At 71.8% G+C, this 56665-nt stretch carries 48 protein-coding genes and 1 pseudogene (2 of these 49 running past the window's edge); 26 read left to right on the forward strand and 23 right to left on the reverse strand.

The genetic code is table 11. The features are described from left to right. On the reverse strand, positions 1 to 528 hold the 5' portion of the coding sequence (locus ACIQMU_RS10460; RefSeq protein WP_402688650.1) for a MarR family transcriptional regulator. The gene continues 576 nt to the left of window position 1, outside the view; 528 of the gene's 1104 nt are visible here — the first part of the coding sequence; it begins with the start codon at positions 526 to 528; the stop codon falls past the left edge of the window. Between the two features lie 568 nt (positions 529 to 1096). Here ACIQMU_RS10460 and ACIQMU_RS10465 point away from each other — a divergent pair. The 4 genes from ACIQMU_RS10465 to ACIQMU_RS10480 all read left to right on the forward strand — a co-directional run bounded on the left by ACIQMU_RS10465 (position 1097) and on the right by ACIQMU_RS10480 (position 4369). Next, a complete protein-coding gene (locus tag ACIQMU_RS10465) occupies positions 1097 to 1840 on the forward strand; it encodes a DUF6879 family protein (RefSeq protein WP_352243884.1) in 744 nt (247 codons plus the stop codon). Beyond that, entirely contained in the window at positions 1837 to 2679 is an 843-nt protein-coding gene (locus tag ACIQMU_RS10470) for a helix-turn-helix domain-containing protein (RefSeq protein WP_402688651.1), read from the forward strand. Before ACIQMU_RS10465 ends, ACIQMU_RS10470 begins: the two co-directional genes overlap by 4 nt. A 458-nt stretch (positions 2680 to 3137) precedes the next feature. After that, a complete protein-coding gene (locus tag ACIQMU_RS10475; RefSeq protein ID WP_352239023.1) occupies positions 3138 to 3269 on the forward strand; it encodes a hypothetical protein in 132 nt (43 codons plus the stop codon). Continuing rightward, a complete protein-coding gene (locus tag ACIQMU_RS10480) occupies positions 3266 to 4369 on the forward strand; it encodes a methyltransferase domain-containing protein (RefSeq protein ID WP_402688652.1) in 1104 nt (367 codons plus the stop codon). The genes ACIQMU_RS10475 and ACIQMU_RS10480 overlap by 4 nt, the downstream gene beginning before the upstream one ends. Positions 4370 to 4419: 50 nt before the next feature. On the opposite strand, the gene ACIQMU_RS10485 is transcribed toward ACIQMU_RS10480, so the two are convergent. Then, positions 4420 to 4956: a GNAT family N-acetyltransferase gene (locus ACIQMU_RS10485; protein WP_402688653.1), complete on the reverse strand. Its 537-nt coding sequence runs from the start codon at positions 4954 to 4956 to the stop codon at positions 4420 to 4422. A 215-nt stretch (positions 4957 to 5171) separates the two neighbouring features. On the opposite strand from ACIQMU_RS10485, the gene ACIQMU_RS10490 reads away from it, so the two are divergent. Together ACIQMU_RS10490 and ACIQMU_RS10495 are read left to right on the forward strand one after the other, a co-directional pair. Then, positions 5172 to 5990 carry a TetR/AcrR family transcriptional regulator gene (locus ACIQMU_RS10490; RefSeq protein WP_352239438.1) on the forward strand — a complete coding sequence of 273 codons (819 nt, stop codon included), beginning with the start codon at positions 5172 to 5174 and terminating at the stop codon, positions 5988 to 5990. A gap of 31 nt (positions 5991 to 6021) precedes the next feature. Beyond that, positions 6022 to 6426: a PPOX class F420-dependent oxidoreductase gene (locus ACIQMU_RS10495; protein ID WP_352239439.1), complete on the forward strand. Its 405-nt coding sequence runs from the start codon at positions 6022 to 6024 to the stop codon at positions 6424 to 6426. 121 nt (positions 6427 to 6547) lie between these two features. On the opposite strand, the gene ACIQMU_RS10500 is transcribed toward ACIQMU_RS10495, so the two are convergent. Then, positions 6548 to 7603 carry a WD40 repeat domain-containing protein gene (locus ACIQMU_RS10500; protein ID WP_352239440.1) on the reverse strand — a complete coding sequence of 352 codons (1056 nt, stop codon included), beginning with the start codon at positions 7601 to 7603 and terminating at the stop codon, positions 6548 to 6550. On the opposite strand from ACIQMU_RS10500, the gene ACIQMU_RS10505 reads away from it, so the two are divergent. Further along, positions 7602 to 8366 carry a GDSL-type esterase/lipase family protein gene (locus tag ACIQMU_RS10505; RefSeq protein WP_352239441.1) on the forward strand — a complete coding sequence of 255 codons (765 nt, stop codon included), beginning with the start codon at positions 7602 to 7604 and terminating at the stop codon, positions 8364 to 8366. The two genes, ACIQMU_RS10500 and ACIQMU_RS10505, sit on opposite strands and share 2 nt — an antisense overlap. Before the next feature lie 428 nt (positions 8367 to 8794). On the opposite strand, the gene ACIQMU_RS10510 is transcribed toward ACIQMU_RS10505, so the two are convergent. Together ACIQMU_RS10510 and ACIQMU_RS10515 are read right to left on the reverse strand one after the other, a co-directional pair. After that, on the reverse strand, positions 8795 to 9436 hold the full coding sequence (locus ACIQMU_RS10510; RefSeq protein ID WP_352239442.1) for a TetR/AcrR family transcriptional regulator: 642 nt from the start codon (positions 9434 to 9436) through the stop codon (positions 8795 to 8797). A 339-nt stretch (positions 9437 to 9775) separates the two neighbouring features. Then, complete coding sequence (locus tag ACIQMU_RS10515) at positions 9776 to 12061, reverse strand: glycoside hydrolase family 3 N-terminal domain-containing protein (protein ID WP_402688752.1); 2286 nt, start codon at positions 12059 to 12061, stop codon at positions 9776 to 9778. Between the two features lie 155 nt (positions 12062 to 12216). Between ACIQMU_RS10515 and ACIQMU_RS10520 the strand changes: the two genes are divergently transcribed. Further along, on the forward strand, positions 12217 to 12816 hold the full coding sequence (locus ACIQMU_RS10520) for a TetR/AcrR family transcriptional regulator (RefSeq protein WP_402688654.1): 600 nt from the start codon (positions 12217 to 12219) through the stop codon (positions 12814 to 12816). Between the two features lie 40 nt (positions 12817 to 12856). Here the strand turns inward: ACIQMU_RS10520 and ACIQMU_RS10525 are convergent, their stop codons facing one another. The 3 genes from ACIQMU_RS10525 to ACIQMU_RS10535 form a co-directional block, all read right to left on the reverse strand. Continuing rightward, positions 12857 to 13015: a hypothetical protein gene (locus ACIQMU_RS10525; RefSeq protein WP_352239444.1), complete on the reverse strand. Its 159-nt coding sequence runs from the start codon at positions 13013 to 13015 to the stop codon at positions 12857 to 12859. Between the two features lie 244 nt (positions 13016 to 13259). Continuing rightward, entirely contained in the window at positions 13260 to 14162 is a 903-nt protein-coding gene (locus ACIQMU_RS10530; protein WP_402688753.1) for a lysostaphin resistance A-like protein, read from the reverse strand. A gap of 306 nt (positions 14163 to 14468) precedes the next feature. Further along, positions 14469 to 14762 carry a hypothetical protein gene (locus ACIQMU_RS10535; protein WP_352239445.1) on the reverse strand — a complete coding sequence of 98 codons (294 nt, stop codon included), beginning with the start codon at positions 14760 to 14762 and terminating at the stop codon, positions 14469 to 14471. 770 nt (positions 14763 to 15532) lie between these two features. On the opposite strand from ACIQMU_RS10535, the gene ACIQMU_RS10540 reads away from it, so the two are divergent. Together ACIQMU_RS10540 and ACIQMU_RS10545 are read left to right on the forward strand one after the other, a co-directional pair. Continuing rightward, on the forward strand, positions 15533 to 16318 hold the full coding sequence (locus tag ACIQMU_RS10540) for an SAM-dependent methyltransferase (RefSeq protein WP_352239446.1): 786 nt from the start codon (positions 15533 to 15535) through the stop codon (positions 16316 to 16318). A 221-nt stretch (positions 16319 to 16539) separates the two neighbouring features. Beyond that, the gene (locus ACIQMU_RS10545) at positions 16540 to 17106 is read left to right on the forward strand and encodes a GNAT family N-acetyltransferase (RefSeq protein ID WP_402688655.1); all 567 of its coding nucleotides are present in this window, start codon (positions 16540 to 16542) and stop codon (positions 17104 to 17106) included. On the opposite strand, the gene ACIQMU_RS10550 is transcribed toward ACIQMU_RS10545, so the two are convergent. Beyond that, on the reverse strand, positions 17084 to 17431 hold the full coding sequence (locus ACIQMU_RS10550; protein ID WP_402688656.1) for a VOC family protein: 348 nt from the start codon (positions 17429 to 17431) through the stop codon (positions 17084 to 17086). The genes ACIQMU_RS10545 and ACIQMU_RS10550 overlap by 23 nt on opposite strands. Positions 17432 to 17455: 24 nt before the next feature. Here ACIQMU_RS10550 and ACIQMU_RS10555 point away from each other — a divergent pair, with 24 nt between their 5' ends. After that, positions 17456 to 17581, forward strand: a complete 126-nt coding sequence (locus tag ACIQMU_RS10555) for a hypothetical protein (protein ID WP_402688657.1) — start codon at positions 17456 to 17458, stop codon at positions 17579 to 17581. 46 nt (positions 17582 to 17627) lie between these two features. On the opposite strand, the gene ACIQMU_RS10560 is transcribed toward ACIQMU_RS10555, so the two are convergent. Further along, positions 17628 to 18089 carry a hypothetical protein gene (locus tag ACIQMU_RS10560; RefSeq protein WP_402688658.1) on the reverse strand — a complete coding sequence of 154 codons (462 nt, stop codon included), beginning with the start codon at positions 18087 to 18089 and terminating at the stop codon, positions 17628 to 17630. Between ACIQMU_RS10560 and ACIQMU_RS10565 the strand changes: the two genes are divergently transcribed. Genes ACIQMU_RS10565 through ACIQMU_RS10575 form a run of 3 tightly spaced genes read left to right on the forward strand, consistent with a single transcriptional unit; the run spans position 18088 to position 19267 of the window. Continuing rightward, a complete protein-coding gene (locus ACIQMU_RS10565; protein ID WP_402688659.1) occupies positions 18088 to 18579 on the forward strand; it encodes a DUF5753 domain-containing protein in 492 nt (163 codons plus the stop codon). The genes ACIQMU_RS10560 and ACIQMU_RS10565 overlap by 2 nt on opposite strands. Then, positions 18576 to 18815 (forward strand): DUF397 domain-containing protein, encoded by a 240-nt coding sequence (locus tag ACIQMU_RS10570; protein WP_352239450.1) that lies wholly within the window; start codon positions 18576 to 18578, stop codon positions 18813 to 18815. Before ACIQMU_RS10565 ends, ACIQMU_RS10570 begins: the two co-directional genes overlap by 4 nt. A 35-nt stretch (positions 18816 to 18850) precedes the next feature. Beyond that, the gene (locus tag ACIQMU_RS10575) at positions 18851 to 19267 is read left to right on the forward strand and encodes a DUF6336 family protein (protein WP_352239451.1); all 417 of its coding nucleotides are present in this window, start codon (positions 18851 to 18853) and stop codon (positions 19265 to 19267) included. Positions 19268 to 19524: 257 nt separating this feature from the next. Here ACIQMU_RS10575 and ACIQMU_RS10580 read toward each other — a convergent pair whose 3' ends face one another. Continuing rightward, entirely contained in the window at positions 19525 to 19926 is a 402-nt protein-coding gene (locus ACIQMU_RS10580) for a hypothetical protein (protein ID WP_352239453.1), read from the reverse strand. Between the two features lie 403 nt (positions 19927 to 20329). Here ACIQMU_RS10580 and ACIQMU_RS10585 point away from each other — a divergent pair, with 403 nt between their 5' ends. From ACIQMU_RS10585 to ACIQMU_RS10595, 3 genes are all read left to right on the forward strand, one after another. Beyond that, positions 20330 to 21199 (forward strand): helix-turn-helix domain-containing protein, encoded by an 870-nt coding sequence (locus tag ACIQMU_RS10585; protein ID WP_402688660.1) that lies wholly within the window; start codon positions 20330 to 20332, stop codon positions 21197 to 21199. Next, entirely contained in the window at positions 21174 to 21980 is an 807-nt protein-coding gene (locus ACIQMU_RS10590; RefSeq protein WP_352239455.1) for an SAM-dependent methyltransferase, read from the forward strand. Before ACIQMU_RS10585 ends, ACIQMU_RS10590 begins: the two co-directional genes overlap by 26 nt. 334 nt (positions 21981 to 22314) lie before the next feature. Further along, positions 22315 to 23796: a helix-turn-helix domain-containing protein gene (locus ACIQMU_RS10595; protein ID WP_402688661.1), complete on the forward strand. Its 1482-nt coding sequence runs from the start codon at positions 22315 to 22317 to the stop codon at positions 23794 to 23796. A 52-nt stretch (positions 23797 to 23848) separates the two neighbouring features. Here ACIQMU_RS10595 and ACIQMU_RS10600 read toward each other — a convergent pair whose 3' ends face one another. The 3 genes from ACIQMU_RS10600 to ACIQMU_RS10610 all read right to left on the reverse strand — a co-directional run bounded on the left by ACIQMU_RS10600 (position 23849) and on the right by ACIQMU_RS10610 (position 26277). After that, positions 23849 to 24178, reverse strand: coding sequence for a nuclear transport factor 2 family protein (locus ACIQMU_RS10600; RefSeq protein ID WP_352239457.1), 330 nt, complete (start codon positions 24176 to 24178; stop codon positions 23849 to 23851). A 366-nt stretch (positions 24179 to 24544) separates the two neighbouring features. Then, the gene (locus ACIQMU_RS10605; RefSeq protein WP_402688662.1) at positions 24545 to 25471 is read right to left on the reverse strand and encodes a LysR substrate-binding domain-containing protein; all 927 of its coding nucleotides are present in this window, start codon (positions 25469 to 25471) and stop codon (positions 24545 to 24547) included. A gap of 38 nt (positions 25472 to 25509) precedes the next feature. Continuing rightward, positions 25510 to 26277, reverse strand: coding sequence for an SDR family oxidoreductase (locus ACIQMU_RS10610; protein ID WP_352239459.1), 768 nt, complete (start codon positions 26275 to 26277; stop codon positions 25510 to 25512). Between the two features lie 252 nt (positions 26278 to 26529). Here ACIQMU_RS10610 and ACIQMU_RS10615 point away from each other — a divergent pair, with 252 nt between their 5' ends. Together ACIQMU_RS10615 and ACIQMU_RS10620 are read left to right on the forward strand one after the other, a co-directional pair. Then, entirely contained in the window at positions 26530 to 27330 is an 801-nt protein-coding gene (locus tag ACIQMU_RS10615) for an SDR family oxidoreductase (RefSeq protein ID WP_402688663.1), read from the forward strand. A 112-nt stretch (positions 27331 to 27442) separates the two neighbouring features. Beyond that, the gene (locus ACIQMU_RS10620; RefSeq protein ID WP_402688664.1) at positions 27443 to 29566 is read left to right on the forward strand and encodes a serine/threonine-protein kinase; all 2124 of its coding nucleotides are present in this window, start codon (positions 27443 to 27445) and stop codon (positions 29564 to 29566) included. A 45-nt stretch (positions 29567 to 29611) separates the two neighbouring features. On the opposite strand, the gene ACIQMU_RS10625 is transcribed toward ACIQMU_RS10620, so the two are convergent. Further along, positions 29612 to 30103 (reverse strand): hypothetical protein, encoded by a 492-nt coding sequence (locus tag ACIQMU_RS10625; protein ID WP_402688665.1) that lies wholly within the window; start codon positions 30101 to 30103, stop codon positions 29612 to 29614. Between the two features lie 280 nt (positions 30104 to 30383). Between ACIQMU_RS10625 and ACIQMU_RS10630 the strand changes: the two are divergent. After that, positions 30384 to 30515 (forward strand): annotated as a pseudogene (locus ACIQMU_RS10630) (prolyl aminopeptidase); the annotation flags it as partial. 240 nt (positions 30516 to 30755) lie between these two features. On the opposite strand, the gene ACIQMU_RS10635 reads toward ACIQMU_RS10630, so the two are convergent. Further along, complete coding sequence (locus tag ACIQMU_RS10635) at positions 30756 to 37130, reverse strand: RHS repeat-associated core domain-containing protein (RefSeq protein ID WP_402688666.1); 6375 nt, start codon at positions 37128 to 37130, stop codon at positions 30756 to 30758. 333 nt (positions 37131 to 37463) lie between these two features. On the opposite strand from ACIQMU_RS10635, the gene ACIQMU_RS10640 reads away from it, so the two are divergent. Further along, the gene (locus ACIQMU_RS10640; protein WP_402688667.1) at positions 37464 to 40493 is read left to right on the forward strand and encodes an FG-GAP-like repeat-containing protein; all 3030 of its coding nucleotides are present in this window, start codon (positions 37464 to 37466) and stop codon (positions 40491 to 40493) included. Positions 40494 to 40641: 148 nt separating this feature from the next. On the opposite strand, the gene ACIQMU_RS10645 is transcribed toward ACIQMU_RS10640, so the two are convergent. Beyond that, positions 40642 to 41631: an aldo/keto reductase gene (locus tag ACIQMU_RS10645; protein WP_352239469.1), complete on the reverse strand. Its 990-nt coding sequence runs from the start codon at positions 41629 to 41631 to the stop codon at positions 40642 to 40644. A gap of 496 nt (positions 41632 to 42127) precedes the next feature. On the opposite strand from ACIQMU_RS10645, the gene ACIQMU_RS10650 reads away from it, so the two are divergent. Continuing rightward, entirely contained in the window at positions 42128 to 42712 is a 585-nt protein-coding gene (locus ACIQMU_RS10650) for a Uma2 family endonuclease (RefSeq protein ID WP_352239470.1), read from the forward strand. Positions 42713 to 42778: 66 nt separating this feature from the next. Here ACIQMU_RS10650 and ACIQMU_RS10655 read toward each other — a convergent pair whose 3' ends face one another. Continuing rightward, positions 42779 to 44113 carry an MFS transporter gene (locus ACIQMU_RS10655; RefSeq protein ID WP_402688668.1) on the reverse strand — a complete coding sequence of 445 codons (1335 nt, stop codon included), beginning with the start codon at positions 44111 to 44113 and terminating at the stop codon, positions 42779 to 42781. Positions 44114 to 44240: 127 nt separating this feature from the next. Continuing rightward, complete coding sequence (locus ACIQMU_RS10660) at positions 44241 to 44681, reverse strand: MarR family winged helix-turn-helix transcriptional regulator (protein WP_003967282.1); 441 nt, start codon at positions 44679 to 44681, stop codon at positions 44241 to 44243. A 134-nt stretch (positions 44682 to 44815) separates the two neighbouring features. On the opposite strand from ACIQMU_RS10660, the gene ACIQMU_RS10665 reads away from it, so the two are divergent. Beyond that, on the forward strand, positions 44816 to 45025 hold the full coding sequence (locus ACIQMU_RS10665) for a hypothetical protein (RefSeq protein ID WP_352239473.1): 210 nt from the start codon (positions 44816 to 44818) through the stop codon (positions 45023 to 45025). Here ACIQMU_RS10665 and ACIQMU_RS10670 read toward each other — a convergent pair. Then, on the reverse strand, positions 45018 to 46472 hold the full coding sequence (locus tag ACIQMU_RS10670) for an NCS2 family permease (RefSeq protein ID WP_402688669.1): 1455 nt from the start codon (positions 46470 to 46472) through the stop codon (positions 45018 to 45020). The two genes, ACIQMU_RS10665 and ACIQMU_RS10670, sit on opposite strands and share 8 nt — an antisense overlap. Before the next feature lie 223 nt (positions 46473 to 46695). Between ACIQMU_RS10670 and ACIQMU_RS10675 the strand changes: the two genes are divergently transcribed. Then, the gene (locus ACIQMU_RS10675; RefSeq protein WP_352239475.1) at positions 46696 to 47064 is read left to right on the forward strand and encodes a DUF2530 domain-containing protein; all 369 of its coding nucleotides are present in this window, start codon (positions 46696 to 46698) and stop codon (positions 47062 to 47064) included. A 199-nt stretch (positions 47065 to 47263) separates the two neighbouring features. Continuing rightward, positions 47264 to 49738: an HAD-IC family P-type ATPase gene (locus ACIQMU_RS10680; RefSeq protein ID WP_402688670.1), complete on the forward strand. Its 2475-nt coding sequence runs from the start codon at positions 47264 to 47266 to the stop codon at positions 49736 to 49738. 80 nt (positions 49739 to 49818) lie between these two features. On the opposite strand, the gene ACIQMU_RS10685 is transcribed toward ACIQMU_RS10680, so the two are convergent. From ACIQMU_RS10685 to ACIQMU_RS10695, 3 genes are all read right to left on the reverse strand, one after another. Then, positions 49819 to 50697 carry a calcium-binding protein gene (locus ACIQMU_RS10685; protein ID WP_402688671.1) on the reverse strand — a complete coding sequence of 293 codons (879 nt, stop codon included), beginning with the start codon at positions 50695 to 50697 and terminating at the stop codon, positions 49819 to 49821. 184 nt (positions 50698 to 50881) lie between these two features. Continuing rightward, entirely contained in the window at positions 50882 to 54121 is a 3240-nt protein-coding gene (locus tag ACIQMU_RS10690) for a sacsin N-terminal ATP-binding-like domain-containing protein (RefSeq protein WP_402688754.1), read from the reverse strand. Between the two features lie 459 nt (positions 54122 to 54580). After that, complete coding sequence (locus ACIQMU_RS10695) at positions 54581 to 55513, reverse strand: DUF3027 domain-containing protein (protein WP_352239478.1); 933 nt, start codon at positions 55511 to 55513, stop codon at positions 54581 to 54583. 475 nt (positions 55514 to 55988) lie between these two features. Between ACIQMU_RS10695 and ACIQMU_RS10700 the strand changes: the two genes are divergently transcribed. Next, positions 55989 to 56665: the 5' portion of an MFS transporter gene (locus tag ACIQMU_RS10700; RefSeq protein WP_402688672.1), read on the forward strand. The gene runs 769 nt beyond the window's last position; 677 of the gene's 1446 nt are visible here — the first part of the coding sequence; its start codon is at positions 55989 to 55991; its stop codon lies beyond the right edge, outside the window.

The following is a 56665-nucleotide window of genomic DNA, read 5'->3' on the forward strand; positions in this document are numbered from 1 at the left end:
GGCCTGTTCCGCACCGGGGCCCTGTGGTGCGGGCGGCGACGGTTCCTCCGCAGGGACCCAAGGCGGCGGCGGGGGCGGCGTGGTGGGGGCCGGGGTGTCCGGGGTGGAGCTGACGGTCTGGGTGGCCTTCTCGGTGGCGAGGTAGGTGTTCCACCACTCGTTGTCGCGGGCGGTGCGGGACCAGAAGGTGCGGAAGACCCAGCGGGTCTCGTCGCCTTCGCCGACGGAGCACCGTACGCGTCGCAGGTGCCCGGCGACGGACAGGGCTGTCAGGGCGGTGGAGATGGCCTGTTGCCCGTAGAGCGGGAGCTGCTTGGCGAGCTGCTTCACGCTCATCGACGCGCCCTCGGGGAGGTGGTCGACGAACCCGGCGACATACCGCTCGCGCGTCGGCAGGAGGGCGAAGTCGTGCGGTGCGCGCGGATGTTGGTCCGGTGCGGTGCGTTTGCCGTAGCCGGGCTTGGCCATCGGGTACGGGGCGGAGCGTGCGGGGGCGGGCGGGGCGGAGCTAGGCTGCTGGGTAGCCACGGGATCGGCTTTCTAGGTGATCGATCTTGCGGTGAGACCCCGGCCTGGTGCTTCCAACACCGCGTCGGGGTCGTTCGGTTCTCGAACCGTAAGCAGTCGTGACACTGTGCCGCAAGCTGTCACGATTAGTCATACTTGCTGGCCGTGACGAGGGCAGGGGGGTGGGGAGGCTTCCCTAAACCCCCTCATCTACCTACCGGTTCAAGAAGGCGCTCGAACCCCGGGTCCCGCGTCCCGAGGCCCGAGTCCCGGCACCCGAGCTTCGGGCCGGAGCCTCGCTCACGTACCCCCGGAAGAGTGAAGTGGCTACTCCCGAAGCTCGGAGCCGGAGTTTCGGACTTCGAGTTCCGGCATCGCGACATCACGCTCTCACGTGGCTCGGTGTTCAGGCCAGGCGCAGTGAAGCTGTGCCTTCAGAGAGATGCCCTCCGGGCCGGACACGGGAGTTGCACCGATTGCGCGCAACCGGCCGTCTCCCGCGGCGATCTGCAATCTCGCGCAATCCGACGGCAAGCTCGCGCCGTCCACCGCATCCTGGTCACTTCAATCAGTGCGGATGGAGAGCCTCATGACGTGCCTCAGGTTCATCGGTACCACCAGCGACGACGGTGACTGCCCCACCCTGTACGAAGTCGAGGGCACGGCCGACATCCTCGTACAAGGCGACCGTGTGACCGACCCAGCGCATCTGGCCCGGCTTCGCAACGTCAAGGACAGCGAGGCGTTCGTGCTAGTCCCGCGTGAACTCCTTGTCCGCTTCGCTCCGCGCACCACGGCCCCGGGGATGGTCGCGTTCGCCGAGATCGCGCCGCTGTTCCACGAGTTCAAGCACACCGCGTTCCGGCTGGAGACGCGGCGCGGATACGCCTCCGACCGCAACAGTCCGAAGTGGGAACGGTGGAGGAGCGGTGCGGACATCTCCGCCGAGCCGGACAACTCATGGCGCGCCAACGTCCGGAAACAGACGGAGCAGGGGAAGCGTGTCGAGCGGGTACGGCTGGTTGACCAGCCCCCTACCGAGGGGCAGCGGTTCCTCCTTGCGAGCGGCCACGGCAACGTGGCCGCCGGTGAGGACATCCGTAACCTCGCTCGGCCCATGGCTGAGGGACTTGGTCTGCCCGACTACGACTTCTGGCTGTTCGACTCCCGCCTGGTCGCACGATTCGTCTTCGACGAGGACGACACGACGCTCGGTGTGATCCTCAGTGATGACCCGGCCGACGTAGCCGCCGCGTGCCAGGCGCGGGATGCGTCCTGGCACTACGCGACGCGTACCGCAGACTTCGGCGGGGCGGTAGCTTCGAACGGGTGAGCACCGACTTCCAATCCGCGCGAGCCGCCCTCGGGGCACGGCTCCGTGAGCTGCGAACCGAGTCCGGTCTCAACGGCAAAGGCGTGGCCGAGGTGCTCGGCTGGCAGCGATCGAAGGTCTCCCGTCTGGAGAATGGGAAGCAGACCCCCAGCGCGACGGACCTTGAGGAGTGGGCCCGGGCGGTGGGCCGACCGGGCGTGGCGAGCGAACTGAAAGGTCGACTCGTCGGACTGGAGACGCAGTACCGCTCGTGGCGCCGACAACTGGCCGGAGGGCACCGGGCCCGACAAGAGCTGGCGATCACGGAGACCACGGCCGTGCGGCTCGTCAGGGGTATGGAAGTGTCCCGGATTTCCGGCCTGTTCCAGACCGCGGACTACGCCCGGCACGCGTTCGAGGTGAACGCCGAGTTCCGCCGGGTCCCCCGGGACATCGAGGCTGCGGTCCGGGCCCGCATGCGCCGGCAAGAGGCTTTGTACGAGACAGGCAGGTCTTTCCGCTTCCTCGTATGGGAGGCGGCGCTCTACGTATTGACGTGTCCTCAGGACGTCATGGCCGCGCAATTGGACCGCCTCACCGGCCTGGTCGGCCTGGACACGGTCGAGATCGGCGTGGTTCCTCTGGGTGCGCAGCTACGTCGTGCGCCAGGTCACGGGTTCTGGATCTACGACCGCCGACGCGTGATCGTCGAGACGATCAACACCGAGATGTGGCTCGACGACGAGGAGAACATCTCCCTGTACGAGCGGGCGTGGGAGGCGATGGCGGAAGCCGCGGTCCACGGCCCGCAGGCACAAGGTCTGATCCGCCGCGCGCGGGCAGCGCTGAGGCTCACCTAGGCAATTGCGCCCAACGTGCCGAGCGGAATTGACAATCCGGCGCAATGGCCGCCCGCGACCCTCCATCGGCTCTCTAACGTGCTGGTCATGGCCGCGCGGATACGCGTCACGCCAGCCCCGTCTGCCGGATACGGAGAGCCATGAAAACACTGACCATGCCGTCGTCGCCCCCGGAGGATTCGTACCGCGCGCTGCTCGGCCACACCATGGCCTGCGCCGCTTGCCGGTCGGGGCGACACTCTTGTCCAGAGGCCACGGCGCTGGGGCGCGCGTGGCGGGAGGCTCGTGATGGTGTGTGACCGTTGCGACCGCCCGATGCTCCCGGAGGAATCGGAGTGCATCACGGTGGACGGTGCTTCCGGCGGGGGCGGCGCGGTAGTGCTGCACAGGTTCCCGTGCCCGGTGCCGGCTCGTGGCCGCTCCGCTTCATACCCAGTCGCGCACAGAGGAGATGCACGATGACCACCACCCCCGTACAGGCCGACGGCGGCAAGCACGGCGGGCCTCCGTCGGACAAGCCGTGGACGCCGCCGTCGGAGCCGAAGCCGTCTCCGGACGGCAGCCGCCCGCAGTACGTTCCGCAGCCGTGAGCGCCGCACCCCCGGCGCCCACCTATCCGGCTCTGGTGCGGGAGCTGGCCGATCGAGGGCTGCTCGACGCCCGGTGGCGGCAGGTGTTCGAGGCGGTGCCCCGCAGCAGGTTCGTCCCGGCGGATGTGTGGCGGCAGTTGCCCGACCGGTGTGAGCCGGTGGTGGGGACGGAGGCGTGGTCGGCGTTGGTGAACAGCGACGAGCCGGTCGTCACGCAGCTCGACGACGGAGCGGTGGGCGGGCCCGGTGTCGCGACGTCGTCGAACTCGATGCCCTCCATGGTCGCCCGGATGCTCACGCTGCTCGACGTCCAGGACGGTCAGCGGGTACTGGAGATCGGCACCGGGACCGGGTACGTCGCCGCGTTGCTCTGCGAGCGGCTCGGCGACGACCTGGTCCACAGTGTCGAGCTGGACCCGGTGGTGGCGCGGCAGGCCGCCGAGGCCCTGGCGCAGGCCGGGTATCGGCCGCGTCTGCGGGTCGGGGACGGTGAACAGCCTTGGCCCGGCCTGGGGTCGGTGGAGCGGCTGATCGCGACGTGCGCGTTGCGGTACGTCCCGTACGCGCTGCTCCGGCAGGTCCGTCCCGGTGGGCTCGTCGTGGCGCCGCTCGCCCGGGAGTTCTGGTCGGGTGCGCTGGTCAGGCTTCGTGTTCGGGATGACGGCACGGCGGTGGGGCCGTTCTGCGGCGGGGCCACGTACATGCCGATGCGAGCCCACCGGGTGCCCGACCTCCATGAGGTCCGGGGCCGCGGGCGGGCCCGTGCGGTCGGCCTGGACCCCGCCCGGCTGCTCGACCTCGGGTTCGCGCTGTACGCCGGGGCGCGGCTGCCCGGCGTACGGCTCATCCACCGGACCACCGCGGACGGCGCACGGGTGTGGGTGACCCGGGAGGGCGGGGGTGCCGCGACGGCCGCCACCGGGGAGGAGGTGTGGCAGTACGGGCCCGGGTTCCTGTGGGAGGAGATCGAGCAGGTCTGGTGGGAGTACGAGTCGGCGGGGCGACCCGACGCGGAGCGGTTCGGGCTGACCGTGACGAGCCGGGGCCAGCGGGTGTGGCTGCGGGACCCGGAGGAGGTCATCCGGCCGGCCGGGGCGTGAGCCGCGTCAGGGCCGGTCCCGGGCCGGCCTTGCCCGTCGCGGCAGGCAACTCAGTACCGGCCCTGACGGACCACGGGCTGGGGCGGGCTGCCCGCCCACCGCTGCTCGCCGTCCTCCCACTCGCCGGTGGGCCGCAGGCCCGCTGCCTCCGCCACCGCGGCGGACGCGGCGTGCTCGGGGTGGATGTGGGCGACCAGGGCACGGACTCCCCCGGCCGAGGCCAGGTGTGCCGCGAGGCCCCTCGCGGCCTCGCTCGCGTAGCCCCGGCCCTGCCACGGCGTTCCGACGACCCAGGCGATCTCCGCGCGGCGTCCGCGTACGGTCGCCTGGACGTATCCGGCGAGGTTCCCGTCCGCGCGGACCCGGAGCACCCAGTTCCACCACAGCTCCCCGGGGTCCGGCGAACCGGCGCACTGCCGCTCGTACCGGGCCCGCAGTGCGGCCGGCTCCGGCGGTCCGCCCCCGGTGAGCCCGTACAGCGCCGGGTCGGCCAGAACGGCCGCCATCTCCTGGGCGTACGCCGGAGCGAGGGGGAGCGCGTCCAGGCGGGCGGTGGCGAACGGCTGGGGCTCGCGGGTCGTCGGCACGGCCCCCGACCCTACGCGCCCGCCCCGGCCTTCCCGGCACGCCCCCGCCCCGGCCGTCCGGGTGCTCACGGCCCCTGTGTCCTGTCCTCGGTCGGCCGGACGCGACCGGCTAGGCCGTACCCCGTATCGGGCACACCTCACCTCGTATTGGGTACGCCGTACTTACATACGGGTACGGTGTACCCATCACTGCTCCGGAGCACTACGCTGAGCCCATGGCGAAAGACGGATCGACAGCGGCGACGGACGGCACGGTCACCGGGAGCGGCGACCTCGCCCGCAGCCTGGAACTCCTGTGGGGTACCGGCGAGCGTCCCAGCCGGGGCCCCAAACCGGGCCTCACGCTGGACCGGATCGTGACCGCCGCCGTCACCGTCGCCGACGCGGAAGGGCTGGCCGCCGTCTCCATGCGGCGGCTCTCCACCGAGCTGGGCACCGGCACGATGTCGCTCTACCGGTACGTCCCCGGCAAGGCCGAACTGCTGGACCTGATGCTCGACCGGGTGCTGGGCGAGCCCCTGCCCGCCGCCGCCGACGGCCCCGCCGGCCCTCCCGGGGCCCCCGCCGACTGGCGGGCGGCGATCGACGCCATGGCGCGCACCTACCTGGACAACCTGCGCCGCCACCCCTGGCTGCTGAAGATCAACCAGGCCCGCACGGTGCTCGGCCCCAGCGCCCTGCGCGGCCTGGAGCTCTCCCTCACCGCGCTGCGGTCCATGGGCCTGCGCGATCCCGAGCTGATCGGTGTGATCGTCACGGTCAACAGCTTCGTGGAGGGCCTCGCCCGCACCCGGGCCGACGCCGCGGAGGCCCTGCGGCAGACGGGGCTGAGCGACCAGGAGTTCTGGGACAGCCAGCGCCCCTACCTGGAGCGGGCCATGCTCAGCGGCGCGTATCCGATGATGGCGGGCATGGCGGAGGACACCTTCAGCACCGACTTCGACCAGTTCGAGTTCGGGCTGCGCCGCCTGATCGCCGGTTTCGACGCCCTGGTCCGGGAGAGGGCCCGGGAACGGACCGACGCCCGGAAGTGACAGGGCCTCCGGCCCGTGCCCCAATGGATGTATGGACGCCAGCCCGGAGCTCGCCCCCTTCGTGAAGCAGTACGCCGTCCTGCTGAGCACCCACCGGCAGGACGGGACCGCCGTCGGCACCCCGGTCAACATCGCCGTCGAGGGCGATCACGCGTTCATCCGCACGTTCTCCTCCGCGTGGAAGGTCGAGCGGATGCGCAATCACCGCCAGGTGGAGATCGCGCCCTGCACGGTCCGGGGCAGACCCACCGGCCCGCAGATCAGGGCGCACGCACGACTGCTGCGGTCGGGCACGAAGGAGAACACGCACGCGGCGCGGATGCTGTCGCGCAAGTACCCGATCGTGCAGGGCGTGCTCGTGCCGCTCCTGCACCGGCTGAAGCGGGACCGGACGCTGCACTACGAGGTGTGGCCGGTGACGGACGAGGAGACCTGAGCGCGAGCCCCGGCGCCCTGCCCCTTCTCCCCCTCCCTCTCGCTCTCCGCCGTCCTGCCCCCTCTCCTCCCCCCTCCCTCCCACTCTCCGCCGCCCTGCCCCGGCCTCGTCCGTCCGTTCCCTATCCGCGCCGCCGCTTCAGCGCGAACCAGAGCGCCGCCACTCCGACGAGAACGGCGGCCCCGAGCGCCACCTCGCCGTCTCCGGCACCCTCCTGCCCTGCGGCCCCCTGGCCGCCGCCCTTCGCAGCCCCGGCCCCTTCGCCGGAACCGGACCCGGAACCGGAACCGGACTCCCCGGTGCCCGATTCGCCCCCCGCCCACCCCTCTGCCTCCACCCGGACGACCCCGCTGGCCTCCCCCTCCGAGCCGAACATCAGGGCCGAGCCGTCCGCCGTGTACGTCACCGACTCCGCCTGCCGCTGGAACGGGGCGGCGACCGACCGGTCATCGCCGAGGCGGCCGTCCTCGAAGGCGTACACACGGGCGCTGAAGTACGAGCGCAGCACCAGCCGGGTTCCGTCGGGCGAGAACGCCCCGTCCGTCACCCACGGCACCTCGTCCACCCGGCGGAACACGTTCGTGGAGCCGGCGGCCAGCTTCGCGGGGCCCTCGTAGAGGCCGCCGCCGTCCTCGTTCTTGGAGGCGATGTAGACCCGGCCGGTCTTCGGGTGGACCATGAGCGCCTCGGCGTTGCGGGCCCCGTCGGCGTACTTCACGTCGTACTGGACGGCCGTGACCGTGCTGTCGCGCAGGGTCTTCGGCTCGGGGAAGCGGTAGATCCAGACGTGGTCCCAGGTGCCGTCGAGGTTGTCGCCGATGTCTCCGACGTAGACGTCGCCGTCCGGTCCGATCGAGATGCCCTCGACATCCCTCGGCTGCCCCACGCCCCGCAGGGTGATGGTCGCGAGGGTCTTCCCGGTGCGGGAGTCGACGGCGAAGACGTAGGGCCCGTCGTCGCTGTCGTTGTGCGTCCAGTAGACGCCGGGGTGCTTCCGGCTGGCCGCGAGGCCGCTGGACTCGGTGATGCGGGGGTCCTCGATCGTGAAGTCACGGTCGGGCCGCCCGCCGTCGGCCACGGCCGGACCGGCCCCGGCGAACAGCGGGACGAGGACCGCGAGTGAGGCGGCGAGAGCGGCGGCGGCACGGCCCGCCGGGCCGGTCGGATACGAGCGCATGACCCCAGTGTCCATCGTCACGTCGCAGGCCGGAGGCGTGATCGGCCATGATGACGCCATGCGTTTCCTCTTCGTCGGCGATTCCATGACCGTCGGGCGCGCCGGCGACTTCACCTGGCGCTACCGGATGTGGCAGCACCTGGAAACGCTCCCCGGCCTCCCGTACGAGATCGTCGGCCCGCGCACGACGCTGTACGACCCCGAGGCGGGCGGCCCGCTCTCCCACGCCTACGCCGACCCGTCCTTCCCGCCCGACGCCCGCCGGCACCTGTCCGGCTGGGGGGAGGGCTGGCTGCACATGGCCCCGGTGATCGCGGACGCGGTGCGCGGGGCGGAGGCGGACGTCCTGCTGGTCTCGCTCGGTCTGATAGACCTCGGGTTCTACACGGACGCCGAGCAGACGGCGGCCAACGCCCGCGCGTTCGTCGCGGCGGCGCGCACGGCGAACCCGCGCATCCGCATGGTGCTGCTCCCGGTGATACCGAACATCCGGGCCACGACGGACGCCCCCTTCGCCGCCTCCTGCGCCCGCTTCAACGAACTCCTCGCCAGGGCCGTCGCCGACCTCGACACCGCGTCCTCTCCGCTCCTGCTGGCCTCGCGCCCCACGGCGTACGACATCCACACCGACACGTACGACGGAACGCACCCCGGCCCCACGGGCGAGCACAAGCTCGCCGCCGCCTTCGCCGACACGATGCACCGGGCGTGGCAGGTGGGGGGACCCTACGCGCGGCAGCACGCGGCGCCGGTCTCGGTCTGACCGGCGCCGGACGGCCGCCGCGGAGGGGGCCACGGAGATGCCGTCGCGGGTGGCGCCGAGCACGGTCACGTCCCGGACCGTGAACCCGTCGGCGTGCGTGCACGCGAAGGCGGGGCACGTCGAGGTGAGGCTGCCGCCGCGCATGTCCCACGTGCCGCCGAAGACGACCGTGTTCCCGGCGCCCCGGGAGTCGGCGACGGCGGGCATGCCGCTCTTCGGCGGCTGCGCCGTACCCGCGCGGTCGTCGCACCATGGAAGCCACCGGCTGTGTCCGCCTCCGACGAGGGGCTCCGCCGGTGGCCTTCCGCGTGCCCGGCGCGCGTTCCCGGCAGCCCGGGCGAGGCGCCGGGCGAGGCGGGGGCCGTTCAGAGCCCGACCTGCGGGGCATCTCCGCCGCCCGGCAGCGGAAACGGCGGAACACTCCCCCCTCACCCGCCCTGCTGGGCTCCCAGCATCGACAGCGCCAGCTGGGTCAACTCGCCCGAGACCTCCCCGGGGTGGGCCCGGCGGCTGCGGCGGGTGTGGTGGGCCATCAGCTCGTGGACCGTGCCGACCATCACCATCACGTCGACCCGGCGGTCCCGGTCCTCCGCCTCGCCGCGCTCGACCGCCCGCTCGGCCTCCCCGGTCAGGAACTCCGTCCACAGCGCCCGCCAGAGCTTGCAGTGCTCGTCCACCACGGCGCTCACCCCCAGCACCTCGACGAACGTCACGCGGGCCTCGCGCGGATCGCTGGTGACCGCCTCCACGTACGCGTCGAACAGCCGCCGGACCCGCTCCGCGATCGAGCATTGCTCGATGTCCTCGGCCAGCAGGGCGCTCTCCGCCGCCCGCAGCCCGGTCGTCGTGACCCGGTTGTGGAGGGCGATGAGCAGCCCCTCGCGGGAGCCGTACTCCTGCCGCAGCACCTCGACCGGCACACCGGCCGCCTCGCACACATCGTGCTCGGCGGTCGCCCGGTATCCGTTGATGCCGTACAGCTCCCTGGCCGCCTCCAGAAGTTGCTCCCGCGCCCGCGTGCGCGCGACATCCCCGGGCCCGGTCCGCTGAACCGTCCAGCTCTCCGCCACCGGTCCTCCTTGAGCGCAAGGTGCGGGAGAGGGGCCTGCGCGCCTCTGCACGAACCGCCGCCCCATTGTGCTCACCCCACGGCCGTGCGGAGGACCACGCCACACCCATACGGGGGAATACCCGCACGCGGAAACGCTTCTTCTTTACGCGCCCCGGGCACACGCCCTGGACATGGCCCGGTCGCGCCCCGGACATGCCCCCACACGCGCTACCAGTACACCGGCGACTCGGACGCCGACACCGGGGGTCTGCCCGAGCTGACGAGGACGTCCGGCGGTTCGTGACGGCGGACCGGGGCCGACGGGGAACGCGGGCCCCCGCCCGCCACGGCTGTGGACTCAGCCCTTGACCGTGAACTCCCCCCGCAGCAGCGCCTCGTCCCGGGACGAGGGGCCCACCAGCAGCTCGAAGCGCCCGGGTTCCACGACACGGCGGCCCTCCGCGTCCACGAGCGTGCAGGCGGCGGCCGGGAGTTCGAAGAGGAGCCGGCGCGACTCCCCCGGGGCGAGCGTCACCTGCCGGTAGTCCTTCAGCTCCTTCTCCGCCCAGGTCACCGACGTCACCGTGTCGCTCACGTACACCTGCGCGGTCTCCAGCACGGGCCGCGCCCCCGTGTTGGTCACCGTGACCCGGGCGCGTACGGTCCCCGACGCGTCGACCACCGCCGTCAGCACCTCCAGGTCCGTGTAGGCGACCGTCGAATAGCTCAGCCCCTCGCCGAACGCGAAAGCGGGGCGCTGGGTGAGGTCCGCGTAGCGCGAACCGTGCTGGCCGCGCACCTGGTTGTAGTACGTCGGCTGCTGGCCGGCGTGCCGGGCGAAGGACAGCGGCAGCCGGCCGGCCGGCTCGATCAGCCCGAGGAGCAGCTCCGCGACCGCCCGGCCGCCGAGCATGCCCGGGTTGGCCGCGTACACGATCGCCGCCGCGCCGAGCGCGGACGGCGGCAGCACCAGCGGCTTGGAGCTGATGACCACGACGACCAGCGGTTTGCCGGTCGCCGCCAGGGCGTCCAGCAGCGCGACCTGGTCACCGAAGAGTTCGAGCGTCGCGGTGGACTTGCCCTCGCCGACCAGCTCGATCCGGTCGCCGACGACGGCCACCACGTGGTCGGCCGCCCCGGCGGCGGCGACCGCCTCCGCGATCAGCCGCGCGTCGGGGGCCGCCGGACGGGCGGCCTCGGGGCGGGGCTGCCCGTCCGGGAAGAACGCCCCCTCCGGGTCGGGGCCCACGTCCAGGATTCGGGCGCCCGGTGCGTACGACACGGTCCAGTCGGCGGGCACATGGTCGCGGAAGCCGTCGAGGACCGTACGGATCATGGCGCGGGGCTGGCCCTCCGGCAGCCAGTCGGCCTGCCCGGACGAGCCCGCCCAGTCGCCCAGCTGGGTCTGCGCGTCGTCGGCGTTGGGGCCGATGACCGCCACCGTGCGGGGGCCGCCGGACGCGAGGGCCCGGCCCTCCTCGTCCGCCGTCAGGCCGCCCGCGAACGGCAGCGTGCCGTCGTTCGTCAGCAGGACCAGCGAGCGGCGGGCCACCTCCAGGTTCAGCGCGGCGTGCGCCCCGCCGCCGATGACCTCGGCCTGCCGGGCGGCGTCGGGGTGGCGCGGGTCCTCGAAGAGGCCCAGCTCGAACTTGAGCGTCAGCACCCGGCGTACGGCGGCGTCGATCTCCGTCTCCGCCAACGCTCCCCGGGCCACCGCCTCCTGGGCTCCCTCGAAGAAGCCCGGCGTGGTCATCACCATGTCGTTGCCCGCGCGGACCGCCGCCGCCGACGCCTGCGCGTAGTCGGCGTAGACCTTCTGCTCCCACACCATGCGGCCGACGTTGTCCCAGTCGGTGACCAGGGTCCCGGTGTAGCCCCACTCGCCGCGCAGCACCTCGTTGAGCAGCCAGTCGTTCACGGTGACCGGCACGCCGTCCATCGACTGGTAGCCGAGCATGAAGGTCCGGCAGCCCTCCTTGGCGACCCGCTCGAACGGCGGCAGGAACCAGGAGCGCAGCTTGCGCCGCGAGATGTCGGCCTCGCTGGCGTCCCGGCCGCCCTGGGTCTCGGAGTACCCGGCGAAGTGCTTGGCGCAGGCGAGGATCGCGGTCGGGTCGTGGAGGCCGTCGCCCTGGTAGCCGCGCACCATCGCGGAGGCCAGTTCGCCGATCAGGAACGGGTCCTCGCCGAAGGTCTCGCTCACCCGGCCCCACCGCAGGTCCCGGGTGACGCAGAGCACCGGTGAGAACGTCCAGTGCACCCCGGTCGCCGCGACCTCGACCGCCGTCGCCCGCGCGATCCGCTCCACCAGCCCGGCGTCCCAGGTGGCGGCCATCCCGAGCTGGGTGGGGTAGATCGTGGCGCCCTCCCAGAAGGAGTGACCGTGGATGCAGTCCTCCGCGACGAGCAGCGGGATGCGCAGCCGGGTCCTCTCGGTGAGCGCGGCGGCCTCGCGCACCCGCTCCGGCGAGGCGTGCAGGATCGAGCCCGCGTGCAGGTCCTCGACGAGGTGCCGCACGCCCTCCTTGGCGTTGAGCTGGAGCATCTGGCCGACCTTCTCGGGCAGTGTCATGCGCCCCAGGAGGTCGGCGACCCGCTCCGCCACGGGCAGCGCGGGATCGAGGTACGGCGGCTTGAGGACCACAGGAGTTCCTTTCACGACGGCACTCCGCAGTACCGTACGCTCAATCCCGACCGCTCGGTAAGTATTGACGGCCCGCAATCAGGTCCTGTGACAATCTGGGCCGGAGCGGTGGAGCGAGAGAGGTGTCCGATGCGGACGACAGCGGGTGACGGCGCGTGACCTCCGGACCGGGGCGCGGCTACGCCAAGGGCCGGGCCAAACGGATCGAGATCCTCGACCAGGCGATGGCCCTCTTCGGCGAGGCCGGTTACCGGGGCGCGTCGCTGCGCGTGATCGCCACGCGGTGCGGCATCTCCCACCCGGGCCTCCTGCACCACTTCCCGACGAAGGAGGCGCTGCTCCTCGCCGTCCTCCAGCGACGCGACGACGTGGACGACGCGTGGCTGGCCCTGGGGGACGCCCGAGGGGTCGGCCATCTGCGCCGGCTGACGGATCTCGCGGAGCTGAACGCCGAGCGGCGCGGGATCGTGGAGCTGTTCTCCGTGGTCGCGGCGGAGGCCACCTCACCCGACCATCCGGCGCACGCGTACTTCGAGAACCGCTACCGCACCTCCGTCGCCAACACCGAGCTGGCCTACCGCCAGGCCCGGGAGGCGGGCGAACTCCGGGACGACGTCGATCCGTCGGCGGCGGCCCAGCAGCTCATCGCGCTGATGGACGGCCTCCAGATCCAGTGGCTGATCAGCGGCTGCGCGACGGACATGGCGGGCGTGCTGCGGGCCCACGTCCGGGCGCAGGTGACCGTGCCGTTCTGACGGTCCGGCGCGCCCGCCCCGGCCCCCCGCTCGCGGCCCCTCAGCGGTCGAGGGACTCCGCGCACCGCAGTGGCCACAGCTCGGCTCCCTCTCCCGGGCGCACCGTCACCTCCACGTCGTCCGTCCGGACCGCCGGCTCCAGGACGGACTGGAAGCCGGCCAGCGTGCACACGAGCCGGCCCCCGGGCGAGCAGTTCATCGCCGCGTCGAAATTCCTGATGTCCCGGTCGAGGGTTCCTGATGTCCCGGTCGAGCAGGAGAACGCCCCGCAGCCCGGTGTCGGACGCGAAGGAGAGCCGCATCCCGCGCGTCAGGCCGGGCCCGGTCCGAGGGCCGACCGGTCCCGGGGGCGGGTCCAGGGGCCGGCCGGTCCCCGGGGGCGGGTCCAGGGGCCGGCCGGTCCCCGGGGCCGGGCCGCTCCCCGGCCGGGCCCCCGGAAGCGGTCAGGGGCTCATTCGCTCGACCCTGCGGCGGCCCGCGATCCGGGCCATGGTCAGGCAGTACAGCGGGGCGAAGACGAGCTCGACCGCCATGGCCTGCCAGGGGGCGTCGGCCGCGGTCTCCGTGCTGGCCAGTTCACCGAAGCCCGCCGCCAGACCGAAGGCCAGCAGGTTGTTCGCGACGTGCATGACGATCACGGCCTCCAGGCCGCCGGTACGGATCACCAGCCAGCCCCACCACAGGGCGGAGTACAGCAGCAGGAGGAACCCGGAGAGCTCGCCGAACCCATGCGCGAGGGCGAAGAGGAGGGACGCCAGGACGATCGCGGGCCAGGGCGAGCGCACGACCCGGCCGATCACCTGGACCAGCCAGCCCCGGAAGACGTACTCCTCGGCGGCGGCCTGGAACGGGACGAGCGCCAGCACCACCGCCAGGCTCAGCAGAAAGACGGGCCACCCCGGGAAGCCGGCCCCCGACTCCCCGAGGGGCTCGTCGTTCCAGGTCCACGCGATCAGGAGGCCGACCTGTAGAACCATCAGCGGGAAGGCCACGGCGGCGCAGCGCCAGAGCCAGCCCCAGCGCAGCCGCCCGACGACGGAGGAGACGGTTCCGGCGGGCCGCCGGCCCAGCATGCGGGCGCCCCACAGGACGATGGGTATGCCGATCGCGAGTCCGAGGAGCTGGACGGCCAGGTCCGCGACCGGGTCGTCGAAGAAGAGGTCGCTGTCCGCCGACGCGGGGCCCGCGTCCAGCAGCTCCGCGACGGCGATGCCGACCACGCTGACGACCAGTATGCCCACCACGATCAGCACCAGGACGACGGACAGCTCGCCCAGCCAGCCGAACCGTCCGCCGTGTCCGTTGCGCCCCTGCTCGTCGTAGCGGGAGCCCGAGGGCGCCCGCACCGGCCCGGTGGGCGGACGGCTCCACTCCGGGGGCCTGTCCCAGCCCTGCCAGGCCGGGCCGGACGGGGGCACGGGCCCGCCCGAGGGCGGCGGCGGCGACCAGGGCGACGAGGGCTGGGGCTGGGGCATGTCAGGAGGGGGGTTCACACCGGTGATCCTCGGCTGCCGCCCGTGTGCGGGTCAACGCGGTACGCGATTCCGGTCATTCCGCCCGCGGCGGGCGGACAGACGCCTCCCGGCAGCGTGCGAACACTTCGCGGCAGCGGGCGGGAGAGAGCCCGACGGCAACAGCGGGCGGGTATCCGCTCAGGAGCAGTTCCACTGGCTCGCGAGAGCGAGGGGCACGAACCGTGAGCAGTCATGGGTGGCCGGAAAGGTGTCGGACCGGACGAACCGCCACCCGGCGCCCGGGGCGGACCGGAAGAACTGCAGACCCGAGCCCTCGTCCTGGAGGTGGACCAGGTCCTCGCCCGTCGCACCGGCGCCGGCTTCGAAGCGGACGGCCGCGTACGACGTGGCGCCACAGCTGCCGTAGTAGAAGCTGCCGGGCTTCGGCTGGATGTGGCTGATTCCCTTGGAGCGCGTCCAGACCTTAGTCACAACGGACTTCACATCGGCGGGAACCGCCAGGTTGGTGCACGCGGCACTGGTCGGCGCAGGAGTGGAAGCAGGCGCGGAAGCAGGCGTGGGAGTCCGCCTTGGCGCCGGTGACGCCGTCGGTGTCTGCGTCGCGGCCGGTGTCTGCGTCGAGGAGTCGGCTTTCGCGGTGGCGGTGGCCGTGGAGGCCGGAGAGGCGCTCGCCACCGCGCCCGGACCGGCGGACGCCGCGGCCGCCCCGCCGTCTGCCGGTGCCGATGAGGCCGTGTGCGAGGCGGGTCCCGACGCGCTCCGGGCGGCCGCGGGCTCGGCGTTCGTGTTCGCCGCCGAGTCGGACCCGCCGTCACAGGCCGCCAGGCCCGAACAGGCTGCGAGTACCAGCGCGGCGGTGACCACAGCCGGTCGATGGTCGAACAACATGAGTCCTCTGCCGACAGGATGGCGCAATTTCGCCGGAGATTATCATCCCGTATCTCCTCCATGCCTGCCGTGCCGCCGCCTCCACCAGCACAGATTTCGACATCACGATCGGTCTGAACCAATGCTGCGCACATGCCAAGAACCTGCGGCGCGCAAGCCCTGGTCGCCCGGACGCACGACGTCACGGAGTGTCCTGGAACCCGAGCCTTCCGCACGGCCCGACCCGCGCCCGGGGGACCACCGGACCTCCGGGGCACCCAACCCTCAACTGCCCCCACCTGTCGCCTTGATCGCTGTGGCAGACTGCGTCGACTGAACTGAATGGTCCACACCACGTGTATCAGGAGTCCGGCATGACGGCAGCAACGCCCCACCCTCCGATCGACACCAGCAAGCCCCACTCGGCCCGGGTCTACGACGCACTGCTCGGCGGCAAGGACAACTACCCGGTGGACCAGAAAGTGGCCGAACTCCTGCCCGCCGAGGCGAAGGCCGGCGCCCACCAGCAGCGCGCGTTCATGAACCGTGCGACCGCCTGGCTGGCGGGCGAGGGCGTGACGCAGTTCCTGGACATCGGAACAGGCATCCCCACCGCGCCGAACCTCCACCAGGTGGCCCAGGAGATCCGCCCCTCCGCCCGGGTCGTCTACTGCGACAACGACCCCATCGTCCTGCGCCACGCGGAGGCACTGCTGATCAGCCGGCCGGAGGGCGTGACGGACTACGTCCACGCCGACGTCCGCGAGCCCGCCGTCATCCTCGAAGCCGCACGCGCGACCCTGGACTTCGACCGCCCGATCGCCCTCTCGCTCCTCGGCCTCCTCCACTTCCTGCCGGACGCCGAGGACCCGATCGGCATCGTCCGTACGTTCACGAGCACCCTGGCCCCCGGCAGCTACGTCGTGCTGTCCCACGGCGCGTCCGACGTGAACGCGGAGATCGGGCAGCAGAGCGAGGACGAGTACGAGAAGGGCGGCATCCGGCTGGCCCTGCGAAGCCGCGAGGAGTTCTCCCGGTTCTTCGAGGGGCTGGAGATCACCGCCCCCGGTCTGGTGACGGCCCCGGAGTGGTTCAACGGCACCCCCGCGCCCGCCCAGGAGCACAGCGGCATCTACGCGGCGGTGGCCCGGGTCCCGTAACCGGAAGCACCCGCAGCCCCCGCTCTGCCTCCGCCTCCGCCTCCGCCATGGTCATCGTCTCCGCCTCCGTCGCCGTCTCCGTCCGCGTGGAGTCCGGCGGAGAGCTCCCGCCAGGGCGGCCGCGGGGGTACGGGATCGGCATCGGCACGGGCCACCAGGTCGGCCCATTCGGCTCGTCGCGCCTCTCTGCTACAGGGCCAGCAGGTGGTGACCCACGACTCGTGCGGCCGGAACATGTGCTCCTGGCCGGGTCCGTCGACCCGGCCGTGCCCGCGTGGGCCGTGACGGGGCCCGCCGAGGGCTGGTCGCCGCGCCCCGCGGTGCCGGCCGACGTCGAAGTGCTCGCGGAGTTGCGGGCCACCGTCATGCGCGCGGACCTGGAACGCCTCGGGCGCTACGACGAGCACCGGGTACGCCGGCGGCTGCGGGACTCGTTCTCCCCGCAGCACACCTCGGTCATCACGATCGACGGTGAACTCGCGGGATGCGTCACGGTCCGGCCCGCCGAAGACCCGCTGGGGGCCGAAGGCAGGCTGTGGCTGGAGCACTTCTACCTTGCCCCGCACTGCCAGGGCCGGGGTTGGGGATCGGCCGTGCTGCGCTCGGTCCTGGCGCGAACGGACGCGCAGGGCATGAGCGTGGCCCTGAACGTCCCACAGGGCAGCGCCGCCCGCCGCCTCTACGAGCGCCACGGATTCGTCGTGGAAGCCCAGGACCCCGTCGACGTCTTCATGACGCGCCTGCCGGAGCGACGCGGCGAGGCCGTCAGCGGTGGCCCAGCACATTGACCACCCGCCCGCTGGGATCGCGGACGAAAAACCGCCGCACACCCCACTCCTCGTCCCGCAAGGAATGCACGATCTCCGCACCGCTCTCCCGCATGACCGCGTAAGCCGCGTCCACGTCGTCCACCTCCACGCTCATGTCGGGGGTCACCGGCGCGGTCTTGTCACCGGTTATGACGCTGATCTGCGCTGCCGGGACGGACGGGGAGGCGAGCGTCGTGATCCAGCCGAGGTTCATGACCTCCTCGAAGCCCAGCAGGCCGTAGAACTCCCGGCTCTCCCGCGCAGCCTCCGCATGAATGTTGGGCACAACACGGCGAACCGCCATCGACGCCTCCAAGTGAGAACGAACGTGTCCCTGCATCCCCAGGACTACTACGCCGCGCCCACCGCCGCCCACACGGCGGGCCCGGTGACCCGGACGGCTGACCCGGACGCCGGTGCGGGCGACCCCTCAGCCGATCCCCCTCCCGCATGACCCTGGTCAGCGGACGCTCCGCGAGCGGGGCCGCAGTGGTCGGGCGTCAGTCACACGCGGCCTCTCGCCCCGAAGCACACCCCGCCCGCAGCCAGGCCATCTCGTGCAGCACCCCGCCGTCCACGAAAGGGTCCTGAGCCGTGGGCCGCGACCGCCAGTCCAGCGGCCAGGTCCCCCCGGACAGCGCCGGAACCCCCACGAACGCGTCCCCGCGCGCACTCCGGCTCATCGCCTCGACCCCGGGAGGCCACCGGCGCCCGGCGGCGGTCCCGGGCGCGAGCAGAAAGTACATGCTGCGTTCCCCGATACCGGAGCGGACGATGGGCCCGGCGTGGAAGTCGGTGAACTGCATGACCTCGTACGCGATTTCCTCGCCGAGCAGGCCGATGGCACGGACGGCGTCGAAGTGAATGCCGACGTGGCGGAGGGCGTGGCCGGACTGGTTCACACCCTTCGCGGACGAGGAGGAGAAGGCGTGGGCGCGGCACTCGTACGGGAACCAGGTCATGCCCGGTCTGCTCCAGACGGAGGCGTACGCACGGGCGGTCTTCACGAGCCGGTATCCGAACTACGACGACGAGGAGATCGAGGAGAAGGTCGCCGCGCGGCTCGCCCGGCAGAAGCTGCTGTCCCGCAGACCGCTGCCCGATATCAGCTTCGTCCTGGAGATGATCGTGCTGACCCGGCCGATCGGCGGCCGCCGGGTGATGAAGGCCCAGCTCCGCCACCTCGCCGAGGCGGCGCGGCTCCGGCATGTGCGGATCCAGCTGATGGACCCGTACCGCGAGGACCACGCGGCGCTGGACGGCCCCTTCGTCCTGCTGGAGACCGACAATCGCCGGCAGCTCGCCTATATCGAGGGGCAGGGCGGCAGCTTCTTCGTCACCGAACATCCGCAGCTGGGGAACCTGTTCGGCAAGTATGGCGTCACGCGGGCCCAGGCATACACTCCGGAGAGGACGCTGGAGACGATCGAGAAGATGGCAGAGGAACTATGAGCACCGACCTCCACTGGTTCAAGTCCAGCCACAGCGGCAGCGAGGGCGGCGACTGCGTAGAGGTGGCGCTCACCTGGTCCAAGTCCACGTACAGCGGCAGCGAGGGCGGCAACTGCGTAGAGGTGGCCGCCTGCCCCCACACCGTCCACATCCGCGACTCCAAGGACCTCACCGTCCCCGCGCTCGCCGTCTCCGCCGGCCCCTGGGCGTCCTTCGTGGAGTTCGCCTCCTCGTAGCGCCCAGCGCGGCGGCGACGACAAGGAGCAGGCGCATGGCCCGCATGAGCAGAGACGCGCACGGGGTGCTCGAACCCCGTCTCCGGCTGGGCGGCGTCATCGCGCGCGGCGCGGCGTACGGCGCGGGGGCGGCGGTCTGCGTCGTCGGTGCCGCGTTCGTCGTCCGGGAGCACGACGTACGGGCCGACCTGTTGGAAGCGACCGCCTATCTCGGACTGCTGACCGGCATGGTCTTCCTGCTGACCGGGCTGTTCCTCTGGGCGTGCAGTCTCGGTGACATCCTGCGCTGGCGTGACTTCTTCACGACGAGCGGCCCCCACGAAGTGGTCTCCGTCGTCGGACCGGCTCTGGTCCGCGCGGGCGTCTTCCTGCTGGTGCCCGTTCCGTTCGCCTTCGGCCTGGGCGAACTCGTCGCGTCGGCGGCATACGGTTCCTGGCTTTGGGGAGCCTGAGGCTCTCACCGACCCGTGGAGTGCGCCATCGGCCGACGATCCGCGCCGCGGAGGGCGGCGGTTCGTCCCCGACGGCTCCGCGTGGCCGATGCCCGAGTCACCGCTCCGAGCGGCGAACCTGGAATGCCAGTCCCTCCGGGCTGCTCAATCGCACAACACTTCGTCCGGTCTCTTCGGACCAGGCGACGGGCGCCCAGCCGCCCCCGCAAGAGTTCTTCCGCTGCCGCGTAGCGGGAGAGCCTCGGCGGGCAAGCAGTTCAGTCCTCCCGGTCCGACGTGGTGGTGGACAGCACCAGGGAAACCGGCTCGGTCTGCTGGTCGGAGGCGGTGACGCGGGTGGTCCGACGGGTGGAACGCAGCCCCATGCCGATGAGCGCGTCGGTGTCGTACAGCGCGCACAGGAGCGCCGCAGCGGCCGGGAGCGCCAGCGGGACGGCGGGGTCGTGCCCCAGCAGAGCCGCTGTGTCGGGGTTGTCCAGGGCGGCCTTCCGGGCGTGGGCGAGCACCTGACGCGGGTCGTCCACGATGAGTTCGTCGATCTGGATCCGCTGAGCGCGGACACGCAGGTCGAGCGGGCGTGCCGGGGCGGGCCTCGGGGCCGCGACGACGGATCGGAGTTTCGGACGGGCCAGGAGGGTCGGGTCGGTCGGGTGGTTCATGCGGTGGGCTCCAGAGAACAGGCGCCGGAACGACGGTGCGCGGAACGGCAGTGCACACGGAACGGCAGTGCACGAAACAGCTGGTGCTGGGGCTGGGACTGGGGCGAGGTCTGGTGCTGGGACGAGGTCTGGGGCTGGGGCTGGGGCTGGGCGGTAGGGCTTTGCGGTGCGGGCAGTGCTGGGGCGGCGGGGTGGCCGGGTGCCGGGGTCAGCGACAAGATCGGCCCGGTCTCCCCGAGTTGGCGTGCGATGGAGTCGGACATGCTTACCTTGAGAGTGCCGCGCGAACGTCGCAAGGTGCGCTGTGTGCACTGTGCGCGAACTGCGCGGAATGTCGGATGGATCGAGCCGGAGCGGGGACCGGAGCGGACCGAAACGGGACCGGAGCGGGGAGGGGGAAGCCGTGGCGCGCGAAAGGTCGGGCCGTACGGCGCGGCATCTGGTCCTGGTGGCCCGCCTGCGGCACCTTCGCGAGGGCGCCGGCCTGTCCGTACCGCAGGCCGCCACGCAGCTGGGATGGCACCCCTCGACGCTGCGGCGGCTGGAGCAGGCGCAGACCTCCCTCGATGTGGGCCAGGTGTCCGCCCTTCTCGCCGCCTACGGGGCGGGGGCGGCGGAGACCGACGACATCATGGGCCGCCTGAACGCGGCGAACATGCCCGGCTGGTGGCATCCGTGGCGGGACGCGATGGCCCCCTGGCTCATGGACCTGATGAGCGTGGAGTCCGCGGCGAGTGTCGTACGCACCTGGGACCCGGCGCTGGTGCCGCTGCTGCTGCGGACCCCGGCCTACGCGATGGCCCTGGACGAGATGAGGTGCCCCGGCCAGGACTCGGCCGCCCGGCGACGGCGGGCCGACTTGCTGGTGGAACGTCAGGACCGGCTGCGGGAACAGCAGACCCGGCTCTGGGCGGTGCTTCCCGTCACCGCGCTGCGCTGCCGGGTGGGTGGCGTGGAGGTGATGCGTGAGCAGCTCCGCACGCTCCAACACGTCGCTGAGCGCGGCGATGTGACGGTGCAACTGCATCCGGAGTACGCCCCGCCGCACCCGTTGACCGGTGTCCCGGCACTGACGCTGTACCGGGTCGAGATCCGGGAGATCGCGGACCACGTGGTGCGGGAGGGCGGGCTGCCCGGCACGGCGGAGGTGTGGGACAGCCCCCACCCCGTGCAGGCGTATCAGGGAATGCTGGACGTGTCGTGCGTGATGGCGATGCGGCCGGCCCGAACAGGAGAGGTGTTACAGGATGAGTACGACCGGAAATGGGCCTGAACTGCCCGCGCAGATCGATACGAGCGTCGCGCACTCCGCACGTGTCTGGAACTACTGGCTCGGCGGCAAGGACAATTTCCCGGCGGACCGGGCGGCGGGCGACGCCTACCGCGAGAAGTACCCGTTGATCGAGACGTTCGCGAAGGAATCCCGGGACTTCCTGCGCCGGACGGTCACGCATCTCGCCCGCGAGGCCGGAATCCGGCAGTTCCTGGACGTCGGCGCCGGGCTGCCGACCGCGAACAACACGCACGAGGTCGCCCAGCGCATAGCCCCGGAATCCCGGATCGTCTACGTCGACCACGACCCCCTGGTGCTCCTGCACGTCCACGCGCTGCTGACCAGCACCCCCGAGGGGGCGACCGCGTACGTCGAGGCGGACATGCGCGACACCGACACCGTGCTCGCCGGGGCGGCCGAGACCCTGGACCTGACCCGGCCCGTCGCCCTCGTGATCAGTGACGTGCTGGGGCACATCGTGGACTGGGACGACGCCCTGTCCCTGGTGCGGCGGCTGGTGGACCGGCTGCCCTCCGGCAGCTACCTCTCGCTCAGCCACTCCACCGCCTCCGACGACGCCCACCGCGCCGTCCAGGACGAGTACAACGCGAGCGGGGCGATCCCGTACATCTTCCGGGAGCCCGAGACCACGATCGCGTTCTTCGAGGGGCTGGAGATGGTGGAACCGGGCATGGTGTCCTGGCCGAACTGGCGGCCCGACGCGAACACCGGCACGACCACGGCCCGGGCCGGGTGGGGCGCGGTCGCCCGCATCCCCTGATCCCGGTTCGGGCGGGTCGGGCGGGCCGGACGGGTCGGGCGCGACCGCCCGCGGCCCCCGGTCCACGGGACGGGCGGGCTCGGTGGGCCGCGTCCCCCGGTCCCCGGGCCGGGTGGGTGCGACCGCCCGCGTCCTCTGATCCACGTCCGTCCGCCCGGTCCGCGTCCGCCCGGTCCGCGTCCGCCCGCCCACGCCTTCCGGTCCACGCTCCCCTGTCCATGTCCACACATCCACACCCACGTCCACACCAACACCCCCATCCATATCCGTTACCTGCCGCGCCGCGCACGGGACTTGGCCGTGCGCGGGGCGCACGGCCCGCAGAGGCTCGCACATGAGCAGCACAGGCACGACCGACCACGAGGCCGCCGGCCCGTGGCGTGCCCGGCACGGACGGGAGAGCGCGGACCGGCTGCTGCGGGCGGCGGCCCGCTCCGGTGCGCACCTGATCGCCGAGGCCGCGGCGCTGGTCCGGGGGTGGGCGGTACTGGCCGACCCGATCGCCGGGGCCGTCTACAGCACCCCCGCCGCCGCGGCCTCCGACGGCGTGCACGCGGCCGCCGCCCCGCGCGAACATCCGCACTGCGTCCAGCTCCCGGCGGCCGGAGCCGTCCTGGTCCTGGCTCCGGCGCCCGGCGTGTCGCCGGAACACGCCGACCAGGTCGGCTCGACCACTGCGGCCCTCCTGGAGGTGCGCGGGCAACGGGCGGCGGAACTGCGGGGCGAGCAGATGCGGCTGCACACCACCCTCATCCGGCTGCTCCTCGCCGGCCACACCACCACCGTCACCGAATCCCTGGGCGGGAGCAGGCTCACCCATGCCACGGTCTACCGGCTGAGCGGCGCGGACATCCCCACCGCCCACGAGGTCCTCTGGCGGGCTGTACGCCCCTCCCTCGCCCCGCACACCGACGCCTGCGCTCTGCTGGGGCGGCTGGACGGGGAGCTGGTCGTCGCCGAACTCCACCACGGCGGCGACGACGGACGGATTCTGCGTCTGGTCTCCCGGGTGAGCGAGCGGCACCACCTGCTCGCGGGCATGGCCGGTCCGCTGCCCCTGGCGGAGATGCCCACCGCGCACAGCGACGCCGCCGCCGCCCGGTACGGCGCCACGCCCGACCGCCGAATCGTCCCCGCCGACGCCGTGGGCGCCTCACGGCTCGCCCCCCTCCTGCCCACCGCTCCGTACACCCGGTGGGCGGGCTCCGTACTGCGTCCACTGCCCCCGGCTCACCACCACCTGCTCCTGGTGTGGCTCCGCACCGGCAGCAAGCCGCGCGCCGCCGCCGCGCTGGGCCTGTCCGCGGGCACGGTACGCGCCCGGATACGCGAGCTGTCCCGGCTGCTCGGCGCGGACCTGGAGGACGCCACCGTGCAAGCGCACCTGCTGCTGGCCCTCCGCGCCCCCGCCGCCGCCGACGCGTCCGCATCCAGCGGGGGCGACAGCGGCGGCGACAGCGGCGAAGCGCCCGGCGCGGGCCACCGGCTGGAGACACTGCCGCGCGGCCTCCTGGACACCGAGGCCGCCCGCGCCTGGGCCGGCGAGCTGGTCGGCGGCCTGGAGCCGCACCTGCGGATCGCTCTGGCCTGCTGGCTGCGCCACCACGCCAGGACCGCGCCCGCCGCGGCGGAACTGCACGTCCACCGCACCACCCTGGCCAACTGGCTCACCCGGTGCGCCGACCACCTCGCGCGGAACCTCGCCGACGCCACCGTGCGCGCCGAGGTCCACCTCGCGCTCCGGGCCACGCAGACCGGTCCGGACGACCCGGCGGCGCTCCCCCGGCGCGGCGGCCGTACCTACCGCCGCCTGTGAGGCGCGTCGGACGGGCGGCCGGCGTGAGGCGCGTCGGACGGGCGGCCGGCTCTCAGGACGGCGCCTGGCCCGTCTCGAAGCGACTGACCCGGCCGCCGGTGACCGAGAAGACCCAGCGGGTCCGCATCGTGCCCCAGGCGTCGTTCGTGTAGTCGACGACGAGCGATCGGCCGTCGTCGGAGGCGTCCACGACCTCCATACGGCCGTTGGCTTCCGGCGAGAAGATCTCCTTCTCCGTCCAGGCCGCCAGATCCCGTTCGCTGCCGTCGTCGGACATGGTGGCGTCCTCGGTGAGGACGTCGGCGAAGAAGGCGTCCTTGTCGCCCGCGTTCACCGTGGCGATGAACTTCTCCACCGCCGGGTCGTTGATCGATGGGGCCATCGTGTCCTCCTCGGCACGTCCGGGAACGGGCGTCCCGGAGATCCTCACCGAGTCTCTGTCGGCACGCCCGCCCCCGCACGCCGGACGTGCCGCCCCGCGTAACGCCGGGGCCGGGACCGAGGCCGGGACCGGGGACGGGGCCGGAGCTGGGGCCGGGGCCGGGGCCGGAGCTGGGGCCGGGGCCGAGACCGAGACCGAGACCGGGACCGAGACCGGGACCGGGACCGGGGACGGGACCGGGGACGGGGACGGAGCTGGGGCCGAGGCCGGGGCCAGACCTCCCGGACGCGTCGGTCGACCGCCGGCCGGCACGGAACCCCCCGGCGGGCCCGCCCCGCCCGCCGCCGTCCGCGCGAGCCGCCCACTTCATCCCGCCCGCTCTCGGCCCGCCCGCTCTCGGCCCGCCCCGTCCTCCGGCGGTCCTCCGGCCCGGCCGAGGAAGAGATCGCGGCCCGGGCACGTCGTGTGCGCGGGCCACAGCGCGTGGACCGGGACGTGGACGGGCGGGTCCAGGTCGACGACGTGGGCCGCGCCGCCGGCCGCCGGGCCCGGGGGCGCCGTGACGAAGGCGATGCGGCCGGTGGCGGTGACGGCGGTCACGGGCGGGGTGCCCTGGACCGGGTTGCGCCGCACGTCCGGTTCGACGCCCGCCTGGCGGCAGAGGCCGATCAGGAGGTCCGTGTACGCGGACGAGCCCGGCTCGCCCCACACCGTGAGCGGCTGGCCGCGCAGATCGGCCAGCGCCACCGCGGACCGGGCGGCGAGCGGGTGCCCGGCGGGGACGGCGACCCGCAGGCGGTGTTCCGCGACCCGGGCCCGGGTCAGGCCCGTACCGGCGGGCATGGCACGGCTCAGGCCCAGATCGCAGGCCCCCGTGAGGAGCTGCTCGCGCAGCTCGTCCGGGAAGAGCTGCCGGACGTGTGCCCGGATGCCCTGTTCCTCCGTACCGGCGCGGGTCAGCAGGTCCACGACCTCCTCGGCGGTGACGGCCGGGGTGTGGCCGACACGGAGGTGCCCCGCCTGGCCGCGCCCGATGCGGCGGGCGCGGTCCAGGGCGGCGAGCGCCTGGGCCCCGAGAGCGCGGGCGTCGTCGATGAGGGCCTGCCCGGCGGGGGTCGGGGTGACGTGCTGGTGGCCCCGGTCCAGGAGCTGGACGCCGACGTGCCTCTCCAGGGTGCGGACGGAGGTGCTCAGCGCCTGCTGGCTCAGGTGCAGCCGTTCGGCCGCACGGGTGAACCCGCCCTCCTCCGCGACGGCGACGAGATGCTCCAGCTTGCGCAGGTCCAGGCTCACGCGCTCTCCCCGACGCCCTCGGTTTCCGTACCCGCCGTTCAGCGGACCGTGTAGCCGCCGTTGGCGAAGATCGTCTGGCCGGTGATCCAGCCGCCCTCGGTGACGAGGAACTTCACCAGCGGCGCGATGTCCTCGATCTCCGTCAGCCGGCCACCCATGGCCTGCGACTTGTGGAACTCCACCCGCTCCGGCGTCTCCTGCGGGTAGAAGAACGGTGTGTCCATCGGCCCCGGGGCCACATTGTTCACGGCGATGCCGCGCGGGGCGAACTCCTTGGCCGCCGCCCGGGTGAAGTGCTCCAGCGGCGCCTTGGCCCCCGCGTAGGTGGCGTACCCGTCGGTGAAGGCGGCGAGCAGGGAGGTGACCAGGCTGACGACGCGACCGCCGTCGTTGAGGCGGGCGCCCGCCTCCTGGAGGAAGAAGAACGCCGCCTTGGAGTTGATCGCGAACATGCGGTCGTACTCCTCCTCGGTCGTCTCGCCGATCGGCTTCCGCAGCACCATGCCGGTGGTGTTGACGGCGACGTCCACCCCGCCGAAGGCGTCCAGCGCCTGGTCGAAGAGGCTCCGTACGCCCTCGACGCGGGTCAGGTCCTCGCGTACGACGACGGCCTGCGCTCCCGTGCCCCGTACGTCCTCCGCCGTCTTCTCGGCATCGGCGGCGGTGTTCTCGCCGTGGTAGTGGACGACGACGTTCGCCCCGGCCTCGCCGAGCGTGCGGCTGATCAGACCACCGAGGTTCTTCGCGCCGCCGGCGACCACCGCGGTCCTGTCGGCCAGCGGGCGCGACTGCTGCTGCTCACTCATGACGGGTCCCTCTCTCCTGGCCGCACTGCGATAGGCGGCACTCGTGCCGCATTTCGATATGCGGCGTTCGTCGTGATTTCCACTCTTCACGCTAGGAGCACGCCCCGCGCCCGGGGAAACACAAAGATCGGGTCGACCCACCAGGAAGTCGGGTCACCGCAGGTCAACGCAGGTCGCCGCAGCCCACGGGGCGTCGCACGGGTGACCGGAAAGGCCATTGACGTACGCGTACGGGTCACGAAGGATCACCGCGTGACGACCATCGAACAGCCCTCGCCCGCCTCCGGCCCCGCCCGCCCCATCGCGCTGATCACCGGTGTCGGCCGCAGCATCGGCATCGGCGCGGGCATCGCGCGCCGGCTGGCGGCCTCCGGCTGGGACATCGCCTTCACTTACTGGACGCCGTACGACCGCCGCATGGAGTGGGGCGCCGAGCCCGGAGCCGCCGCGTCCATCGCGAAGGAGCTGGCGGAGGCGGGCGCCCGTACGACGGCGATCGAGGCGGACCTGTCCGACCCCGACGCTCCGACGCGCGTCTTCGACGAGGCGGAGCAACACCTCGGCGGCCCGGCGACCGCGCTCGTCCTCTCGCACGCGGAGTCGGTGGACTCCGGACTGCTGGACACCACCGTGGAGGCGTTCGACCGGCACTTCGCGGTGAACTCCCGGGCCAGCTGGCTGCTGATCCGCGAGTACGGGCTGCGCTTCCGGGGCACGCCCGCCACCGCGACGGGCCGGATCGTCGCCCTCACCAGCGACCACACCGTGGGCAACCTCCCCTACGGTGCGAGCAAGGGGGCCCTGGACCGCATCACGCTGGCCGCCGCCCACGAACTGGCCCATCTGGGAGTGACGGCGAACGTCGTCAACCCCGGCCCGGTCGACACCGGATGGATGACCGACGACCTGCGCGAGGACCTGGTCCGGGGCACCCCGCTCGGCCGGCTCGGCACCCCCAGGGACACCGCCCACCTGGTGGACTTCCTGTGCTCCCCCGAGGGCCAGTGGGTCAATGGCCAGCTGCTGAAGAGCAACGGCGGCGCGGCCTCCTAAAGGCTTCCGGCCCCGCCGGCCGCCGGGGCGCGGACCGGCCCGCCGTGCCAGGGCGCCGGAGTCTGACGGAACGTCTAATCTGGCGTGGTCCATGGAGTGCACAGGGGGTCGCATGCACAACGAAGACCGGGCCGGCGCAGCGGGCGACGACGCCCCCGGGGGACCTGAGGACCGGAGGGCCGACGACGTCCCCCGGCACCCGGGCACCGGAGCACCGCAGGGGCCGCCGAGCCAGCCGCCGCCCGACTCTCCGCACCCGCACCCGTCCTCACCCTCGCCCTCGCCCTCGCCCTCGCCCAGCACCGTGATCGACGGCCGCTACGAGCTGCTGGAGCCGATCGGCAGCGGCGGCATGGGCGAGGTATGGAAGGCGCACGACCGGCGGCTGCGCCGGTTCGTCGCCGTGAAGGGGCTGCTCGACCGGAACGCCATGACCGCGGCCACGCAGGCGGCGGCGCTTCAGCGGGCGCGGCGCGAGGCCGAGGCCATCGCCAAGATCGAACACCAGAACGTGGTGACGGTCCACGACCAGGTCGAGACCGACAACCAGGTCTGGATCGTGATGAAGCTGCTCGAAGCCAGGTCCCTGGGCGACCTGTTGAGCAGCGAACGGGTACTGGCCGTGCCGAGGGCCGCGAACATCGGCCTCCAGATCGTCCAGGGCCTGCGGGCGGTCCACACCGCATCGGTCGTCCACCGCGACGTGAAGCCCGGCAACGTCCTCGTCCGGGACGACGGCCTCGCGATCCTGGTGGACTTCGGCATCGCCACCTTCGAGGGCGCGGACCGGGTGACCCGCTCCGGAAGCGTCATCGGCACCCCCTCCTACCTGGCGCCCGAACTCTTCGCCCCCGCCTCTCCGGGCCCCACACCCGCCTCCGACCTGTGGGCACTGGGGGTCACGCTGTACGAGATGGCCGAGGGGCATGTGCCCTTCGCCGGGCGCGAGGTCTGGGAGGTCCAGGAGAACATCCGGCAGACCCCCGAGCCCGCCCTCCGGTACGCCGGGCCCCTGGCCCCGGTCATCCAGGGGCTGTTGGCAGCGGACCCCCGGGAGCGCCTGGACGCGGCCACGGCGGAGGCCATGCTCCGCGAGGTACTGGCGGACCCCTCCGTACCGCACGCGGCCCTGGCCGCCTCGGCGACGCACCCGCCGACGGCCGTCTCCACGCCCAGATCCTCCACGCCCAGCCCCTCGACGCCCGGGCCCGGTTCCGCCGCCACTCCGCCCCCTGCGGCCACCCCCGTTCCTCCTCCTCCGGCGGCGGGCGGCCGGCCCGGCCGGAACCGGGGCCGGAAGGCAGCCGCGGCGGTGGTGTGCGCGGCGCTGCTGGCCGGGGCGGGATGGCTGGCCTCCCGGGGCGACGGCGAGGAGGGCGGAGCGGGCGGCCGGGCGGGATCGGTGCGGGGCCAGGGCGAGGGCGCGGCCGGCAGCGGCAGCCAGGAGCGGTGGAAGGACACCCACCCCACCCTCAGGATCGGCGTCAAGGACGACCAGCCCGGGCTGAGCATGTTCGACGCCAAGACGCGGACGTACAAGGGGTACGACATCGACCTCGCCTACGCGATCGCCGAGAGCATGGGCTACGGCAAGGGCGAGGTCGCCTTCACCACGGTCGCCACGGACTACCGGAGCACCGCGCTGAAGACCAAGCAGGTGGACCTGGTCATCGCGTCGTACAGCATCACCGACGACCGCAAGACCGCCTCGCCCGGCGGCTACAGCGTCGACTTCGCGGGTCCGTACTACGACGCCAGCCGGAGCTTCCTGGTCCGCGAGAAATCGAGCAAGTACACGATCAACGATTCCAGCGACCTGGTGGACCTGCGCGTCGAGGTGTGCACGGCGAGGGAGTCGACGTACGAGACGGAGCTGCCGAAGCGGGGCTTCACCATGGCGAAGTCGCAGCCCAACACCTACCAGGACTGCCTGGACAAACTGCTGGACCCGAAGTCCGACGTGTACGCGGTGGCCTCGGACGACATCATCCTCGCCGGATACGTGAAGGCCAACCCGGGCAAGGTGCGTCAACTGGAGCCCATCAACGGCGCGGAAGGCTACGGCGTGGCGATGCGGCCGAAGACCCGCATCCTGAAGGGCGAGGTGTGCTCGGCGCTCCGGACGATCCTGGCCGGCAGGATCTGGGAGGACATGTACACGGAGAACCTGTCCGGCCTGGTGGGGAAGAAGAACCCGCCCGGCCGGCCGGACCTGACGGAGTGCGAGGGGTTCTGACCGGGCCGGGTGGCACGGGCGGGACACCGGCCGCCCCGCCCCGGCTCACCGCTCGGGGAAGCGCTCCCCGCACCGGCTGCAGAAGACCGGCGAGGGGTCCTGCGACAGCCGCCCGCACTCCGGGCAGACCCGGTCCAGCATGCAGGGCCCCTCACCCCCCTGCGAGGCCCCGCCCGCCGGCTTGATCGCGAGGCCGGGGCGGCGGCGGTGGACGGTGAGGTAGGTGAGCCCGTCCGGACCCGCGGCCAGGGCGCGGCGCGAGGTGCGGGGCAGCCACAGGGTGGTGCTGGGCAACAGTTCCAGCACCTCTGCGCCTCCGGCCGTCCGGACGCTCCCCCGGCCCTCCAGCACGACCAGGAGCACGTCGAGCACGTCCTCCTGGTGCTCCCCGACCTCGGCGCCGGCCGGCAGACGCACCAGGTTCGCGTCCAACTCCCGCCCAGACTCGGCCAGATGCCACAGCGCGCCCCGCTCGCCGGCTTCGGCGGAGGCGAGGAGGTCGTTGAGGACGGCGAGGATGCGGGGAGCGGCGTTCACGGCGTCCAGGCTACGCGGCGGGACGGGACGGGGTGGCGCGCCGGGCAGGCCCAAAGCTGCCAGCCCCCGCGCCTCTACGACCGGCAAAGAGCACGCGGAAAAACCCACTCCCAGGCCCTCCTCCGACTCGCCCGCCAACGCACCAGCGCCCTGTTCGCCATGCTCCGCGACGGCACCTTCTACTAGTCCCGCATCCCTACCGCCCCCCTCACCGCGTGACCACCCCAAACACCCACGCACCAGGGACCACATCCTTGACGAAGGACGTAGAGACACCCCCGCCTGGGAACTGAACCGCGCCTGGCCCGACGCCGAGCTGACGATCATCGGCAACGCGGGCCACATGGGCGGCACGGAGACCCGACGGGCGGCGCTGAGGGCGCTGGACGGGTTGGCTGCAACGGAACGGTGAGGATCAGAGAATCTCCGGAAGCGCGGTAGCGACCCAGAAGAGCCCGACAATCATCGCGACAACTCCGACCAGCCGAAAGGTGTTCACTGTTGCTCCACCAGCGTTAACCAAGGCTGACGTATGGTCAAGCACCCGACTCGCCAGGCCCCAGAAGTTCCCTACCAGGCAAACACCGACCGAAAAAATCAACACCCCGACCACTATGGCCAACATACAGAACCAGTCCTTTCAATGTGGCCTTCACCAGCCGAACTCGCCGCTCTGCGTATAGTTTTTTCCGGCACTGAACTCGACCCCCTGTCCTGCACCGATACCCATTTCGACAGAGTAGACCTGTTCCCCGCGTGAATTCTTTGTACCGATGGCAGTTTCGTGATTGAACTCGCCGCCAACGCCTCGGTAGAACCCTCCGCCGATGTCTCTACCATATCCCCCGAACTGACTGATATCGTCCGCGTTGCTTCTGAGCATCGAAACACCGCCCCCGAGTCCCGCACCAAAACCGCCAGTCGATGCGGACCTGGTCCATCCGAATTGCGTGCTCCCGTTGGGGCGCCGGACCATGACAACACACCCAGAGACCCCGAATACTGCACCGCCGCCATAGCTCAAATATCCGCACGCCCCTCTCGAGTTGGTCATACCAAGGGCCGCGAGGCCGCCCTCAAACGCCGCGCTCAGGAGCTTCGGAGCCAAGGGGAACGTAGTTCCGCCAGCCATAGGAGCTGACCTGAAACCACGCACCATGGCCTCCCAGACGCTTTCCCTGTTGCGCCTTTCCTTGTCAGCCCTAGCCTTGGCTTCCCTGGCTTTGGCCGCTTTCACTGCCTGAGCCTTCAGGTCTGCAAACTCGCCCTTACTGTACTTGTGGACCTTGTAGGTGGCAGGACTTGCCCGGTAGGAGCGGTATCGACTCTGCGATTGGAAGTCTTTCTTGGGCGCCTGCTTCCAGACCCACTTACCGCTCTTCTTCGTATAGCCGGCCGTCATCCCCCGGTCACTCGCCCACCGCTCGTCGTTGTACGAGTTGCCGCCCACCGGGCCGTCCGGGCGCAGGCCCGTCGGGTCGGACTTGGTGAGCGGGCTGTTGTGGGCGTAGCTGTAGGCGTTCATCTGCGCCGGGTCCTGGAAGTCGATGACCGGGTCGACGGAGAGGAAGCGGCCCAGGACCGGGTCGTACTCGCGGGCGCCCAGGTGGGTGAGGCCCGTCGGATCGTTGGTTCCGCCGACGAAGCCGCGGGAACCGAAGACCGTCGACTGCTCGGAGCGCAGGCCGCCGAAGGGCAGCTGCTTCCTGCGGGTCAGGGCGAGCGTGCCGACCGCGATGGCCGTCATCGCCGTGCCCTGGTGGTCGTTGCTCAGGTAGGCGAGGGCGTTGCCGTTGCGCACCGCGACGGTTTCGCCGTTGTGGGTGTAGTAGCGGGTCGCGGTCTTCGTGCCGTTCGCCGCGAGGTTCAGCTGGTCACCGTTGCGGAGGGTGAGGGTGCTGGACCCGTCGCCGTTCTTCGCGATGATGCGGTTGCCGTCGGCGTCGTAGGTGTAGCTGGTTTCCTTGCCGCCCTCGGTGAGAGTGGCCAGGTGGCCTTCGGCGTCCCACGTCAGGGCCTGCACCGTGGAGCCGATGGTGCGCTTGGTGGTGTTGCCGGTCTTGTCGTACTCGAAGGTGCTCGTACGTCCGTCGTCCGGGCCGCCGGTGACGGATGCCTGCTGCACCGCGTGCGGGCGGTCGCTGCCGGGGGCCGGGGTCGTGTAGCTGGTGACGGTGTCCGCGGCGCCGGCCGAGGTGGCGTGCTCGGTCTGCTTCGTGCGGTTGCCGATCTTGTCGTAGCCGTAGCTGTGCCAGTACGCGTCCGGGCCGCCGACCGTGGAGGCCGAGGGTGCCGCGCAGTCGCTCGTCGCGGTCCACGCCTCGGTCAGCCGGCCCAGCGGGTCGTTGGTGAAGCACTGCCGGTCGGTGGACTTCTGCGCGTCCTGCCCGCTGACGCTGGTCACCCCGGTGACATTGCCCGCCGGGTCGTAGGCGTACGTGGTGTCGTCGACCCGCTGGGGGGCGACATCACGGTCCGTGGTCTGCCGGACGACCTGACCGGTGTGCTCGTCGTAGACCCTGGTCTGGTACGCCTTCTGGTTGAGGGTGCCGCCGAACTCCAGGCGGGTGGGCCGGGAGAACACGTCGTACGACGTGTTCGCGACGAGGGCGCCGCGCTGACCGCTGGTGCGGAACGGCTGGTCGTCGCTGTTGTAGTTCGTGGTCACCCGCTCGGCCGGGATGTCACCCACAGCCGGGTTGAGCGTCCACAGGAGCGCACCGGTTTCGGGGTCGTAGCCGTACGTCCAGGTGAAGGTGCCCGCGAGGCCGCCGGCCGCGGCGGGAATCGTGCTCGTCGTGGACGTCGGCTGGTAGCGGTCGTTGAAGGCGTCGGTCGCCGTGGTGTACTCCGCGGTGCCGACATAGCGTGTGCTGCTGGTCAAGCGGCCCTTGGCCAGCGTGTCGTAGGTCCACTCGGAGAGGGTCGTGCCGCCCTGCTTGACCGCGGTCCTGCGCCCCAGCACGTCGTATTCCGTGGTGAGGGCGACGCCGCGCTCGTCGGTCGTGGTGACCGCCTGGCCGAGAGCGTTGTACGTCGTCTCCGTGACCCCCTTGTCCGGGTCGTCGCTCTTCGTCTTCTGGCCCCGGCTGTCGAAGGTGTAGGTCCAGCTGTTTCCGTCAGGGTCGGTGACTGTGGTCGGCTCGTCGTACTTGCCGTACGTGTACGTGGTCTTCTGGGACGCGGTGCGCGCGGTGTTCGTGTACTGGAGGAGTTCGGTCGTGCGCCCGCGCGCGTCCGTCACCGTCGTGCTCGCCGTGCCGCCCTTGGGCGGGATGACGGTGGTGCGGTCGCCCTCGTAGACCGTCTTGCTGCGCCACTGTTCGTCGCCGAACTTCACCGACAGCGCGTCCGTGACCCGGCCGAGCCCGTCGAAGTGGTTCTGCACTGCCGTCGGCACGGTGTTCACCGCGGCGGAGGCCAGCGTCGCCGACGGCGCGCCCTTGGCGTAGTAGGGGGCGTACGTCTGCCAGGCCCAGCCACGGGTGTCGTAGTGGGTCTCGGTCATGATCCGGTCCTGGGTCCCGGTGGCCGGGGACTGCGTCTGGCGCTCGCGCAGAAGACCGTCGTAGAGCGCGTACGTGGTGTTGTAGTCGCCGTTCTGCTTCAGCGTCTTCGTGACGACGGCGTTCGCCGCGGTCCTGGAGATGGTGTAGCCGTACTCCGCCGAGGGCTTGTCCGCGTGATCCGCCTTGGACCAGCCCGGCTCCCACACCTTCAGCACACGGCCGAGACCGTCGTGCACGGCGTCGGTGCGCTTGCCGTTCGCGTCCACCGCGGCGGTGACCACGCCGTGGACCGGGTTGTGGGTGGTGGTCGCGACATGGCCGCGGGCGTTGGTCACGGTGACCGTCGTCGCCGCCTTGAGGGTCGCCGGGGTGTAGTCGGTCCGCGTGGTGGCCTGGAGCGCGTCCGTCGAGGTCTTCTCGCGGCCGTGCTGGTCGTAGGTGTGAGTGGCCGTGGTGAGGTAGCCGGTGCCCTTGGCGTCCTGCTCGTCCAGCCGGGTCACGTCACCTCTGACCGGTGCGGTGGCCAGGCTCGTCGCACCGTCGTAGTAGTGCCGCGCGGCCGAGACGAGGTCCGCCGGGAGCGACGGCGTGGTGCCGCAGGGCTTGGCCACCGTCCTGGTCTCGGAGACCGTGGTGAGGATGTTGCGCGACGTGTTGCGGGCGTACGTGGTGGTGGTGCACTCCTCGTCGCCCGTCTTCGCCGTGTCCCCGAGCGAGGACTCGGTCAGGGTCTGGCCGAGAGCGTCGAAGGTCCGCTCGGTGCGGGTGGTGCGCCAGCCCGCGCCCACGGCGGTGCGGGTCTGCTCGCTCTTGCCGGCCGTGGCGTACGCGTAGCGGGTCGGCAGTCCTTCGGCGCGGGTTTCCGTGGCCGTCGCCGCGGACCGCCACGGCTCGTGGCTGGTGGTGGTTTCGAGCTTGCCGCCGTCCCAGTTGTACGTGGCGACTTCGCGGGTCATGCCGGCGAAGGCTTCCCGGTCGGTGACGGCGACGCCTTCGTGGTCCTTGACCGCGGCCCCGTCGATGCCCCGGAAGTAGCGGTACTCCTTGAGAGTGCGCTTGTCGGGTGCGACGCCGCTGCGCACCTGTACGCGGCCGTATCCCTTGCGGTCGCCGTAGGTGAGGTGCTTGGCATCGGTGAACTCGTCGTCCTTGGACTTGGTCCAGCCCATGCCGTCGAGGTACGTGTAGTCGGTCTGCTTGGCGGGGGCCCCGCCGGTCTTGTCGGTCTCCAGGACCTGGGTGACGACGTACGTGTGGAACCAGTCGAGGTAGGGCTCGTAGTCGGCGGCCGGAGCGTCCGGCGGCGACCACTTCACCGGGTAGCAACGCCGGGTGTTCGAGGACGGGGTGGGGACACTGCCCGCCTTGCAGTCGGCCCCGGAGTAGGTGATGCCGATCGTTCCGCCGGTCTCGGTGTTGATGCCGTGGACGCGGTAGCGCCACAGCGGCGGCACCGGGTCCGGGTCACCGCCCGTGGTGGCGCCCTCCACCCGGTTCGGCATGGTCTTGCCCATGAAGGTCACGGCGGGGAGCGTGACCGAGCCGGTCCCGCCGTGCCCGGTGCGCGTGATCGAGGCCAGCCACAGTGCGGGGGAGCTGCCGTCACCCGTCGAGGGGAACTGGTGGGTGAAGGCCCAGGTGTCGACCGGCTTGAAGGCGGTGCCGACGAGGACCGACGTGTCGATCTTCGTCAGACGCGTCCGGTTCCAGAAGGAGGGCGAGTAGCGGTCCTTGCACTCCGTGCCCGAGGCGCAGTAGCGGTCGAAGGGGACGTCGGGCCAGTTCTTCGCGTGTGCCTTGTCGAAGGTGCCGCAGTCGCTCAGGCAGCGCTCGCTGTTCGTGAAGTCGATCTTGGCAGCGGGCTGGGCGTAGAAGTTGCCGGACCGCAGGCCGTACTCGATGCGCTTCAGCGCTCCGCCACGGGTGTACGGGGTCGCGGTGGACGCACCCGTGCTGGAGTTGACGTTACGGCCGTAGTAGTTGGTCTCCTTGTCCCAGTAGTACGTCATGGCGTCGCCGTGCGGGTCGATGACGGCGTCCAGGTTCCAGCGCCACGCCTGCTGGCACCAGGCGTCCTTGAACGCCGCCGCGTAGCAGGGCTCGCCCGGCTGGTTGCCGTAGACGGGCACCGTCCAGGCGGAGTTGGTCTCGTCCTTGCCCGCGGCCCAGCCGCTCGGGCGGTTGTAGCCGAAGTAGTAGCGCGTGCCGTCGGGGGTCGTCACCCGCCAGTACTCGCCGTTGTCGTCACCGTTGGCCCGTGCGGTGCTGGCCAGCTTCTCGACCTTGGTGCCGTCGTCGTTCTCCAGGTGCCACTTGCCGCTGGAGGAGTCCTTGATCAGGGTGTTGGACTGGCCGCCCAGGTTGATGACGGCGTTGTCCTTCTTCCAGCAGAGGTCGCCGACCTTGGCCGTGGTGGTGCTGTTCTTGGTGTCCGCGGTGCAGGAGATGTACTGGCGCTCGATGTAGCCCGGCTCCATGGACCAGCCGTCGCCGACACCGTTGGCCTGGTTGTTCGTCGAGGCGGTACGGCCGTCGACCGACTGCGAGGAGTAGCCCAGCTTCAGGTCCGGTACCGCGCTGCCCGCGACGGCCGGTGCGGTGATCGGGTACGACCAGGAGAACGCGCCGTTCGAGCCGCCCGCGGACCATGACGCGGAGGGGGAGAGGGAAGTGGCCCCGAAGTCGCCCGACGGGCCACCCGCGGCGGCGGTCGCGGCGAGCAGCACGGTGCCGCTGGAGACGACGGCACGGGCGCCGGACTTCGGCTCGACGGGGTCGGCGCCCGCGGTGCGGGAGGCGGTTTCCGCGGTGGCCGCGGGCAGGCGTACGGCGGCCTCGATCGAGCCCGCCTTCACGTCGTTGCTCGTAGGAAGGGCCGTGCCGGCGGCACAGCCCTTCTTGCCCGGGCTGGTCAGCGCACAGGCGGGAAGCGTCTTCAGCGTGAGCCGGGAGGCCCAGTCGCCGCCATAGGCGTCCCGGAAGCCCGAGTAGTCGACCGTGACGTCCACGTCGCCCTCGGCGCCCGCGGTGGGACGGAGGGCGAACACGACGCCCTCGACGTCCAGGGCGCCGGTGGTGGCGCGGTCGAGGACCTGGACCTGGACCTTCTTCGGGCCCGCCTTCGGAGCCCTGTCGGGCGAGGACGTCCGGGCGGAGGACTTCTTCGCCGGCTTCGCCGCCCCGGAGTCGGCCAGGCCCACGCTGACGGGCAGGGAGCCGGCCTTCACCGGGCTTCCGTCGTCACGGAGCGCGGGGGCCGCGGTGCCCGCGTCGGGCCAGGCGACCTTCGGCTTCTTCCACGGGTGCCGGGCGGTCTGGTCGGACTTGCCGGAGCCCTTCTTCTTCACCTCACCGGTGGGCACCGGGTCCGGCTTCGCCAACCCCAGCAGGTCGAGCTCGGCGGCTGCCGCCACCGGTCCGCCCAGCAGTCCCGCGAACAGGAACGCGGTGAGGACGGCGGCTATCAGTCGCGCGCGTCTCCCCGTCCGTCCCGTACTGACGCCCCCACCCGAAAACATGCGCAGAACTCCCCACCCGGTTGTCGCAAAGATCATGACTGAGGACGGAAGTTAGCAGGGCCTCCACAGGTTGAGCACAGTCCGGCCATAACGATTCAGCCCCGTCCGACCGTTCAGTGAAGAGAAGCGTGTGTGTTTCATTGGCAGATGAACCAAAAAAAGAAGAATCGCAGACGGCGAACGAGCCATTCGATGCGGCATCACCACGACGTCACTTTCATCACGCTTCCCTCACGTTCTAGGGTGCGACTCGAACTCACCTGGAGAGGAACCTCTTTAATGGAACGTTTGCGACACAAGGCCAGATGGAGAACCAAACGGGGCATCACAGGAGTGGCAGCTCTGGCCGCGCTCCTGGTGCTCGGCGTGCCCCACTACCAGCCGGAAGCCGCCGCCGCGGAGCCCGAGTCCGCCACGACGCCCGAAGTACCGAAGGACGACGCCACCGCCACAGCCGCCGCAAAGGCTTCGGAAACAGGCCGGCCGACCGAGGTACTCGCCCAACGCACGGAAATATCCCAGCTGTTCGCCAATCCGGACGGTTCCTTTACTCAAGACACTTACGCACTACCGAAGTTCGTGCGCAAGGACGGCAGACTCGTCGCTTTCGACACGACGTTGGAAACTCATGCGGACGGAACTCTGTCACCCCGGGCGACGGAGATCGACGTACGCTTCTCCGGCGGCGGAGAAGGCGCTCTGGCGACCGTCGAGCGCGACGGCCGCAGCATGTCCTGGACCTGGCCCCAGCCGCTGCCCGAGCCCGACGTCGACGGCGACACCGTGACGTACGGGAACGTCCTCACCGACGTCGACCTCAAGCTCAAGGCGAGCCCCGCCGGCTTCACCAGCCTCCTCGTCGTCAAGACGGCTGCCGCGGCGGCCGACCCCGCGCTCAAGCAGGTCCAGTTCGGCCTGGACACCCAGGGCCTGAAGGCACGCACCGACGCACACGGGAACTTCACGGCGGTCAACCCCGCCGGCGAAGAGGTCTTCACCGCCCCGACGCCCCTGATGTGGGACAGCAGCTCCGCCGCGGCGCCCGCCGCGCTCTCGTCCCGCAGCGCCGCCGCCGAACCCCCGCCGCCCGCCGACGCGTTCGAACCGGGCTACGGCGCACAGCAGGCGACCATGGGGCTCTCGGTCGCGGACGGGAAGCTGAGCCTCACGCCGGACCAGGAGCTCCTGACGGGCGCGGACACGCAGTACCCGGTGCTGCTGGACCCGGCCGTCTCCGGCTCCCGCCACTCCTGGACGATCGCCTACAAGAAGCACCCGAACAGCTCGTTCTTCAACGGCGCGAACTGGGACACCGCCAAGGGCACCACGACGGCCCGCGTCGGGTACGAGAACGAGACCAACGGGCTGGCCCGGTCCTTCTTCCGGATGAACGCCAGCAACCTGTGGTCCACCAAGAAGGTCGTCTCCTCGTCCACCTTCCGGATCAAGAACACCTGGTCCTGGTCGTGCTCCAACCGGACCGTCGAACTCTGGGCGACCAGCGCGATCTCCTCGTCCACCACCTGGAACAAGCAGCCCTCGTGGCGCAAGAAGCTGGACTCCGTCAACGACTCCCGCGGCTACGCCTCAAGCTGCCCGGCGGGCAATCTCGCCTTCGACGTGACCGCCGCGGCGAAGGACGGCATCGCCAACCGGTGGAACACGCTGACCTTCGGCATGCAGGCGTCCAGTGAGGGCGACGTCTACGGCTGGAAGAAGTTCGACGCCAACTCGGCCGTGCTGTCGACGACGTACAACACCGTGCCCAACGCGCCGAACAGCCTGGACACCATTCCCAGCTCCGGCGGGTGCGACACCGTCGCTCCGTACACCACGATCGGGAACACCGACGTCACCCTGACCGCGAAGGTCTCCGACGCGGACGGAGGAACGGTCCGCGCCCAGTTCCGCATGTGGAGGACCAACAGCCTGGCCGGCGGGACCGAGATATTCAATCAGATCGTGTCCGCCACCTCCGGCACCGTGGCGAAGGTCAAGGTCCCCAAGGCCACGCTCCAGCAGCACCTGGCCGCGGCGAACGGCCACTTCGGGTGGAAGGTGCAGACGCTCGACTCGACGTCCAAGTCCGCCTGGACGCCGTCGGGCATCTGCGGGTTCACGTTCGACCCGACGCGGCCCAGCACCCCGCCCACCATCAGCTCCCAGCAGTTCCCCGACGGAACCGACGGCTGGCCCGCCACGACCGGGGAGGCCCGCACCGCCGGGACCTTCGTCCTCGGCAGCGGAGGCGTCGACGACGTCCAGGCATACGAGTACTGGACCGACTGGGACCTCACGGTCCGCAAGGTCACGCCCGGCACCGACCTCGACGGGGACGGAAAGGCTGATGCCAAGGTCGTCCTGACCCCGCCGGCCGCCGGGTCGCAGCGCCTCTTCGTCCGCAGCCTCGACGCCGCCCAGAACCGCTCCGACCGGGCCGCCTACCTCTTCTACGCCGACGGCCTCTCCGTTCCCGACAAGCCCGCCGACCTCAACGGTGACGGTCTCGCCGACCTCTACGGAGTTCGCGGCGGCAACGAGCTGTGGCTCTACGCCGGCCAGGGGAACGGCCGGGTGGGGACCGGCACCATCGCGAGCAACAGCGACTTCGCACAAGCGGGCATCACTCACCGCGGGGACTGGACCGGCGACGGCTACGAGGACCTCGTCGCGACCATTCCGGGCGACGAGGGCAAGACCCTGCAGCTCTATCCGAACAACGGAGTCGGCTGGGCCTGCACCGCACGCGACGAACAGGCCGACGGGCACTCCCGGTCCTGCCTGTACGACCGCCAGGAACTCACCGTCTTCGACGAGGCCAACAACCACTGGTCCGACGCCGACCAGATCCTCGCCGTCGGTGACGTCGACGGCCCGCTGGACACGGACGGCGACGGAACCGTCGACGTCGCCGGATACCCGGATCTCCTCGTGAAGGAGGGCGACCTCCTCTGGCTGTACTTCGGCTCGCCGTCCCTCTACCTCGACGACGCACGCGCTCCCGTCCTCGTCGGCAACGGCTCCTGGTCCTACTACGACCTGGCAGCGCCGGGCGACCGCACCGGCAACGGCCACGTCGACGTCATCGCACGCCACAGGACGAGCGGGGAACTCCGCCTGTACGAAGGCACCGGACCGGAAGGCCAAGGACTCGGCGACGGCACCGCGTCCACCGTCATCGGCTCCGGCTGGACCCGGAGCCACCGGCCCCTGATCACCGCCGTCCCCGACGCGAACTCCGACAACAACGTCGACATCTTCGCCACCGGCGGCGACGACAAGTTCTACCTCTACCCCAACATCTCCGGCAGCGGCATCGCTGTCGGCTCCAGCGGATGGCTCGACTTCCAGGCGCTCAGCTGACGCCCTGACCGGCTGACGGACAACCGCGGAAAGAAAAAGGGGGGGTGCCTCCCGTCGCAGCGACGGGAGGCACCCCCTTCTCCTGCTTCCACCGCCCGGGGCGCCGGATACCCGGCCCCGGGCCGCGGACGCGCGAGCCGGTTTGCCGCTACCAGGCGAACGCCTCCGGAGACGGACCCGGCCCCGGGAAGATCTCGTCCAGGCCCGTGAGCACGGCCTCCGGGAGGTCCAGCTCCAGGGCGCGCAGGGCGCTGTCCAGCTGGCCGGCGGTGCGCGGGCCGACGATCGGGCCCGTGACGCCGGGGCGGGTCAGCAGCCAGGCCAGGGCCGCTTCGCCGGGTTCCAGGCCGTGCTTGTCGAGCAGGTCCTCGTACGCCTGGATCTGGGCGCGGGCGGCGGGGTCGGCCAGGGCGTCGGCCGCGCGGCCGGAGGCGCGCCGACCGCCCTCGGTGGTCTTCCTGATGACGCCGCCCAGCAGCCCGCCGTGCAGCGGCGACCAGGGGATGACGCCGAGGCCGTACTCCTGCGCGGCCGGGATGACCTCCATCTCGGCGCGGCGCTCGGCGAGGTTGTAGATGCACTGTTCGCTGACCAGGCCCAGCGAGCCCCGGCGGGCGGCCTGCTCGTTGGCCTGGGCGATCTTGTAGCCGGGGAAGTTCGAGGAACCGGCGTAGAGGATCTTGCCCTGCTGGACCAGGACGTCGATCGCCTGCCAGATCTCGTCGAAGGGCGTGTCCCGGTCGACGTGGTGGAACTGGTACAGGTCGATGTGGTCGGTCTGGAGGCGCTTGAGCGAGGCGTCGACCGCCCGCCGGATGTTCACGGCGGAGAGCTTGTCGTGGTTCGGCCAGGCGTCGCCGTCGGCGGCCATGTTCCCGTACATCTTGGTGGCCAGGACCACCTTGTCGCGCCGCCCGCCGCCCTGGGCGAACCAGGTGCCGAGGATCTCCTCGGTGCGCCCCTTGTTCTCGCCCCAGCCGTAGACGTTGGCGGTGTCGAAGAAGTTCAGGCCCGCGCCGAGCGCGGCGTCCATGATCGCGTGGCTGTCCGACTCGTTGGTCTGCGGGCCGAAGTTCATCGTCCCGAGGACGAGCCGGCTGACCTTGAGTCCCGTGCGTCCGAGCTGTGTGTACCTCATGACGCCCCAGCCAACTCCTTCGAGTGCACTCCAGGCAAGCAGGAGCCCCCGACGCGCCGGACCGCGGACGGTGCGCCATGCCGCCCGGCGGCCCGCCGGTCTCAGCCGCCGAGGGCGGCCCCCACGGCGACGACGACGAATATCAGCACGAGCACGGCCGCCATGATGCGGTTTCTGGTCTTCGGGTCCACCCTTCGAGCGTAACGGCACCGCTCACCGTCCCAGCGCCCAGGCCCGCACCGCCTCGTGGCGCGGCAGCTCCCCCGGCGCCCCGGAAGCCGGCAGGACGCCCCGGGGCCAGGGCCGTACGGAGTCCGGCGACCGCCCCGGCGGGCGGCAGGACGGCGGCGAAGAGGCGCCGGGTGGGCGGACGGCCGGAGCTGAGGCTGCTCATGCGCGCGAGTCCGGCAGGTCCGGGCGTGTCCGGGGAGCCGGGCCTATCGTTGTACTACGCGGCTGCCCGCACGCCCGTGCGGCAGCGGGGAGGAGCGGCACGATGACCGTCGTAGACACCGACAGGATCGACATGGCCGACACCAGCGACGAGCGCACCCTGGACATGATGTTCGAGTGGCTTGAGCCCGTCCCCGAGGGATTCAAGGTCGAGATCGTCGAGGGGACCGTCCACATGTCGCCGCAGCGGGACACGCACTGGGAGATCACCTTCGACATCCTGGAGCAGTTGCGCACCGCCTACGGCCGCCGGCAGCTGAAGACCGACGTACGCATCGACTTCCCCGGGCTGCTCAACGGCTTCGCCCCCGATGTCGCGGCTGTCACGAAGGACGCGTCCAAGGCCGCGGACGGCCGCTGGCGCCACCAGGACATCGAATTCGTCGCCGAGGTCATCTCCAGGAGCACGGCCGCCAACGACTACGGCTCCAAGAAGGCCGCCTACGCCCTCGCCGGTGTCCCCGTCTACCTCATCGTCGATCCGTACACCGGCACATGGCACCTGCACACCCTCCCGAAGGAAGACGAGTACCGCAGTGTCCTGAGTCTCGACTTCGGCACCCCGGTCGACCTCACCTCGACCGTCGTCGGCCTCGTCCTCGGGACCGACGCCTTCCCCCGCGACTGACCCCGCGACCGCCCCCTGCGGGAACCGCCCTCCTCCCACTCCGGGAGGAGGGCGGTTCCCTGCGGGTCACGCCGCCGCCGCCAGCTGCTCGCGCGGGACGAAGCGGACGTGCGGGCGGCCCGGGCGGAGGTCGACCTTCAGGCGGAGGCCGCCGACGCGGGCGAGCGCGAAGCCGACGCCCAGGGCGGCGATCACCGAGATCGCGCCGCCGGCCGCGAAGCCGGTGCGGGCGCCGTAGGTGTCGCTGATCCAGCCGACGATCGGGGCTCCCACCGGCGTACCCCCGGCGAAGACCATCATGTACAGGCTCATCACCCGGCCCCGCATCTCCGGGTCGGCGGCCATCTGGACGCTCGTGTTCGCGGTGATGTTGGTCGTCAGGCCGAGCATGCCGATCGGGACCAGCAGGATCGAGAACAGCCAGACCGACGGGGACAGCGAGGCGGCGATCTCCAGCAGTCCGAACGCCGTGCCGGCCATCACCAGCATCCGCAGGCGGGTGGAGCGGCGGCGGGCCGAGAGCAGAGCGCCGGCCAGCGAACCGGCCGCCATCAGGATGTTGAAGAACGAGTACATGCCCGCGCCGCCGTCGAAGATCTCGTCGGCGAAGGCGGTCAGCCAGATCGGGAAGTTGAAGCCGAACGTGCCGACGAAGCCGACCAGGACGATCGGCCAGACCAGCTCGGGGCGGCCCCGGACGTAGGTCAGGCCCTCGCGGAGCTGTCCCTTGGCGCGGGGCACGGTCACCGAGGCGTGCATCTCGTCGGTCCGCATCATCAGCAGGCCGATGAGCGGGGCCAGGAAGGAGAGGCCGTTGAGCAGGAACGCCCAGCCGCTGCCGACCGTCGTGATCAGGACGCCCGCGACGGCGGGGCCGATGAGCCGGGCGGACTGGAAGTTCGCCGAGTTCAGGCTGACCGCGTTGCGGAGCTGCGCGGGGCCGACCATCTCGGAGACGAACGACTGGCGGGCCGGGTTGTCGACGACGGTCACCATGCCGAGGAGGAAGGCGACCAGGTACACATGCCAGACCTCCACGACCCCGGTCAGGGTCAGGACGGCCAGGGCGATGCCGCACAGGCCGAGCATGGCCTGGCTGACGAGCAGGATCTGCCGCTTCGGGAGACGGTCGGCGATGACGCCGCCGTACAGGCCGAAGAGGAGCATCGGGAGGAACTGGAGGGCCGTGGTGATGCCTACGGCGGTGGCGGAACCCGTCAGGCTCAGCACGAGCCAGTCCTGCGTGATGCGGGACATCCAGGTACCGGTGTTGGAGATCACGGCGCCCGTGGCGAACAGGCGGTAGTTACGGATCTTCAGCGACGAGAAGGTCCCGCCGGTCTTGCTCTCGTGGGTGGAAGTCGGTGCGGGGGCGGAGTCTGCTCCGGATCCCGTACTCAAAAGGGGTCGCCTCCTTCGGCGTCTGCGGCGTCCGGTCCGACGGGGACGTGACGACGGGCGCTCCGGCGGTGATCGTGCGGACCGGCTGTCCCAGCCGGTCCGGCGGCCGCCGGTGCGCCCGCGGGGGTCACAGGTGGGCGAGCTTCTCCAACACGGGCGCGGCGGCCCGGAGCGTCTCCCACTCGTCCTCGTCCAGGCCCTCGGCGAGGCGGGACAGCCAGGCGTTCCGCTTGGTGCGGCTCTCCGCGAGCATGGCCTCGGCCTGCTCGGTCTGGCTGACCCTCTTCTGCCGACGGTCATCGGGGTGCGGTTCGAGCCTGACCAGGCCCTTCGCTTCCAGCAGCGCGACGATGCGGGTCATCGACGGGGGCTGCACGTGTTCCTTGCGGGCCAGCTCGCCGGGGGTGGCCGAGCCGCAGCGGGCAAGGGTGCCGAGCACCGACATCTCGGTCGGGCTCAGCGACTCGTCGACACGCTGGTGCTTCAGGCGGCGGCCCAGCAGCATCACGGCGGAGCGGAGGGAGCTCACGGCGGCGGCACTGTCGCCGTCGTGGATCAGGTCAGGCATGTTTGTTAGCGTAACTCATTACCCAAACTAAATACCACCTGGTGGTACACGCGCGAAAAACTGATCACCCGAACGAGTGAGTTGGGAGCGGAAAGTGACGCGGAGAGCGCCCCGGGGCGGCGACCCTGCTGGACATGGGATCGACAGTGCTCAGCCTGCGGATGGACGGTGAGCTGCTCGACCGGCTCCGGCAGCACGCCGCGAAACGCGGAATGAGCGTCCAGGACTATGTGGTCCGGACGCTCATTCGCGACGACTTCGACGAACGCTTCACAGCGGCCGTGGAGGAGACGGAGAAGTTCTACGGGGACACCCGGGGGCGGGTGACGCCACCGGTCACGTGAGGCCGAGCGCCGGCATCGCGTAGTAGAAGACGAACACGGCCGACACCACGTACATGGCCGCCGGGACCTCACGGCCGCGGCCGGCCGCGAGGCGCAGCACGGCGAAGGCGACGAAGCCGATGCCGATGCCGTTGGTGATCGAGTACGTGAACGGCATCATCACCATCGCGAGGAAAGCCGGGACCGCGAGCGTGAAGTCGCTCCAGTCGATGTCCCGCACCGAACCCGCGATGATCAGGAAGCCGACCGCCAGCAGGGCGGGCGTGGCCGCCTGCGACGGGACCATGGTCGCCAGCGGTGTGAGGAACAGCGCCACCGAGAAGAGCAGACCGGTCACCACGCTCGCCAGCCCGGTGCGGGCGCCCTCGCCGACGCCCGCGGTGGACTCCACGAAGCACGTGGTGGCGGAGGCGGAGGTCGCCCCGCCCGAGGCGACCGCGATGCCGTCCACGAACAGCACCTTGTTGATACCGGGGAAGTTGCCGTTCCGGTCCATCAGCTTCGCCTCGTCGCCGACGCCGAGGATGGTGCCCATCGCGTCGAAGAAGCAGGACAGCAGCACGGTGAAGACGAACAGGACGCCGGTCAGATAGCCGACCTTCGCGAAGCCGCCGAACAGACTGACCTCGCCGAGCAGCCCGAAGTCCGGCGCGGAGACCGGGTTGCCCGGCCACGAGGGGGTCGTCAGGCCCCACGCGCCCTCGGGCAGACCGGCCACCGCGTCGATGACCAGGGCGAGGGCCGTCATGGCGACGATCGAGATCAGGATCGCGCCGGGCACCTTGCGCACGATGAGCGCGAGCGTGAGCAGTGCGCCGAGGACGAAGACGAGAATCGGCCAGCCGTTGAGGTGGCCGTCAGCGCCGAGCTGGAGCGGCACGGTGGTGTGGGCGGCGTCCGGCATGCGCGAGACGAAGCCGGAGTCGACGAGGCCGATCAGCAGGATGAAGAGGCCGATGCCGATCGCGATGCCCTTGCGGAGCGACCTCGGCACGGCGTTCATCACGCGTTCCCGCAGCCCCGTGGCGACCAGCAGCATCACCACGACACCCGCGAGGACGACCATGCCCATCGCGTCCGGCCAGCTCATCCGGGGCGCGAGCTGGAGCGCCACGACGGTGTTGACGCCGAGCCCGGCGGCGAGCGCGATCGGCACGTTGCCGATGACGCCCATCAGCAGCGTGGAGAACGCGGCGGACAGCACGGTCGCGGTGACCAGCTGCCCGTTGTCGAGCTGGTGGCCGTACATGTCCTTCGCGCTGCCCAGGATGATCGGGTTGAGCACGATGATGTAGGCCATCGCGAAGAACGTGGCGAACCCGCCGCGGAATTCGCGGGCGACGGTCGACCCCCGCTCGGAGATCTTGAAGAACCGGTCCAGGCTGCCCTGGGGCCGCGGAGCCGAAGGGGGCGGGGAGTCGACCGGAGCGGTGGCCGAGGGGGACATGGGTGACCTCAGTCGTACGTAGGGGGGTAGGGCGCGGAGGTGGAGCGGGTGGGATGACCTGGCGGGGAGAACGATCGAATTTGGACGTTCGAACGAAGATTTCGAGCCAGCTCAAAGCAGATTCAGTATGAATACATCAAGCGAAGATCGCTATCTCCGCGCGTAGACCCCTGCGCCGACCGGTCCGCCGCCCGCCGATCGGGTGGCCCCATACACTGAACGCATGGAGAAGTGGACCCCGAAGCACGAGGCGCCCGAACCCCTGGAGGGCCCGGTCGTCGCCACCGTCGTCGGCGGCACGATCCTCTGGTTCGTCCTCTTCCTCGCCCAGCTCCCCTTCTACGGCTGGTTCGCCGACCGCGGCCACACCTGGTGGGTGTGGACACCGCTGGCCGGCGCCGGACTCGGCCTGATCGGCATCTGGTACGTCCGCGGGCGCGACGCCGCGATCAAGCGGCACGCGGCCCGTGCCGAGGCCAAGGACGCCGCCGGGGCCGAGGCGGCCGACAGCGCGCTGGGCGGCGCCCCGGCGGACCGCTCCGGCCGCCCCGGCGGCTCCCACCGCTCCGACGCCTCCGGCCGGACCGTCTGACCTCGGGAGCGAGTCCGGGGCCCTCGCCCCGCCCCGCCCCGCCCTCCCCTCCCCTCCCCCCCCCGGCTCCGGCTCCGGCTCCGGCTCCGGCTCCGCGGGAACGCTCCCGTACGACCACGGGACCGACTTCGTCCTCCCCTGGTCGGATCTTCGACCCTCCGGCGGGTGATCCGACGCCCGCCCCCGTACCGTCGGATCCATGACGCAGCGGGCACTCGATTCCTCCGGGGAGCAGACCCCCGGACCCTCCCGGCCGGCCATGATCGACGCGGGGGCGGAACTCGACCCCGTGCATCCCATGGAGCCACCGCCGCCGGCCCACCGGCCGGGCGGTCTGAGCACCGCCGAGGTCGCGGAGCGGGTCGCGCGCGGCGAGGTCAACGACGTACCCGTACGTTCCTCCCGCTCGGTCACCGAGATCGTCCGGGCCAACGTCTTCACCCGGTTCAACCTGATCATCGGCGTGCTCTGGGTGATCATGCTGTTCGTCGCGCCGATCCAGGACAGCCTCTTCGGCTTCGTGATCGTCGCCAACACCGGCATCGGCATCATCCAGGAGTGGCGGGCCAAGAAGACCCTGGACAGCCTCGCGGTGATCGGGGAGGCGAAGCCGACCGTCCGGCGCGACGGGAGCGCGGCCGAGATCTCCACCTCCGAGATCGTCCTCGGCGACCTGATCGAACTGGGCCCCGGGGACAAGGTCGTCGTGGACGGCACGGTCGCCGAGGCCGACAGCCTGGAGATCGACGAGTCGCTGCTCACCGGGGAGGCCGACCCGGTGATCAAGCGGGCCGGCGACCCGGTGATGTCCGGCAGCTTCGTCGTCGCGGGCGGTGGCGCGTTCACCGCGACCAAGGTGGGCCGCGAGGCGTACGCCGCCCAGCTCGCCGAGGAGGCGTCGCGCTTCACGCTCGTCCACTCCGAGCTGCGCAGCGGCATCAGCACGATCCTGAAGTACGTCACCTGGATGATGGTGCCGACGGCGATCGGGCTGGTCATCAGCCAGCTGGTCGTGAAGGACAACAACTTCAAGGACTCCGTCGCCCGGACCGTCGGCGGCATCGTCCCGATGATCCCCGAGGGCCTGGTCCTGCTGACCTCCGTGGCCTTCGCCATCGGCGTCGTACGGCTCGGCCGCAAGCAGTGCCTCGTGCAGGAGCTGCCCGCGATCGAGGGCCTCGCCCGGGTCGACGTGGTGTGCCTGGACAAGACGGGGACCCTCACCGAGGGCGGCATGGACGTCACGGAGGTCCGTCCGCTGCACGGGAGCGACGAGGTGTACGTACGGCGGGTGCTGCGGGCCTTCGGCTCCTCCGACCCCCGGCCCAACGCCAGCCTCCAGGCCATCATCGACGCCTACCCGGTGGACCGGGACGGCGCGGAGGGCTGGGCGGTCACGGACGCGATGCCGTTCTCCTCGGCCCGGAAGTACAGCGGCGCGGCGTTCACGGAGACCGACGGAACGGCCTCCGCCTGGCTGCTCGGCGCCCCCGACGTCCTGCTGGCCGAGGACGACGCGACGCTCACCGAGATCGAGCGGCTCAACGAGCAGGGCCTGCGGGTGCTGCTGCTGGCCCGTGCCGAGGGCGAGCTGAACGCGCCCGGCGCGGCGGCCGGAGCCGCCCCCACCGCCCTGGTGGTGCTGGAGCAGCGGCTGCGGCCGGACGCGGGCGACACGCTCGCCTACTTCGCCGAACAGAACGTGGCCACCAAGGTCATCTCCGGCGACAACGCGGTCTCGGTCGGCGCGGTCGCCGGGAAGCTGGGCCTCGCGGGTGCCGAGAACACGCTGGACGCCCGCCGGCTGCCCACCGACCCGGACGAGATGGCCACGGCCATGGAACAGAACGCGGTGTTCGGCCGGGTCACCCCGCAGCAGAAGCGGGACATGGTGGCCGCCCTCCAGTCGCGCGGCCACACGGTCGCGATGACCGGCGACGGGGTGAACGACGTGCTGGCGCTCAAGGACGCCGACATCGGGGTGTCGATGGGTTCGGGCTCCGAGGCGACGCGCGCGGTGGCGCAGATCGTGCTGCTGAACAACAGCTTCGCGACGCTGCCCTCGGTGGTCGCGGAGGGCCGCCGGGTGATCGGCAACATCACCCGGGTCGCCACCCTCTTCCTGACCAAGACGGTCTACTCGGTGCTGCTGGCGATCCTGGTGGTGTGCACCCAGGTGGAGTACCCGTTCCTCCCGAGGCACCTGACCCTGCTGTCGACGCTGACCATCGGCGTCCCGGCGTTCTTCCTGGCGCTCGCGCCCAACAAGGAGCGCGCCCAGCCCCACTTCGTACGCCGGGTGATGCGGTACGCGATCCCCTCGGGTGTCATCGCGGCGGCGGCCACCTTCGCGACGTACCTGGTGGCACGGCACCACTACAGCGGCGAGGGCGCGCTCCAGGCCGAGACGAGCGCGGCGACGCTGACGCTGTTCCTGGTCTCGATGTGGGTCCTGGCGATCATCGCCCGTCCCTACACCTGGTGGCGTATCGGCCTGGTGGCGGCGATGGGGCTCGGCTTCCTGATCGTGCTCGTGGTGCCGTGGCTCCAGGACTTCTTCGCGCTGAAGCTGGTGGGCGCGCCGATGCCGTGGACGGCGGTCGGCATCGCGGCGGCGGCGGCCGCCCTGCTGGAGTTCACCTGGCGCCGGGTGGGCCGGCGCTTCGGCGCGTAGTCCGGCGCAGGCACCGGAAAGCCCCCGGGAGGCTCGGCCTCCCGGGGGCTCTCGCGTCGCTGTCCCGGTGTGGCGGGCCGCTACCTCACATCGACGAAGTCACCGGCGACCGAGACGGCCGGCGTGGTGGACGTGCCGGCGAAGCTGTAGCGCCAGTAGCCGTCGACCGACGCCTTGACGGTGGTCTTCAGGGTGCCGGTGGAGCTGGTCTTGACGGTCTTGACCGTCGTGTAGCTCTTGGCGCCCTTCTTCTTGAACTGGAGCTTCACGGGCTGGTTGGTGTAGCCCTTGTACGTGTTGGTGTCCCAGTTGGCACGCGTGAGCTTTCCGGTGACGGTGAGGGTCCTGCCCTTCTTCACCGGCTCCGGGGAGGCGTTCACCGTCAGCTTGGAGAAGCGCTGGACGCGGACCTTGGACTGGGCGTCGTTCCAGATGAAGTCCTGCTCGCCGCCGGTGTCCGCGAGCGCTCCGGCCGCGACCTTCCAGGTGCCCGCGAGGCTGCTCGTGTAGAGGTCGTCGGACCGCGGGTCGACCGTGACCGTCACCGTGCAGGTGGACGTGGTCGGGTCGGCCGAGACCTTGCAGCTGCCGTACTCCTGGACGGGGCCGAGGTAGCCGTCGACCTCGTCGATGTGGCCGTGCCACAGGTAGGCGTAGGCGTCGGCGATGCCGGACGGCGAGGAGGCCGTGACCGCGATGGTGAACTTCTTCTTGGACTGGGTGCCGACCACGATGTCCTTGCCGCCGTTGACGACGACCTTCTTGATCACGGGCTTCTCGGCGGCACGGGCGGCACGGGCCGTGGCGGCGGGCGCCCCGGACTCGGCGCCGAAGACGTCGGCGCCGGACGGCAGGCTCACGCCCGCGCCCGGCTTCTCGTCGGCCTGGACGGCCGGTACGGCAAGAGCGGAAAGGGCCAGGGCGCCGGAAACGGCTGCCACGGTGGCGCGCATACGCATGTGTCCCCAAGTGGAGAAGGGGCCCCGGGGCAGGTCATCGGCCCGGCGGGACCCGTCTGTTCCAGTGTTGCGGTGAGCCTGTTGGCTCACCGGAACAGACAGGCGAACCACATGAACGGTTGTGCGGGCCTGTGACTTTTCTGTGAAGCCCGTCCCGCACCGCGTCCCGCCGCCGGCGCGCGTCTCAGTCGAACCAGCGGTCCCGGGCCAGCTCCGCCGTCCGGGACGGGTCCTCCAGCAGGGCCGCGACCTCGAAACGGCGGGGCCACTGGCCCGCCGCCCAGGCCAGGCCGGCGGCCACGCCCTCCAGGGTCGCCGCGTGGACGACCCCGTCCGGAGTGCGGCGCCAGTCCAGCTCGACGCCGCCCGCCCGGAGTTCGGCGTGCTCGACGTACGCGTCCGGGGCGCCGGGCCCGAGCAGGACCCGGACCGCCTCCGGTACGCGGTGCTCCTCGCCCTCGCTCGTCACGCCCGCCTCGATCGTCTCGCCGAGCCGCCGCACCTGGAGCAGGTCGGCCAGTTCGGCGGCGCGGGACGGGGCGACCGGCAGCAGCGGCAGGCCCGCCGCCAGCGGCAGCACGTCGGGGGCGTCCGCGATCACGGCGTCCGCCGCGTCCACCACCGCCACCTCCCCGTCCACCACCGTGCGCAGCTCGTCCGGCAACGTCACCTCGTCCGGGTCCAGTTCGGCGAGCGCCGTGTAGAGCGCGTGCAGGTGTACGGCGGTGACGGGGCGCTCCTCGTCGGCGAGCCGGCCCAGCAGTTCGGCCGCGCCGCCCGGCTCGTCCAGGAGGGCTTCCACCGAGGTGCGGACGCCGAGGGCCCGCAGCACCTCGGCGTCGTCGAAGCCGCTCGCGTCCACCGCGTCGTACAGCCCGGCCAGCCGGGGGTCGCCGCCCGCCGCGCGCAGTCCGGCCGGGCGGCGGCCGTCCAGCACGGGATGGTCGCGCAGCCACCACGCGGTGTACGGGCGCACGGACCGCGTCGTCCCGTCCGGGAGCAGCACCCGCACCGGCTGCGTCAGCGCGTCCCGCAGCGGCGGCCGGGCCAGCATGGCGAGCGCCTGCGGCCAGGCGTCGTCGTCGACCAGGTCCAGATCCCGTACGGCGACGATCTCGGTGGCGACCGGCGGCACGGGGGTCTCCGGCAACTGGTCGAGGAGGTCCTCGCACCAGACGTCGACGGCGTCCAGCAGTCCGGCGTCGTCCGGTTCGGCGAAGTCACCTTCGCGCGGCTCCAGTTCGTCCGGGTCCAGGACGACGTCGTTGGCCCGCACGAGGGCGAAGGTGGCGAGCACTCCGCACGCGGTGAGCGGCCCCTCGCCCCAGCGGTCCGCCAACTCCGCATCGCATAGCGCGAGTTCGCCTTCGCGCATCACCTGCGCGAACGGACTTGCCGGGAGCACCAGTTCACCGGCGGGAGCGGGTTCGCCGTCCTCGTCTGGGAGGGCGAGCGCGCCGAGCCACGGCTCGTCGCCGGGGGACAGCTCGGCCTCCCGGACCAGGGTGAGCACGGTCTCGGCCAGCTCGTCGCCGTCGAGCGCGTCCTCGTCCCAGATCTCCCCGGCGTCCAAGGAGCCGGCCACGGCCGCCCGTACCTGCGGAGTCGTCAGCACGGCGCGGGGCGTTGCGGGCAGGGCTCCGAGCTTCTCCAGCAGCGGGTGCGCGGCGTCCGGGTGGGCCACCTTCAGGCCGAGCCGGGAGAGGCGGGCGAGGACCGGACCGGTCAGCGCGTCCGGCAGGGGCAGCAGGATCTGGCGGGGACCGATCGTCGTACGCGGCGGGCGGCCGGCCCGCTCGTCGTCCGGGTCGCCCGCGAGCGGAACCGGAAGGCCGGTGAGCCGGTCGGGGTCGGTGCCCGCGAGGCTGTCGTAGAGCCGGTGCCACCACGCGGGGTCGCGCTCCAGGCCGGCGAGGCGGTCGATGGCCTCGGTCAGCGGCACGCGGGCGACCCCGAGGGTGCGCAGCTCGGTGCGCCGCTCCAGCCCGGCGGGAAGCAGGCAGGGCAGCACCTCGGCCAGGACCCGGACGGTCCCTTCGCCGACGCCCTCGACCACCTCCGCCTCCACGGGCCGAAGGGCGGCGGTGTCCACGGCCGGCGCGGCGGCGTCCGGACCGGTCGCGGGGGTGTCCTCCGTACGCCGCTCCCAGTCGTCCCAGCGCTCGACGGCCTCGGCGGAGGCGTCGCGGGGCACGGCGGGCTGAAGGAACGCGACCCGGGGCAGCCGGGCGAGGATCGCGCCGCGCAGGGCGCCGTCCAGGCCGCCCTTGCCCAGCGGCCCCGGCACCAGGTCGATGGTCCCGGTCGACACCGGCCGCCAGGAGCCCAGCAGCTCCGCGTACGCGTCGGCCGCCCGATCCACCAGGAAGTCGGTCAGCGGCCCCGGCGCGGGGTGCCGGCGGGCGGTGTCCAGCGGGAGGGAGGCGATGAGCAGGGCGGGGACGCCGAGCGGTTCGTCGGTGGGCGTCGGCGCGTGCACGACGGGTGCCGTACGGGGGTGGAGCGGGGCGCCCGTCTCGTCGACCGGCACCGCCCAGGTCACCGACCAGTACGGGCGCAGCCGCTCCTCGACGGGGCGGTCGGCGAGCAGGGCGGGCTCGACCGGGCCGTGGTGGAAGACGGTGCGCCAGCGGTTCAGGCCGTGTGCGGAGTCGTCGATGTGCGTGTACGGGCCGTGGACCGAGCGGCTCAAGGTCCGGGCGCCGTCCGGTGTCTCGATGACGACCTCGTCCAGGCCGGGCAGGGTGAGCAGGAGGGCGTCGTCCACGGCGGCCAGCAGCCGGGCCACCAGGTCCTCGGCAGTGCCGTCGCGCAGCGGCAGCACCACGACGGTGTCGTAGCTCTCGGGTGCGGAGCCCTCGGCGGGCAGCGGCAGGCGCAGCAGCGGTACGTGTCCGTCGCGGCGGCGCAGCTCGTCCCCGAGGCCGGGGCTGCCCACAGCCGCCTCCCGGGCCAGCTCGCGCGCCTCGGCCAGGGACCAGCGCACGCCGCCGTGCCGGCCGAGCACCGCGGGCTCATCGCTGACCGCGAGGACGGCGGCGAACCCGACGCCGAAGCGGCCCACCGCGGACTCGTGGCCCTCGCGCTTGGCGGAGGCGCGCAGGGTGCTCAGGGACTCCACGCCGGTGGCGTCGAGGGGCGCGCCGGTGTTCGCGGCAGCCAGCACGCAGCGGCCGTCGGGGTCGCCGGGGGCGGCGGGGTGCAGGGTGAGGCGGAGCCGGCCGGGGACGCCCGCGCGGGCGGCGGCGTCGGCGGCGTTCTGGGCCAGCTCGACGACGAGGCGGTCGCGGTAGCCGCCGAGCGCGAGGTCCTCCTCGGCGTTGGCGTCCTCCCGGAAGCGGGCGGGCCCGGCCCCCCACGCGTCGAGCACGCCGCGCCGCAGCCGTGCCGTCCCGAACGGATCGGCCCCCTCGGTCGCCTTCATGCTCACGCCATCGACTCCGTCCGCTCGTGGTGGGCGCGTATGCCTGTGTGGCCCAGTGTGCGCCCGAAGGTACCGCGCGCGCCGCCTCCGCCGTACCGGCAAGTCCGGCCGTCCCGGCCGTCCGGCGCCCACGGCGACCGGCAAGCCCGGCCGTCCCGCCAGGCCCTCACGGTGACCGGCAAGCCCGGCATTCCCAGCCCGTCCGGCGTTTGAGGACGGAACCCCTGTCCTGATGGGCGTGCACCGAGAAGCCCCCTGGCGCCCGGCGCCCCGCAGCGGCACGCGCCCCACAGCGCCGGTTCCGTCCTCAACGCCGGACGGGCGGGCGGGGCCACCTACGGTTCCGTCCTCAAAGGCCGGACGGGCGGGCGGGGCACCCCGCGATGATCCCGGGCACCGCAAGCCCGGGCACCGCAAGCCCGGGCACCGCAAGCCCGGGCCCCTCAGCGGGCTGGAGCGTCAGGAGTGGCCCAGGTCCTCCGAGGCCCCGTCCGCCTCGGCGGGCACGGAGCCCTCGCCCCGCTCCGCCCGCAGCGAATACTCGTCCACCTGCATCGTGTCCAGCGCGTGCGGCGCCGGCTTCGGCGGCGTCGGCATCACCGCGGCCTCCGAGTGCCCTCCGCAGCCGTACGCCAGCGACACCACGTGGCCGTCGGCCGGGCCGAACTCGTTCGCGCACACCCCGAACGCCTGCTTGAGCGAGCCCGCCATCGGAATCAGGAACGCACAGCTGACGCACGTCGCCGGGGCCGCCTGGGCCATCGGCGTCTTCGGGCCGAACTCCTCGTCCCAGCGGTCGGCCGCCGCGTACAGCCCGTACCGGGACAGCACCCGCGCCCGGCGCGTACCCAGCTCGTCCGCGACGGCGGCGATCGACCCGCGGCTGGTCGCGGCCACCGGCCGGCCGGTGAGCTCGGCGTCCTCCGAGTCGACCAGCTCCGCCAGCTCCGAGGAGACCACGGAGTTCGGCAGCGGCTCGTCCTCGCCGGTCCAGCCGGGCTCCAGGCGCAGGTCCTCCGCCTCGGTGGGCAGCAGGTCGCCGGGACCCATGTCGCCGGGGCGCAGCCGCTCGCTCCAGGGCACCCACTCCGGCGCCAGGAGCGCGTCGGCACCCGGCAGCAGCACCGTTTCGTCCAGGGTGACGTTCTTCGCGCGAGATGCCCGCGCCACCGTCACCGCCCAGCGCCAGCCCCGGTAGCCGGGCTCCTTGGCCTCGAAGTAGTGCGTGACGACCCGGTCTCCCTCGGAGACCACGCCGACATGCTCCCCGACCACACCGGGCGCGGCGGCCTCCTCCGCAGCCGCGCGCGCGAGGTCCACCGCCTCGGCACACAGGCGGTCGGGGACGGGGGTACGGGCCGTACGGCTTCGCGTCGTCGTCGCAGCACTCACAGGTCTTCGCTTCTCTCCATACGCCAGTCTCACGAGCGCGCCAGCTGCTGCACGATTGCCGTTTCGGCCAGACAAGTGCGGGCGGAGCGGACCTGGGGGCCGCGTCGACGTCCACACCCGTTGTGCCTGCCTCGGGCGCGCCTTCTGCCATCCATTCTGCGGGATCGCCGAGAGGCGCGCGGCCAAGAACAACCGCCGGTGGCGCGTTACGCACGCTACCCTCTCCGCCGCTCCGCGCCCACCTGCCCGTCCCAAACGTGCCGTATCCGTTCCCACCGAGCCGCCGGCGGGCGGCCGCCGAGCCGCGCCCGACGCGCCCGCCGCCGGGCGGCCGACACCGACGGCAGGGAGGGTGGCGGGCGGGACGGCGGGTGGGACGGCCGGCGGGTCCACCGCCCTCGCCCGACAGGACGTCACCCGCGCGTCCACGACCGATCACCGTTCATACCGGCCAGGGTTGGGGCACTATGACGGGGTGACTGCCGCCAGGTCGCACGACGGTCCCGGCCCGCTCCGCAGGGCGGGACGGGCAACGGGCCGTGCCCTGCGCGCCCCGTTCACCGGCACCGCACGCTCCATCCGCAAGGCGACGCACGCCCACGGGGCGGGCGAATCCGGACTCGGCAAACTCATCGAGTTGCACGCGGTGAACGGCGCGGGCGACGTCATGATCACGGTCGCGCTCGCCTCCACGGTCTTCTTCTCGGTGCCCACGGACGAAGCGCGGGGCCGGGTGGCCCTCTACCTCGCCATCACCATGGCTCCCTTCACCCTGCTCGCCCCGGTGATCGGCCCGCTGCTGGACCGCCTGCCGCACGGCCGCCGCGCCGCGATGGCGGGCGCGATGCTGGCACGCGCGCTGCTGGCCATCACCATGTCCGGCGCGGTCGCCACGGGGGGCCTGGAGCTGTATCCGGCCGCACTGGGGGTGCTGGTCTCGTCGAAGGCGTACGGCGTGGTGCGCAGCGCGGTCGTGCCACGTCTGCTGCCACCGAAGTTCTCCCTGGTCAAAGCCAATTCCCGGGTCACCCTGGCCGGTCTGCTGGCCACCGGGGTGGCGGCCCCGATCGGGGCCGGCCTCCAGATGATCGGCTCCCCCTGGCCGCTGTACGGCGCCTGCGCGATCTTCGTGACGGGCACCTTCCTCGCCTT

The sequence above is a fragment of the Streptomyces sp. NPDC091649 genome (assembly GCF_044756785.1).
Lineage (GTDB): Bacteria > Actinomycetota > Actinomycetes > Streptomycetales > Streptomycetaceae > Streptomyces.

Excerpts from the sequence above, each read along its gene's own strand:
- ACIQMU_RS10465 (WP_352243884.1), top strand. The coding sequence starts at position 1,097 with ATGACGTGCCTCAGGTTCATCGGTACCACCAGCGACGACGGTGACTGC.
- ACIQMU_RS10475 (WP_352239023.1), top strand. The coding sequence starts at position 3,138 with ATGACCACCACCCCCGTACAGGCCGACGGCGGCAAGCACGGCGGGCCT.
- ACIQMU_RS10490 (WP_352239438.1), top strand. The coding sequence starts at position 5,172 with ATGGCGAAAGACGGATCGACAGCGGCGACGGACGGCACGGTCACCGGG.
- ACIQMU_RS10495 (WP_352239439.1), top strand. The coding sequence starts at position 6,022 with ATGGACGCCAGCCCGGAGCTCGCCCCCTTCGTGAAGCAGTACGCCGTC.
- ACIQMU_RS10505 (WP_352239441.1), top strand. The coding sequence starts at position 7,602 with ATGACCCCAGTGTCCATCGTCACGTCGCAGGCCGGAGGCGTGATCGGC.
- ACIQMU_RS10500 (WP_352239440.1), bottom strand. The coding sequence starts at position 7,603 with ATGCGCTCGTATCCGACCGGCCCGGCGGGCCGTGCCGCCGCCGCTCTC.
- ACIQMU_RS10525 (WP_352239444.1), bottom strand. The coding sequence starts at position 13,015 with ATGAACTGCTCGCCCGGGGGCCGGCTCGTGTGCACGCTGGCCGGCTTC.
- ACIQMU_RS10540 (WP_352239446.1), top strand. The coding sequence starts at position 15,533 with ATGACGGCAGCAACGCCCCACCCTCCGATCGACACCAGCAAGCCCCAC.
- ACIQMU_RS10550 (WP_402688656.1), bottom strand. The coding sequence starts at position 17,431 with ATGGCGGTTCGCCGTGTTGTGCCCAACATTCATGCGGAGGCTGCGCGG.
- ACIQMU_RS10565 (WP_402688659.1), top strand. The coding sequence starts at position 18,088 with ATGCCCGGTCTGCTCCAGACGGAGGCGTACGCACGGGCGGTCTTCACG.
- ACIQMU_RS10560 (WP_402688658.1), bottom strand. The coding sequence starts at position 18,089 with ATGACCTGGTTCCCGTACGAGTGCCGCGCCCACGCCTTCTCCTCCTCG.
- ACIQMU_RS10570 (WP_352239450.1), top strand. The coding sequence starts at position 18,576 with ATGAGCACCGACCTCCACTGGTTCAAGTCCAGCCACAGCGGCAGCGAG.
- ACIQMU_RS10575 (WP_352239451.1), top strand. The coding sequence starts at position 18,851 with ATGGCCCGCATGAGCAGAGACGCGCACGGGGTGCTCGAACCCCGTCTC.
- ACIQMU_RS10580 (WP_352239453.1), bottom strand. The coding sequence starts at position 19,926 with ATGAACCACCCGACCGACCCGACCCTCCTGGCCCGTCCGAAACTCCGA.
- ACIQMU_RS10590 (WP_352239455.1), top strand. The coding sequence starts at position 21,174 with ATGAGTACGACCGGAAATGGGCCTGAACTGCCCGCGCAGATCGATACG.
- ACIQMU_RS10595 (WP_402688661.1), top strand. The coding sequence starts at position 22,315 with ATGAGCAGCACAGGCACGACCGACCACGAGGCCGCCGGCCCGTGGCGT.
- ACIQMU_RS10600 (WP_352239457.1), bottom strand. The coding sequence starts at position 24,178 with ATGGCCCCATCGATCAACGACCCGGCGGTGGAGAAGTTCATCGCCACG.
- ACIQMU_RS10610 (WP_352239459.1), bottom strand. The coding sequence starts at position 26,277 with ATGAGTGAGCAGCAGCAGTCGCGCCCGCTGGCCGACAGGACCGCGGTG.
- ACIQMU_RS10620 (WP_402688664.1), top strand. The coding sequence starts at position 27,443 with ATGCACAACGAAGACCGGGCCGGCGCAGCGGGCGACGACGCCCCCGGG.
- ACIQMU_RS10635 (WP_402688666.1), bottom strand. The coding sequence starts at position 37,130 with ATGTTTTCGGGTGGGGGCGTCAGTACGGGACGGACGGGGAGACGCGCG.
- ACIQMU_RS10645 (WP_352239469.1), bottom strand. The coding sequence starts at position 41,631 with ATGAGGTACACACAGCTCGGACGCACGGGACTCAAGGTCAGCCGGCTC.
- ACIQMU_RS10650 (WP_352239470.1), top strand. The coding sequence starts at position 42,128 with ATGACCGTCGTAGACACCGACAGGATCGACATGGCCGACACCAGCGAC.
- ACIQMU_RS10660 (WP_003967282.1), bottom strand. The coding sequence starts at position 44,681 with ATGCCTGACCTGATCCACGACGGCGACAGTGCCGCCGCCGTGAGCTCC.
- ACIQMU_RS10665 (WP_352239473.1), top strand. The coding sequence starts at position 44,816 with ATGGGATCGACAGTGCTCAGCCTGCGGATGGACGGTGAGCTGCTCGAC.
- ACIQMU_RS10670 (WP_402688669.1), bottom strand. The coding sequence starts at position 46,472 with ATGTCCCCCTCGGCCACCGCTCCGGTCGACTCCCCGCCCCCTTCGGCT.
- ACIQMU_RS10675 (WP_352239475.1), top strand. The coding sequence starts at position 46,696 with ATGGAGAAGTGGACCCCGAAGCACGAGGCGCCCGAACCCCTGGAGGGC.
- ACIQMU_RS10680 (WP_402688670.1), top strand. The coding sequence starts at position 47,264 with ATGACGCAGCGGGCACTCGATTCCTCCGGGGAGCAGACCCCCGGACCC.
- ACIQMU_RS10685 (WP_402688671.1), bottom strand. The coding sequence starts at position 50,697 with ATGCGTATGCGCGCCACCGTGGCAGCCGTTTCCGGCGCCCTGGCCCTT.
- ACIQMU_RS10690 (WP_402688754.1), bottom strand. The coding sequence starts at position 54,121 with ATGAAGGCGACCGAGGGGGCCGATCCGTTCGGGACGGCACGGCTGCGG.